This window comes from Arthrobacter pasteuri (assembly GCF_054510955.1).
Map to the genome: position 1 here is coordinate 285351 of NZ_JBTNDO010000002.1, position 55639 is coordinate 340989.

Sequence of the window (55639 nt, forward strand, 5' to 3'; positions counted from 1 at the left end):
TTCCTCAACCAATAGGGTGACTCGAGTGTCAGACAGCGAATCGATGGTAGAACCAATGCCGAAGTGGCACGAATTCATGCGGCCAGTGCTGAAGGTTTTGTCTGACGGGAGAACAAGGACTAGACGCGAACTGATCGCCGACGTGCTCGATCAGGAAGCCATTCCGGAGGATCAACGCGCAATTCTCCTCGCCTCAGGGCAGCCGAGCGCCGAGAATCGGATCGGGTGGGCGATGTCCGACCTGACACGAGCTACCGCAGTGGCCAAACCTGAACGGGGACGCTTCACCATCACCGATGTCGGCCGGCAGTTACTCGCTGCCAACGGGGAGAACATTACGAAGGAAACACTTCGAGCTATACCTGCGTATAACGACTATGAGCCAAGACGGCAGAATGTCTCAACGAACAACGCGGTTCAAACGCGGACTGATGAGGAATCTGAACTCGATCCGACTGAGCAAATTGAAGGTGGCATCGAGCTGTTGCGGGCCGACGTCGCCACAGATCTTCTAAAGCGACTTCAAGAACGGCATCCGGACTTTTTTGAAGAAGCCGTAGTGAAACTGCTTCTCGCGATGGGCTACGGAGGCGCAGAGAACCGCGGTCGGCGCATTGGCGGAACCGGGGACGGAGGTGTGGACGGAGTTATTGACCAAGACGCCCTCGGTCTTGATCAGATTTACATTCAGGCCAAACGCTACGCGGCGGAGTCAACGGTCGGGCGAGAAGCTATCCAATCATTCGTCGGAGCGCTGGCTGGCCGCGGTGCATCCAGGGGAGTGTTCATCACCACAAGCCGCTTCTCAACTCAGGCACTCGATTACGCTCGGGCCATCCCGACTCGCATCATCCTAATTGACGGTAAACAGCTCACCGACCTAATGATTAGGCATTCCGTGGGCGTACAGGTAGCGAAGGTGTACACCGTCGTCGAGGTCGACGAGGACTTCTTTGAGTAGCGGGCGAGCGCCCTCATATCTGCCTTACTGAGTCGCGGCAAAATTGTGCACACCAGCCCGGGTGCGAGAATCACCTCGGCGACCGCCCGCGTATCGCCAAATGGAGCACTTGACGCTCGTCACCGGCTTCCTACCACCAGCGGTTGCGGCACCCGCTTGCCTGGCACTCCCATTCGGGCGTTCCGCACTGAGAATCGCCGGTGGCAGGGTCGACACGCCACTCCTCGGTCATAACGCAGCCTGCGTAGACCACGCGCGGGTTCACTTCCTGCATGGATGGCGGGACCATGCCATAGGCGATCGGCCAAGCCTCAGACCCGCATCGAGGACACTGCTCAATAAGGGCGGACTTGTTCTGTTTCGTCGTCGTCATACCCAGAGGTTAGGCGGGCGCCGTGACGTTTCAGATTCTCCCCCGAGCCACTAGAAGTTTTTGTAAGTTGCACGCCGGCTGCCCCAACTTAGGGATAAAGGAGGGCCGACATAAGCGCGGTCCCACTGTCAACGACGACGGGCTTATTCGGAGGACCTGCATGTCGACCAGCTACCTAAGTACCTCGGGCTGCACGACGCCGGGTGACTGCTGCGACGGCGGTGTCGACAGCGATTCCGCGAACTGTTGCAGCGCTCCTGCTCCGATCCATAGCACCAGGGCCAACAGCACAAGACGCCACATGGCACCCAGACAGCTGGGCTCGTTCTTTCGACGTCGTCGATTGGTCGGTTTGACCGAGCGCATCCTAGGCGCCGCTTGAGGTCGATCGGCGAAAACCACGCGCGCTGCAGCCACACGCCGAGCTGCGAGAAGCGACGACTCGGGCTCCGGGCGATCGAACATCGCAGTTGTTGCCACCGCTGGACTTGTCGGCCCTGCCAGCAGCCCCTTCAGGTAGTCGTGAATTGCACTGACGAACACTTCCTCAAGGACCGGCGGTAGCGCAAGCACCGCATCGACTAGCCCGTCAATGCCGACCACTGTCACGCCGGCATTGGTCGAACCGATGAGGTCAGGTTGGCCCACCAGGCAGATCCATGCCTGTGCCGTGCTCCGATGCTGTGGTTCCAGCAAGGCTGCCACTGCTGCACACTGCTCGAGCGCCGACGCTGTCTGAGACTTCCGCGTGTAGCCGTTCTGACGGAGCTCCCCGTCACGCAAGTGCACGTCACCCGACCAGTTCTTGGCATCGATGACCAAGACGCCGCCGGGTCCGACAGCGATGTGATCGAGGTTCGCCTTCGGCCGGCCGGGCCAGTGCACGTCGTGAAGCATCCTCCAGCCCTGGATCTCCAGCCGGCGCAGGTGCTCGCCGACTCGCGCTTCGCCCTGGGCTCCGGCGAGCCATGCCTGCTGCGCCTTCCGCGCTTGCTCGAGATCGGCCTCCAGCTGCTTGAGTTCTGCTTCCAGCCGGGAAACACGCTCACCTATTCGCCGAGCCTGCTCCGCAGCGCCCTGACCTGCTTCCACGTTCTCTCCCCCATATGTCTGCTGAATAAGCCTAGGAGAGCTCAGGTGCGTGACTCTGAAGGAAAAGCACAGGAGTGCAGCAGGATTTCTCGGCTCGCAGGAAGGAATCGCTACCGCCGACAAGACGGGTGGACAGCTGTGAGCTGTCAGGACTTCTACAGCCCGACTGGCTCAGATTGAGGCTCCACGGCGCCCGAATCCGACGGCGCCGTGGACCCCGGCCTAGAAGTGCCGAAGATACCGGCCTTCAACCGTAGATCCGCTGCGCAGCCCCGTACCCCAGCGGGAGACCGCTCCCCCGAAACCAGGAAATGAATACCTCCACCACTGCTGCGAGGGTGAGATTCTGCGACTGGGCAGGGGCCGAGAAGGGCAGGTTGCCTGCATCGTCTGCCGCGACACCTAGTCCGATCCGCCAGTTACGCGTGATGCTGCCGTCCGTCTGCGCAACCTCCACCAGATACCCGGAACCCGTGTTCATCGCCTGGGCATACCGACCCGGCGCGTCTCCCCTGGTCTGTACCGTGAACCAGTCGCCCTCTCCGCCAACCATCTGGGCGATTCCCACCAGTTGACTGACCGATGTCAGCTCTTGCCAGTCGGTGTGGAGTCGGCCGATTTGGGCTTGCCATTCCAGGGATTCCTCCCACTGGAGGTCGAGCGTGAGTTCGAGGTGGGTATCGGTCAGTTCCGCTAGCTCGAGCATTCAGTCTCCATCGCAGCAGCTCCTGTATAGGACCATCGTCGGTGGCGGCACCGACATTTGAGCCAATGCAACAAGGACCGGCGGCGCGAATTGCGCCCTCGTGGGATTGAGCGGGTGGTGCAAGATCTCGTGGAACGTGAGTGCGCCTGAACCGTGCTGCATCGCAGGTAGACAGCGAAGCGCCCCGGGAGAATCGGCTCCTGGGGCGCTTCGGGGAGTCGCGGTCTATCAGGCGAGGCAACCCCCGAGCGCGATCGTTCCGTCGATGAGGGCGATCCTGTCCAGCACTGCTGCGTACTGGGTCTGCAGACCGGCTACGACGACCTTCTGGGCGGCGACCGCGTCGCGGTTGACCTTCTTGGCGCTTTCCAGTGTTCGGAGCGTGGCTGACTGGGTGACGATCTTGGCGTCAAGAGCGTTCAGGTCGGACTTGGCGGTAGTAAGTGCCGCCTCCTTCTCGCTGATCTGCTGAGTGAGCGTGTTCAGCGAGGTCTGCAGCGGCGTGAGCCGGTTCTGCAGCGACAGGATCGCTTCCTCCGCGGCAGTGATTTGGCTGTTCAGCCCAGCCAACTTGGTCACCAGCGCGTTGACCTCGCCGTCGAGGCGGGTGACCTCGGCGGTCTCCTTCGTCACCGCCGTGTTAGCGGCCGTCAGGGTGGCCTGCAGACCCGGCAGGGCGTCCTCGAGGGCCTTGAGCTCACCCTGCTTCGCGGTGATCTCCGCCTTAGCGGCGGTGAGGTCACCGGTCAGGCCCGGGAGCGCGGCCTCCAGGGCGGCAATCTCGGCCTTCTTCGCGGCCACGGCGGCGTTGGCATCGGCCAGAGCCTTATTCGCGGCGGTCTGCGCAACCTTGGCGTCGGCCAGAGTTTGCGTGGCACTTGTGAACTGCTGGTTGGCGCCGGCGAGGGTGGTCTGCAGTCCCGGGAGAGCCTGCTGCAGGTTGCTGGACTCCTGCTGCTTGGCCGACAGCTGGGAGTTCAGAAGGGCCAGCTCGCCCTGCAGCTTGGTGAGGTCACCGTTCAGGGCCGTTATGAGCGCCGTGTTGTCAGTGGTCTGCGCCTTCGCGGCCGTCAACTGCTTGTTCAGCTCCGTGATCTGGTCCTGCAGGCGCTGCTTCTCGGCGTTGTTGTTCGACGCCTGACGCAGCTCCCGCAGACGGGCGATCTCCGCCTCGAGCGCCGCCACCGTCGTGCTGGTTCCGGACGTGGCGGTCGCCGCGGCGATCTCCGCCTGCTTGGCGGCGATCTGCGCCTCCTTGGTGACGATGTCGCCCTTGAGGCCGGCGATCTCAGCGTTCAGGACGGGCAGCCTGGCCTCGATCGTGCTGATCTGCTGGCTCAGGGTGGTGACGCTCTGCTCGGCCAGGCGGAGGTCCTCCTCGGCCTTGACGACCGCGGCGGTCGCCGCAGCAGCGTTGGTGTCGGCGGTCTTGGCGGTGGCCTCCAGCCCCGGCAGCGCGGCCCGGACGTCGGCCAGCTTCTTCTCGGCGGCGTCCACGAGGACCTGGGCTGCGTCGCCCTGAGCGACCAGCACGGCCAGCTCCTGGGTGGCCTTCTCGATGGCGAGCAGCTGCGCGTTGACGGCGTTCTGAGCAGTGGTGGCGGCCGCGGTAGCGCTCTCCAATCGAGTAGTCGCAGTGGCGAGCTCACCCCTTTTGGTGACGAGGCTGCTCTCCACGCCGGCCTTCTGCGTGTTCAACCCCGCGAGGGTCTTCTGGGCGTCAGTGAGCTGGGTCTGCAGCGGCGTGATCTGGTCGACCAGCGCCGTGCGATCGCCCCGCAGGTTCGTGAGCTCGACCTCGGCGGCCTTGATGGCCGCGTCCAATGTCGCCCGATCCTCAGTCATCTTGGTCAGCAGCATCTCGGCGGCGGCGATGTCACCGTCCAGCTTCGCGTTCGCGGCGTCCAGGTCAGCAATCTGCTTCTCCGCCGCCGCGATCTGCCCGGCCAGCGTCGTCTGCTGCGTGACCAGTCCGGCGCGGTCGGCCTGCAGCTTCGCAATCAGCTCGGCGTTCTGCCGGGCCGCGGCCTTGAGCAGGTTCGGCTGCACCATCCCCCGGTGCGCGAGCTGGTTCGTCACACCGTTGCAGATGCCCGTGGTCGGGCTCGTCGTGGCTGAAGCCTGCGGGGCGAGAACCAGCATGCTGGTCAGGATCCCAGGCAGGATCACTACGCTTGCAACGCGACGGATAAGGACGGATTTCGCGGTGGGCCCGGTCGCGACGCGAGCTGAAGATTCCTTGCTCATGGTGTTCCCTCGTTCAGGCCCGTTTGGGCGTGCTGTATTGAGTAGAGAATTGGAAAGGCCGCGGAATGATTCTCATTCAGCGCGAGCAACCCTGCCGTTCAAGCGGATCAGCAGTGGCGGAAGCAATTCGGCAGGTGTATCAGCGGTCTGGGCTTCAGTCCGGTAGTGTGACAGCCGGCCTGTCGTAATGAGTTAAGGCTACGGCGAAACAGGACAGTAGAACCGTTCGCACGCGTTCAAATGCCTAAACGCTGGTTGCGGTCAGGAGCAGACAGGAAGCCTGCAATATCAGGGGCGGGCAGGACGCCCCTCCGGGGAAGTTCTGATAAATGAGTAACCTCCGGAGTGGTTTCGTGGCGGCGGGACCCCACTACCCCTTCAGGAGGTGGAAGGCGCTCTTCCTGTCCTTGACGCGAAGTTTGCGCAGGACCGTCGAGACATGGACACGGACCGTTGTTGGGGAGACGAACAGCTTGTGGGCGACATCCTCGGTAGACAACTCCTGGGCGAGGAGTTCCATGACCTCCTGCTCGCGCGGACTCAACTTGGCGGCGGCCGCCGACTTCCGGGGCAGGATGCTCCGACCAGGCGCTCTGAACTCCTGCAGGATGCGAGTGACGAGCGCGGGGGACATCGCCGCCTCGCCGGAGAGCACCCCGCGCAGCACATCGGGGAGGGTCGCGGGGGCCGTGCTCTTGAGCAGGTACCCAGAAGCTCCCGCCCGCAGGGAGTCGAAGAGATCCTCGTCGTCAGCAGACTGGGTGAGCATCACTACGGCGGCCTCGGGCAACGTCCTGCTGATCTGCTGAGCGGCGTAGATTCCGTTGCCGGGCATGTGGATGTCGAGCAACACCACGTCGGGACGATGCTTTAGGGCGAGTTGGATTGCTTCCTCGGCGGACGCTCCCTCCCCGCACACCTCCCAGCCGTCCGCTTCCAGCGTCTGGCGAACTTTCGCGCGGATCCGGGCATGGTCATCGACCATCACAACCCGTAGCCGGTGCTCGTCTACCATGCCACCGTCACCACGCTTCCCTCTCCCGGCTGCGATGTCACGTCAAGGGACCCAGGCAAGGCTCGTGCCCGCTCCTGCATGCTGATCAAACCATAGCCCGCGCCGATGCCCGTGGCACCGGCCACGTCGAAACCCGTTCCGTCGTCCTGAACCGCCAGGCACCGCCGGTCACCGTCCGCGCTCAGGCGAACGCGCAGATGTCCGGCCCGGCCGTGGCGAACTGCGTTCGCCACGGCTTCGCGGGTGATGCGAACCAGCGCGTGCTGCTGCTCGGCGCTGACTTCAATGGAGTCATCGACATCGACCTCCAGGCGTACCCGGTACCTCTGGGACAGCTCCCGCGCCGTCCGGTGCAGGACAAGTCCCAGGGCTTCGTCCCCGCCATGACCGAAGGCATGAATCGCAGCACGAGCCTCATCCAGCGCCCGATCGCAGCCTGTGAGGATTCGGTCCCTCGCTTGTAGGCCCTGCGGAAGAGAAAAACCTTCCATCCGCAGCAGCGCGAGCTCCTGAACCACCCCATCGTGCAGCTCTCGCGCGAGGCGCCGCCGATCCTCGAGCACAGCCACCCGGGAGTAGGCGTCCCAGTACTGCTTGATCTCACGGCTGGCCCCTATCAGGAGCAGCAGGTAGAAGCCGGTCCGCAACAAGTCGCCGGTATAGAACCAGTCTGTATACAGCGAAGGAAACAGGGCGTAGTTGACGCGGGCGAAGGCACCCAGGGCGCACGCCGGGCCTATCCAACGCAGCAGCCGGTCAGAGTGATCAGCCGCGCGTTGGGTGAAGACAATCGACGCCACCATGAAGCACACCGCCGCGGCCCCCTGGGCCGTCAGGAACAAGGGATGGACGGCGAGGAGCGTAGGTTGGGCGGCCGCGTCCACTGACTGGTCGAGAGCCAGGGGCAGCAGGAAGCGCCCTTCCCACATGACCAAAGACGTCACGACGACGACCACCATGGGCACGGCCAGCACCCACCACCCCGATTTGAAACGCACCTGGCGGGCCGGGCTTACCAGCGCGGCGGACGCGATCAGGACCGCCCCGATAAGCCTCAGCGTCAGTGGCAACCAGACATCGAAGGTTACGTCGCGATCTTCGCTCAAGGACTCACTCATCCACGACAGACCAGCCCCAGCAACGGCCAGGAGCACGAGACTCTGCGCGAGTAACAAGTCCTGCAGCCTGCCACGTCGCACGAACCGACCGGACAATAAATACGCCACCAGCAAGGCCACGCAGGAGTCAACCGAGTCCGCCACCAGATGCAGAGAGGGATTGCGGTACCCGAAGAACACGTCGGGGCTCCACAGAACGAGTCCGGTCACAACGAGCCCCATCGCCCATCCGGCCAGCGTCAGCCAGACAGCACCTCTAAAACTCTCCGCATCGGGGCGGTCTGCCACTGGGCTCGGTCTCCTCACCACACCAAAAGACGAAGAACCTACTTTTTCGGACTTACTTCAACCCGTTCTTACCCAGCCGTGAGACACATGTTATAGGCCTGCAGGCGCTGTGCCCTAGGTCTTTTCCATCTCAGGACCTGACCGATGAACGGTGCACACTTCATATGCGCATTCGCGGAATTTCGGGTTGAAGCAGCCTCGACCACCGAGGAGGATTGCTTCCGCCGCAGCAACGAGCCTGCTCGTCAGACTGCCAGCGATGGTCCCGACGCAGAAAGCAAGGTGTGGGTGGCGCTGCCCGCCGACAGCGCGCACCTTTCCGGGCGTCGCCGCGCCGCCGCGCCTATGCTGGGCTGGGTCGCGCTAACGCGCCCATCACATTGCATCTGCACAGGAGCACCGCATGACCTACGAACTCCGTACCTACACCGCCAACCCGGGCAAGATGGACGCCCTGATGGCGCGCTTCCGTGACAACACCATCGACCTCTTCACGGAGCACAACATGAAGAGCCTCGGCTACTGGACACCCGCAGGAACCGACGACGTCCTCCTCTACATCCTCGAGCACGAGGGCGATCCGAAAGCCAACTGGGCAGCTTTCCAGGCCGACCAGCGATGGATCGACGCGAAGTCCGCGTCTGAGGCGGACGGCGCCCTGGCGGCGAAGATCGAGTCGGTGATGCTCGAGCCGACGAGCCTGTACCCGATAGCCGTCGCCCGCTAATCCGCGTCAGCTGCCCGGGCCGCAAGTGGAGGCATCAGCGCCGTAGCATCCGCCGGTCTCGCCACGCTGCCGTGGACCACAGCGCCCAGAGCACCAGCACGGGCTGGAAGAACAGGCGGGCGAGCCGGGCGCCGTCGGTGTCCAGTCCGAACGCGCTCACGCCGTCGACATACTGGGCGATGTTGCCCGGGAAGATCACGACGAAGAACACCGCGACGACCCAGCCGACCAGCACGCGGTGCCGACCGAGGAACACCAGACCCGCTCCGAGCACCAGTTCGACGACGCCGGACACCACCACCACGACGTCGGCATCGATCGGCAGCCAGGACGGGACCTGGGCGGCGAACTCGAACCGCGCCACAGTCAGGTGAGCGATCCCGGCGACCAGGAGGAGGACTCCGAGGACGAGCCGCGCGATGGTCCGGTGCCGGGAGGTGCGCGCAGGAGAAGTCATCCGGCGGAGCCTAGCATCGAGTCGCGATCGACCCGCGAGCAAAAGGCAATCTGGACCACGGGATGCCACCTTCGACCTTCCTGATACACCATCAGAGGGGCAGGAAGCATCCCGTACGCACCCTGCCTGACGAGCGTGCCAGCTGGATATCGTTGGGATCGGCCGGAGCCGGAATCCCGCAGCCGCCACCGATCGTGATCCCCCGACGTCGAAGGAGTCCACCATGACCGATGCCGAGACCGCACCAGCCGTGGGAGACGAGTCGAAGGTCGTCCTGGTCGCCGGAGCGGGCGGGGTCATAGGTCGGCATGCCGCGGACGAGTACACCAGCCGCGGTGCCCTGGTCCGCGGGCTGAGCCGTCGACCCGTCCCTGGCGCCCGGTGGGACCACCTGCCCGTGGACCTGCTCGACCGGGAAGCAGCACGGACCGGCCTGGAAACCGCGCGGGACACGACGCACCTGGTCTTTGGCGCCTACATCGAGCGGCCCACCACCAGGGAGCAGATCGAGGTCAACAGTGCCCTGCTGGTCAACACGCTGGAAGGCCTCGCAACAGCCGGCGCACCGCTCCGCCACGTCACCCTGTACCAGGGCGGGAAGGCTTACGGCGCGCACCTGGGCTACTTCAACACCCCCGCCAAGGAACGGGACCCGCGGTTGATTCAGCCCAACTTCTACTACGAGCAGGAGGACATCCTCCGCGCTGCCGCAGCAAGGCACGGCTTCGATGCGACGATGCTGCGCCCGGAGGGTGTGGTGGGGTACGCCGTCGGCAACCCGATGAACATCCTCATGGTCATCGCCGTCTACGCGAGCATCTGCCGGGAACTCGGCCAGCCCCTGCGCTTCCCCGGCACCCACGCCGCCTACGACGCCCTGTACCAGGTGACCGATGCGTCTCTGCTGGCCCGCGCGACCGCCTGGGCAGGTTCGGAGCCGCGAGCCGCCGGAGAGGTCTACAACATCACCAACGGTGACCAGATCCGGTGGCGTCACCTGTGGCCGGTCTTCGCCCGCCACTTCGGCATGGACTATGCCGAACCGCAGCCCGTCCTGCTCTCCGAAGCGATGCCGCAGCACCAGGACCTCTGGCAGCACATGGTGACGAAGTACAGCCTTGTCCCTACCCCTTACGAGGACCTCGTGGGCTGGTCCTTCGGCGACTTCCTCTTCCGCTCGGGCTTCGACAACGTGACCTCGACCATCAAGGCCCGGCAGCACGGATTCGCCGACTGCCTCGACACGGAGGACCGCTTTATCGAGCTCTTCGACGACCTGGCCGCTACTCGGGTCATCCCGCCACTGGCCTGACAGGATCCGGCCGGGCGGGTCGGGGCACGCAATGTCGCCGCGGCTTCTCGTCATACACACCGGAAATTCCCAGCCTCCGATAAAATCAGGGTGCTGCCGTCCATCGCGCCAGCACCGAAGGCCTGCCCGGACAAGAATCCGTTCCCGGAAATAACTACCGTGCACGCGCAGATTCGGTGATGATGGACGGCAGAACGCCGCAGAAAGCCCACGAAGGAGACCGCCATCGCCCCCCGGAACCGCACCAACGAACGACTCCGTGCCACCCTCGCCCTTCTGGCCGACAACCAGTCGTCCGGAACCGCCGTCGCACCCAGCGAGCTGCTGTCCCAGGCCGTGGCGAAGGTTCCCTTCGATGACAAGGAAGCCGAACTCCTCGGCGGGGGTGTCCCCCGCGGCTACAAAGCCCTGACGACGGCGACGGCGAAGCTCGTGAAGGCCGGCTGGCTCGTCAAGGGCCGCAGCGCCTGGACCGCCACGGAAGAAGGCGTTCGCGCCGTTCACGCCTTCACGGATCCGGAGCAGTTCGTGAACGCCATGATCAGCGGAGCTCCCGTGCCCGAACAGGCCGAGGCCCCCGCACACGCGCCGCAGGCACCGGAATCCCTTGGTGAAGAGGCACAGGCCGATCAGGCCGAGCGTGCGCCCGAGACGGCCGAAACCTCCGAGGTCTCGGAAACGATGGCGGACCTGGCGCCGTCCGGCCCTGCCTCCTCGTCGGGAGCCGAGGACCCCACTCCGCCGGATGTCACGCCGACCCTCGAGGTCTCGGACACCGCCCCCGAGCACGCGCCGACCGACACCCCCGCCGACGAGGCGTGGCAGGACCAGCCCCAGTCGGTGACCCTCTCGGGCGACTTCGACCCGCTGTTCGGCGAGGCCGGCCACTGGAGCACCAACCTCCGCGAGCTGCAGTTCGTGTGGGAGCCCACGGAGAACACCTGGAAGCAGACCCTCCAGCTGCCCGCCGGCAACTACCAGTTCAAGATCCTCGTCAATGGCTCCTGGGACGAGAACTACGGCCGGTTCGGAGTGCGCGACGGCGACAACCACGAGCTGCACCTGCTCTCCGACACCTCGGTGACCATCCGGTTCGACTACGCCACGAAGGACATCGAGACCTCCTAGGTCCGGATCCGGTCCCGGGCCCCGCCCGCTGCTCCGGCAGTGGGCGGGGCCGTCGTCGTCTTAGGGCGTACCGTTCAGCACGCGACGCGTGCGCCCGCCGGACCTGCCGGGCCGGAATGCACTCGAAGGCGTCCTCCCGTGTCGCAGAAAGTTGGGGCCCGACCCCCTAGATCGTCAGCAGGCTGATCACTATGGTTGGTCCATGACGGACCCCGGAGCGCGGCGTGCGACGCCGATGATCAACTCGGACATGGGCGAATCCCTCGGCCTTCACTCCTTCGGCAACGACCTCGCACTGCTGGACACCGTGGACGCCATCAATGTGGCCTGCGGCTTCCACTCGGGTGACCCGGACGCCATGGCCGACACCGTCGCCGCGGCCCACGGGAAGGGCGTCCGAATCGGCGCGCACCCCGGGCTCCCGGACCTCGTGGGCTTCGGCCGCCGCGAGATGAAGCTCTCCCCCTCCGAGGTGGAGCACATCATCCTCTACCAGGTGGGGGCGCTCAGCGCCTTCCTGCGGCGGGAAGGTGCGCCCCTCAACCACATCAAGCCGCACGGCTCGCTCTACGGCATGCTGGGCCGGGACCCGGAGCTCATGCGGAGCGCGGCTCGCGTAGCCCGGCTCTTCGACGTCCCGATCTACGGCATCGCCGGCACGGCACACCAGTCCGTCTGCGAGGAACTCGGCGTGCCGTTCGTCGCCGAGCTCTACGTGGACCTCAACTACGGACCCGCCGGCGAACTGCTGATCCAGCGCCGCCCGGAACCGACGGATCCGGAAGCGGCCGCACGGCGAGTGACCCGTGCGCTGACGGACGGCCAGGTCGAGGCCGCGGACGGCACCCTGCTCACCATCCCGTTCGACAGCATCTGCGTCCACTCGGATGCGCCCAACTCACCCGCCGTGGCGGCAGCAGTCCGCTCTGCCCTCGACTCGTTCTGACCCAACCTCCCGAAAGGACTCCCCGTGGCCGACATCGTCTCCCCACTGCCAGGCATCTTCTACCGCAAGCCCGGACCGGACAAGGACCCGTTCGTCAACGAGGGCGACGCCGTCGAGGCGGGTCAGACCATCGGTGTCGTGGAGATCATGAAGCAGTTCTCCGAGATCCGCAGCGAAGTCTCCGGCACCCTGGAGAGCTTCGCGGTCGAGGACTCTGGGACCGTGAATCCCGGGGACGTCATCGCCACGGTGTCGGAGGGCTAGCGGTGGAACGGGTGTTGATCGCCAACCGCGGGGAGATCGCCGTGCGGGTCATCCGCGCGGCACGGGAGTTGGGGCTGCAGACGGTCCTCGCGGCGAGTGAACCGGACCGCGACTCCTACGCGGCGTCCCTCGCCGACGACGTCCAGGTGATCGGCCCGGCGTCGGCAGCGAAGAGCTACCTCGACACCGCCGCCGTGCTCGCCGCCGTGGAGGCGTCCGGAGCCGACGCCGTCCACCCCGGGTACGGTTTCCTGTCCGAGAACGCGGGCTTCGCCCGGGCTGTCGCCGCCGCCGGGATCACCTGGGTGGGCCCCTCGGCCGACGCCATCGAACTGATGGGCAACAAGTCCCGCGCTCGGCAGGCAGCAGAGGATGCCGGCGTGCCCACGCTGCCGGGGAGCCACGGCGCCCTGGACCCCGACGTCGACCCCCTGCCCATCGCACACGACGTCGGCTATCCGCTGGTCGTCAAGGCGTCCTCCGGCGGCGGAGGACGCGGCATCCGCCTTGTGACCCGGGAGGAAGACCTCGTCGGAACCGTCGACGTCGCCCGCGCGGAGGCGAAGGCCGCGTTCGGCGACCCCGCCGTGTACCTGGAGCACTTCGTCCAGCGCGCACGCCATGTCGAGGTGCAGATACTCGGCGACGGCGAGCGCGTCATCCACCTGGGCGACCGGGACTGCTCACTGCAGCGCCGCCAGCAGAAGATCATCGAGGAAGCACCCGCACCCTCGCTGCCCGACGACGTCCGCGAGACCATCCTCGCCTCGTCGATCGAGCTCGGACTCCAGTGCAACTACTCCGGGCTCGGGACGATCGAGTTCCTCTACGACGCGGACCAGGAGCGGGCGGCCTTCATCGAGATGAACACCCGGCTCCAGGTGGAGCATCCGGTCACGGAGATGGTGACCGGACTCGACCTCATCCGGGAGCAACTGCTCGTGGCGGCCACCGGCAGGCTTCGGCTCCGCCAGGAGGACATCACCTTCCGGGGCCATGCCTTCGAGTTCCGGATCAATGCCGAGGATCCGTCGCAGAATTTCATGCCGAGCCCCGGCACGCTGCAGCGCCTGGAGTGGCCGGGCGGCCCCGGCGTGAGGATCGATTCCGGCGTCGTCGCCGGGTCCGCCGTCGCACCCTACTACGACTCGCTGCTCGCCAAGCTGGTGGTGTGGGACGAGAGCCGAGCCGAGGCCATCCAGCGGTCGGTCCGCGCACTCGGGGAGGTGCGGATCGAGGGCGTCAAGACCACCCTCCCGCTCCTGTCGACCGTCCTCCAGCGGCCCGAGGTACGGGACGTCACCCACCACTCGAAGTTCCTCGAGTCCACCCCCGACCTTCTCGGAGTCCAGCCATGACGCAGGTTTCCCAGCAGCTGGACGCCGCCCGCTACACCTGGGGCGGGGACGAGTTCCTCTTCGTCGAGATCGCCGAGAGCATGAGCCTGGCCGCCAACTTCAAGGCGAACGCCATGGCGACGCGGCTCTCCGCGCGGGCCATCGACGGCGTCGTGGACATCTGTCCGGCGAACGCCTCCCTCCTGCTGCGCTTCGATCCCGACACGGTGCCGCCGGACCGGCTGGAAGCGCTCGTCCGCGAGGTCGAGGAGGAAGTGGCCCAGCTCAGCGAGCAGACGCTGGAGACCCGCATCATCGAGATCCCGGTCTGGTACGACGACCCGTACACGCGCGAGACCGGCGCCCGCTTCCGCAAGGGCCACCAGCGGCCGGAGGGGACGGACCTGGACTTCGCGGCGGAGGAGAACGGCCTGTCCTCCCCGCAGGAGTTCATCCGCAAGCACCACGAGTCCCCCTGGCTGGTGTCCATGGTCGGCTTCGTCGCCGGGCTGCCCTTCATGTTCCAGATCGTCCCGCAGGAGGAGCAGCTCGAGGTCCCGAAGTACCTGAGCCCACGCACGGACACGCCGCCGCTGACCGTCGGCCACGGCGGCTGCTTCGCCTGCATCTACTCCGTGCGGGGCGCGGGCGGCTACCAGATGTTCGGGATCGCCGCGGCGCCCATCTTCGACCCGGCGCAGAAGCTCGGCGATTTCTCCGACTTCATGATCTTCTTCCGGCCCGGGGACATCGTGAAGTTCCGGCCCGTCGACGAGGACGAATACCGGGCGATCCAGGCCGAGGTCGACGCCGGCACCTTCACCTACCGTCAGGCTCCGGTCACCTTCGACCTGCAGAAGGCCCTGACCGATCCCACCGCCCACAACCGGGACCTTCTGGAGAAGCTCAATGGCCTTTAACATCCTCGAACCCGGCCTCGCCACCTCGGTCCAGGACCAGGGCCGGCTCGGCTACTACAACGTCGGCATCCCGCAGGGCGGGGCCATGGACCAGCTGTCCGCCTCGATGGCGAACGCCCTGGTGGGCAACGCCCCGACGGACGCCGTGCTCGAGTGCGCCTACCTCGGCCCGAAGTTCACCACCGACACCGACGCCGTCCTCGCCGTCACGGGTGCGCCCGTCCAGGTGAAGGTCAACGGCACGACGGCGGAGCAGTGGACCCGGCTCTCACTCGCTGCGGGGGACGAGGTGTCCTTCGGGATGCTCTCGGGCGGCACGCGCTACTACATCGCCGTCCAGGGCGGCATCGACGTCCCCGTAGTCCTCGGGAGCCGCAGCACCTACGCCCTCGGCGCGCTCGGGGGCCTGCAGGGCCGCACCCTGAAGCCCGGTGACACGGTTCCCGTCGGCGCCGTCGGCCCGTCGTCGGGATCTGGCAGGGACTCGATCCCGGAGGATCTGCGCCCGGTTTACGCGAAGGAGGTCACCGTCCGCATTCTGCCGGGCCTGTACGACCACCGGCTCACAACCGAGGGCATGGAGACGCTGCTCAGCGCCGCGTGGAAACTCACGCCCGTGGCCGACCGCACCGGCCTGCGCTACTCCGGCCCGGACATCGCATGGAAGCCGCGCACCCAGCCCTTCGGAGCCGGGTCGGACCCGTCCAACATCGTGGACGCAGGCTACGCGATCGGGTCGATCCAGATACCCGGCGGCAAGGAGCCGATCGTGTTGCACCGCGACGCAGTCTCCGGCGGCGGGTATGCCATGGTCGCCACGGTCATCAGCGCGGACATGGACCTCGTCGCCCGCAGCGCGCCCGGGACCGTGACGCACTTCGAGGCCGTGACCATGGAGCAGGCGCTCGCCGCGCGGGCGGACGCGGCGAGGATCCGCCGGGCCGTCTGGGAGTAGGACCTCGGGCGTAGGTCAGCCGACCGGGACGTGGCGTCCGGCGTCCTGCCCGGCGTCCTGCCTCTCCTCGGCGCTCTCGGCACCGGTTTCCGCGCCCTCCGCACGGGTGACGCGGGCCGACGCGCTGCTCTCGCGCACGAACAGCTCGGGGGCGTGGCGCACGGGGTCGACGTCCTCGCCGTTCATCACCCGCCGCAGCATGCCGACGGCGGAACGTCCGATCTCGACCATGGGGGAACGCACCGAGGTCAGCGGGATGGGCAGTTGCGCGGCCAGGGACGTGTCGTTGAACCCGACGACGGCGATGTCCTGGCCGACGACGAGGCCGGTGGCCCGGAAGGCCCCCATTGCACCGATGGCTGCGAAGTCATTGACGGCGAACACGGCGGTCGGCACGTTCCCCCGGAGGGCCAGCAGCTGATCGCCGGCCCGCCTGCCACCCTCAGTGTCGAAGCTGGAGTGCAGGATGCGGTTCCCCGGCACCTCTCCCCCGAGTTCACCCCACCGCTCGACGAACCCGGCCGTCCGGTCCACGCCCGTGCTGGCATAGGGCTCACCGGCGAGGATCGCGACGGACCGGTGCCCGGTGCTCCACAGGTGGTCCGCGACCAGGCGCCCGCCTGCCGTGTCGTCGCAGGTGGAGGAGGGGAATCCCGGGTAGCGGCGGTTCATGAGGACGAACGGCACATGACGGGCGGTGAGGTCGTCGACCAGGCTGCTGCCGGCATGGACGTCCCCCAGGATCAGCCCGTCGACCCGGCGCGCGAGCATGATCTCGGCCTTGCGGCGCTGCTCGTCCAGGTTGTCGTGGGAGTTCATCACGAAGGTCGAGTGGTTGCTCTCGGCGGCAGCCTCCTCGACGCCCTCGTACATGGTCGCGAGGACGAGGTCGGAGAGCCGCGGCACGATCACGCCGATCGCCCGCGTCCGGCGGGTGCGCAGGCTCGTGGCCTGGGGGTCGGGCGAGTAGCCCCGCAGCTTCGCGAGGTCCCGCACCTTCTTCGCAGTCTCCGTCGACGCCGCCCCGCGAGCCACATCAGTGTTCGAATGCAGCACCCGCGACACGGTGGAGACGTGGATCCCCAGCTCTGCAGCGAGGTCCTTCAGGGTCACCGCTGCACGTCCCTTGCCTGGTGCCTTCACGGCTGCCCCCTTTCCTTCCAGTGCCGGATGTGTTTCGCGTTCGTGAACTCTTGAGCAGTCCATTGACGAGACCCACCTCACATCCTAGGGTTTTCCTCAGCAAACCCAAACGTTTGGGTTCGCATTCGCTCCTTGGCAGGTAGCCCCACACAACTCCTTGTCCCTGATCGGGACCTTGGACCCCGTGGCGACTACCCAAACGATTGGGTAAGGGAGGACAGCATGGGAACCACCACCGGACAGGTCGTGCTGCTGGCGACCGGCGGCACGATCGCCTCCCGCACCGATGCCTCGGCCGGCGCGACCGTCGCCGCCGATGCGGGGCGCACGGTGCTGGCGGCGGCCGGGCAGGAAGCCTTCGCCGTGGACGTCGTGGACCTCATGCAGAAGGGCTCCTACCTCCTCACCTTCGACGACATGCTCTCGGTCTGCACCGCGATCCGCACCGCGCTGGCGTCCCCGGAGACGCTCGGCGTCGTCGTCACGCACGGCACCGACACCATGGAGGAGACGGGCTACCTGGCTGACCTCCTCCACGACGACCCGCGGCCCGTCGTGTTCACCGGCGCCCAGCGGGCGGCCGACAGCGAGGATCCGGACGGACCGGGAAACCTGCGGGCCGCCATCACCCTCGCGGCCTCGACCGAGGCACGGGGCAGGGGCGCCCTGATCGTGTTCGACGGGGAGGTCTTCGCCCTTCCCGGCACGCGGAAGACGGAGACGACGCGCCTGCGCGCCTTCGGCAACCCGGACCTCGGACCGGCGGGGTCGGTCTCAGGCACCGGGACGGTCGCGCTCGGCCCGGCGCCGATGCGCCCGGCACCCCTGGACGTCCCTCCGGCGGGCAGTTCCGTCCGGGTGGACATCGTCCCCTCCTATCCCGGAGCGGACGCCACCCTCTTCGCCGCCGCCCTCGGCGCCAGTGCCCGCGGGATCGTCCTCGAGGCCACCGGGCTCGGGAATGCCAATGCGGAGCTCTGCGACGCCGTGCGCGCGGCGGTACGGGACGGCGTCGTCGTCGTCACCAGCACGCGCGTCCATGCGGGACCGGTCCGCGGCGTCTACGGCGCCGGCGGCGGCAGGACGCTCGAGGACGCCGGCGCCGTCCCGTCCGGGCTGCTCCGCCCGTCCCAGGCGCGCACCCTCCTGCATGCGCTGCTCGCACTCGGACTGCCTCCCGACGACGTCGCCCGCCACGTCCGCGAGCGCGGAAACCCCTGACCGACCCCCCCCGTCCCCCATCCCCACCAGGAAAGGCCGTACCCATGACAAAAGATATCCAGATCGCCTTCGGCGTCGACGTGGATGCCGTTGCCGGCATGCTCGGCTCGTACGGCGGCGAGGACTCCCCCTGCGACATCTCCCGCGGGCTCTTCAGCGGGGATGTCGGCGGCCCCCGGATCCTGCGCCTCTTCGAGAAGTACTCCCTCCCCTCCACCTGGTTCGTCCCTGGCCACTCGATCGAGACCTTCCCGGACCTCACCCGGATGATCGTCGATGCCGGCCACGAGATCGGCGTCCACGGCTATTCGCACGAGAACCCGATCGCCATGACCCGCGAGCAGGAGACGGCGATCCTCGACAAGTCGATCGACCTCATCGAGAAGGTCTCGGGGCGCCGTCCCACCGGCTACGTGGCCCCGTGGTGGGAGTTCTCGCCGATCACCAACGAGATCCTGCTCGAGCGGGGCATCAAGTACGACCACTCGCTCATGCACAACGACTTCGAGCCCTACTACGTGAGGGTCGGCGACAGCTGGACGAAGATCGACTACACCAAGCCCGCCGAGGCCTGGATGAAGCCCCTCGTCCGGGGGCAGGAGACCGATCTCGTGGAGATCCCGGCGAACTGGTACCTCGACGACCTCCCTCCGATGATGTTCATCAAGGCCTCGCCGAACTCTCACGGCTTCGTCAATCCCCGGGACATCGAGCAGATGTGGCGGGATCAGTTCGACTGGGTCTACGCCGAGATGGACTCCGCCGTCTTCACCATGACCATCCACCCCGACGTCTCGGGCCGGCCGCAGGTCCTGCTCATGCTCGAGCGCCTCATCCAGCACTTCAACTCCCACGAGGGTGTCACCTGGCACACCTTCGACCAGATCGCCGACTCGTTCCTGGCACGCAATCCCCGAAAGGAATCGAACTGATGTCCATCAAAGAGGCGGGCGTCGATCTCTCGACGCCGACGAGCAATGAGCAGCGCACTTTCCCGGTGTTCTCGAAGAAGAAGACCAGCACGGCGACCGTCCTCGCCCTGCTGGCATGGACCGTCGCGGTCTTCGACTACGGCCTGTTCGGCACCCTGTTGCCGGCCATGCAGGAGGAATTCGGCTGGACGGCCCCCGAGGCCTACGCCGTCAACACGTGGATCGCGGTCGGAACGGCGATCGTCTGCTTCGGCATCGGCCCCGTGATCGACCGCCTCGGCCGGAAGAAGGGCATGATGCTGACGGTCGGCGGCACCGCCGTCGTCTCCGGCGTCACCGCCTTCATCCCGGCGACCCTCGGTGTCGCCAGCAACGCACTGCTGGTCTTCGTCCGGTCCTTCGGCGGACTGGGCTTCTCGGAGCAGGCCGTCAATGCGACCTACATGAACGAGGTCTACCAGGTCACCGAGGACGAGCGGAAGCGCAAGCGTCCCGGCTTCCACTACTCTTTCATCCAGGGCGGATGGCCGCTGGGCTTCCTCCTGGCGAGCGCCCTCGCCCTGGCGTTCCTGCCCCTCCTGGGCTGGCGCGCGCTCTACCTCATGGCTACGATCCCGGCGATCATCATCGTCCTGCTCATCAGCAAGAAGCTGAAGGAGACCCCGCAGTTCGAGCTGCACCAGCGCCTCACCGAACTGGAGAAGGGCGGCAAGAGCGACGAGGCCCACGCGCTCGCCGCCGCATACGGTGTGGAGCACTCCTCGGTGTCGCCGCTGAAGCGCATCTGGGAGGGCGAGTTCCGCCGCAACACGATCGTCTTCTCGCTCGCTTGGATCCTCAACTTCTTCGGCATCGCGATCTTCAGCGTCCTCGGCACCTCGGTGCTCGCCAACGCCAAGGACGTCCAGCTGTCCGACGCCTTCTGGATGCTGATCGTCATCAACCTCCTTGCCTACTTCGGTTACGTGTTCCACGGCTGGATCGGTGACAAGGTGGGCCGGAAGAGGACCATCATCGTCGGGTGGATCATCTCGGGCCTGTCCTTCGCCGTGATGCTGAGCCCGCTCGTGTCCAGCCCGTTCCTGATCATCCTCACCTACGGCACCGGCCTGTTCTTCCTGGTGGGCCCCTACGCCGCGATCCAGTACTTCATGGCGGAGTGCTACCCCGTCAGCTGCCGCGCCACGGGTCTCGCCTTCATCGGCGCCATGAGCCAGCCCGGGACGATCCTCGGCGGCGCCCTGTTCACCGTCGTCGCCGCTGCCGCAGGTACCGGTGCGGCGGCCCTCTGGGTCGGCGCCGTCGGCACCCTGCTCTCCGGTGTCCTGATGATCGCCGCCCGGCCCGTCGCGGCCGTCGCCCTCGAGGAGCCGCATGCAGCAGTCTGAGGTAGCCATCGTCACGGGCGCCGCCAGCGGTATCGGCCGCGCGCTCGCCGTCCACTACGCCAGCCGGAACGTCCGCACCGTCATCGGCACCTTCCCCGGCGACCCGCACGACCCGGAGGAGACCCTCTCCGGCGTGCGGGCCGCCGGAGGGGAGGCCGTCATCCACGAGGTCGACGTCCGCTCCACGGAATCCGTCGATGCCTTCGCCCAGCGCGCCCTCGACGAGTACGGACGGCTGGACTACGCCATCGCCAACGCGGGCATCCTCCGCAACGCTCCGCTCAACGAGCTGACGGACGACCTCTGGACTGCCATGCTCGACGTCGACCTGACCGGCGTGCTCCGCACGCTCCGGTCCGCGTCGCAGCGGATGGACGGACCCGGCGCGCTCGTCGCCGTGTCCTCCATCGCCGGCGGCGTGTACGGGTGGGAGGAACACGCGCACTACGCCTCGGCCAAGGCGGGTGTCCTCGGGCTCGTCCGGAGCGTCGCGTCCGAATTGGGGCCACGGCAGATCCGCGCCAACGCGGTGATTCCCGGCCTGATCGAGACACCGCAGTCCCTCGACCCGGTGAACTCCCTGGGCCCCGAGGGGCTCGAGCGGGCGGGCAAGGACATCCCTTGGGGGCGCGTCGGCCGGCCGGAGGAGGTCGCCGACGTGATCGGCTTCCTGACCTCGGACGCCTCCCGGTACATCACCGGGCAGTCGCTCATCGTGGACGGCGGCTTGACCATCAAGATGCGGGCATGACGGCGGTCGGCGGTCCCCGGGGCGCCGGTGGTCCCCGGACGGTCGTCGTGACCGGAGGCGCCAGCGGGATCGGGGCGGCGATCGCCGACGGATTCGCGGCGCAGGGAGACACGGTGGTGGTGCTGGACCGCTCCCCCGGCCCGGGGGTCATCGAGGTCGACGTCGCCCGCGAGGACAGTGTGCGGAGTGCCTTCGCTGCCGCCCGCGAGCGGGTCGGGACCATCGACATCCTGGTCAACAGCGCCGGGCTGCTCACCGAGTCCCCGATCGAGGACATGTCGCTGGAGCTCTGGACGGAGACCATCTCCGTCGACCTCACCGGGGTGTTCCTCTGCTGCCGGGAGGTCGTCGGCCCCATGCGGCAGCAGCGGTGGGGGCGGATCATCAACATCTCCTCCCAGCTGGGCATCAAGGGCGGTACAGGCCTTGGCCACTACAGCGCGGCGAAGGCCGGGGTGATCGGGATGACCAAGGCCCTGGCCCTCGAGGTCTCGGTCGATAACGTCCTGGCCAACTGCATCGCGCCGGGGCCGATCGAGACACCGCTCGTCGACGGCATCTCCGAGGACTGGAAGGTCGCGAAGCGTGCGGAGCTGCCGCTGCGGCGCTTCGGCGTGCCGGCAGAGGTGGCTCCGACCGCGCTGCTCCTCGCGAGTGATCCCGGCGGCAACCTGTTCGTCGGCCAGACCCTCGGTCCGAACTCCGGGGACGTGATGCCGTGACCCGGATCATGGGCTTCTGATGTGCGGGGCATGCGGCCGTACGGTCGTCGCCGATCCGGCGCTCGGGCCCGTGCGGACGACGCGGGACCTGCTGGTCGTGGGGCAGGTGGTCAACTCGATCACTGCCGGACTGCCCGGCGGGCCCGTGGTGCGGGTGAGCGGTGACGCCTGGATCCTCGCGGGACGAACGGGCACCAGCACCAGGTGCGACACCGTCGAGCAGCTGTGGACTGTGCTCCTGGACGGCTGGGGGCGGGCATCCGATCTGTCGTTGCACCTCGCCCGGCGGATCGCGCAAGGCTTGCCGGCGGCATCTCCGCTCGCTGATCGCGTGCTGCGTGAAGGACTCTCGGCCGGCTCCAGCTGACGGTCACTCGAGCTCCCAACCCGGTCCTGCCGATTCCGGCCCCGCTCGCTGCCTTCGCAGTGGGCGGGGCCGTCGTCGCTGGCGGGCCACTTGCGAGCCGGGCCCCAATCCGGACCGACGGGGTGCCCTGCGCGGCTTCGTGCACGCGTTTCGCTGGAAAAAGGCGTGTCGCACCAGGACACGCCGTCATCGGAGCAATCTGTCGGTGAAACGCGTGCACGACGCCGCACCCGGCCAAGCGGGCCGCACTCTGAGTCCTTGACCCCCGGCGGGCAGCATCCCTAGCGTGAAGTCATGACCTCCCCCGATATCCGGTTCTACTTCGACCCCGTCTGCCCCTTCGCCTGGATGACCAGCAAGTGGGTGCGCATGGTGTCGGAGCAGCGCGATTACGCGGTGGAGTGGCGCTTCATCTCGCTCCGCCTGCTCAACGCCGCCATCGACTACGACGCACACTTTCCCGTCGGCTACGAAGCCGGGCATACCGCAGGCCTGCGCCTGCTGCGGGTCGCCGCTCGCACCCGGGAAGAGCATGGGCCAGACGCCGTCGCTCGCCTCTACGAGCGACTCGGTACCCGGATCTTCGACACGCAGAAGGATGATTCCGACGGCGGACACCGCGGCACTGCGGACTTCCTGGTGCCGGTCCTCGCCGAGGCCGGGCTGCCCGGACACCTCGCTGACGCCCTCGAGGACTCCTCGCTCGACGCCGCCCTCCAGGCGGAGACGGACGAGGCCCTGTCCCTGACGGGCAAAGACGTCGGGACGCCGATCATCCATTTCGAGCCACCGGAGGGCGTGGCCTTCTTCGGTCCCGTGATCAGCCGTCTGCCCGATTCCGACCAGGCGGTCCAACTCTGGGACCACGTACTGGGCTTGGCGCGGTTCCCCGGTTTCGCCGAGCTCAAGAGGAGCCTGCGGGAGCGCCCCCAGCTGCGCAGCTTCGGGGTAGCGGCGGATGAGGCCGGGCGGCAGGAGGACTGGCACGGCGGGAGCCGCCGGACCAAGAAATGAATCTTTCGGCGGGCAGCGGGGCGCGGAATGGTAGCTGTCAAGACTGCTTTTGCTAAACGATCGAAGTAGGTTCCGCCGGAGGATACCGACGACGTACATTAGGCGAATGAGCAATGAAGCTTCCGCCGTGATCCTCACCCCGTTCGATCCGGACGGCGGGGACGACCAGCCTGCCGCAGCACTCGAGGCGCTCATCTCGTCGGTCGAGGCGGAAGTTGCGGATCTCCAGTTCACCCGCTTCACGAACGACGACGCCGTGGCGCTCGGGCAGCTCCTCGTCCAGCTCGGCGTCAGCCGCGACCTGCCGATCGCGATCAGCATCTGCAAACCGAACCACATCCTCTTCCGGGCCGCGCTCGACGGCGCCACTCCCGACAACGACTACTGGCTCGATGCGAAGAGCCGCACGGCGGCGCGCTACTTCGTGCCGTCGCTGCTCGTCGGCCTGCGCGCACGCCGCAACGGTGGCCACGCCGAGGACAACCCGATGTTCGACACCTCGACCCATGCCGCCCATGGGGGCTCGTTCCCGCTGTACGTTCGGGGCGTGGGACCCGTTGCCACCGTGACGGTGTCCGGGCTGCCGCAGCTCGAGGACCACAAGCTCGTGGTCGAGGCCCTGCGCACCTTCCACGCGGCCGACGGGCTCTAGCCCAGCACCGTGCGGCCGCGTCAGCGCGGCACCAGGATCACCCCTCCACGCGACGCTGACTCGCCAGGGGGAACTGCCGGCGGGCGTCCGCGACCGCCGGAAGGTGCAGGTCCACGGTCAGGACGTCCTCCGCCGGGCCGCACGAGCCCAGCACCTCTCCCAGGGGGCCGGCCACGACGCTTCGGCCGATCGACACCGGCTCGGCCTGGGACACGCCCGCCACGAATACGCCGTTGTCGAGCGCACGCGCACGGAGCAGCACCTCCCATTGGTCCGTCTTGCCCGGTCCCGGCACCCACGACGACGGCGCCAGGACCACCTGCGCTCCTGCGTCCGCCAGCGCCCGGGCCACTCCCGGGAACCGCAGGTCGTAGCAGGTGAGCAGCCCGACGACGGTGCCGTCCAGGGGAAAGGTGACGGGTCCGACGTCGGGCGCCGGTTTGATGTGCCGGGACTCATGGAAGCCCCGGCTGTCGAAGAGGTGGATCTTGCGGTAGGCCGCGACCAGGGACCCGGTGGGGTCCAGCGCGACGATCGTGTTGTAGGCACGCTCGTGTTCCTCGGAGGTCTCGATCACCCCCGCCACCACTGTGATCGTGTGCCGACGCGCCATCGCCGCGAGCGACCGGACCACGTCGCCGTCGAGCGATTCCGCGGCCGTGACGAACGAGCTGTCCACCCGGCTCTTCTCGTAGCTCGCGTACTCGGGGAAGACCGCAAGGGTGGAGCCCGCGTCGGCCGCCGCGGCCGCGACCTCCTCCATTCGCGCGAGGTTCGCTGCGGTGTCCGGGCCGGATGCGAGCTGCCCGAGGGTGATGCGCATACCTCCTATGAAACGACTTCCTTCTCCACCGACGCCAGTTCGGGTGGCGCGGAGCGGAAGCCGCGTGTGATGACGGCGAGCACGACGATGCCGAGCGCCAGCCAGACGAGGCCGAGCGTGATCGCCGTGGGGTCGAGCTGGGTGAGCAGGAAGGCGTCGACCAGGGCGCCGACGGCGGGGATCACGAGGTAGGAGAACAGGTTCAGGCTCCGCCCGGTCCGCTTCTCGCGCAGGTAGTAGGCGATGACGGCGACGTTGACCAGGGTGAACGCCGTGAACGCGCCGAAGTTGATGAACGAGGTGGAGGTGGCGACGTCGAGGAAGACCGCCACGAGTCCCACGATGCCCGTGATGACGAGGTTGACCACCGGTGTGCGGAAGCGGTCGTGGAGGTAGCCGAACACCTTCCGCGGCAGCACGGCGTCGCGACCCATCGCGTAGAGCAGTCGGGACGCGCTCGCCTGGGCTGCGAGACCGGAGGCGAACTGCGCGACGACGAGGCCCGCGAGGAAGATCGCACCGAAGAGCTGGCCGCCGATCTGCAGGGCGATGTCGGAGGCGAGTGAGGCGGAGTCCTCGAACGTGCCACCGGGCCGGATCAGCTGGGTCACGTACGAGACGGACACGAAGATGGCGCCGCCGATCAGCGCGATGAGCATGATGGCGCGTGGCATCGTCTTCTTCGGCTCCACGGTCTCCTCGGTGAGGGTCGTGACGGCGTCGAACCCGAGGAAGGAGTATGCGGCGATGGCCGCACCGGCGGCGATGGTGCCGAGGTTCGCCGTCGGGTTGATGAACGGTTCCGCGCTCACCAGCGCGCCGGCGCCCGACGTGCTGACGAGGGTCCCGATGGTCAGCGCCACGAAGATGCCGATGACGAGCAGCTGGAACGCCATGAGGAGGTAGTTGGCCTTCTCGGCGACCCGGATCCCGATGACGTTCAGCACGGTGGTCACGAGCACGAACGCGAGGATCCACACCCAGATCGGCGTGCCCGGGAACTGGGCGGTGAGGTAGGAGCCGCCGATCAGCCAGATGACCATCGGCAGGAAGAGGTAGTCGAGCAGGATGGCCCAGCCGACGAGGAACCCGACGCGGGCGTCGATGGTGCGGCGCACGTAGGTGTACGCGGAACCGGCGACGGGGAAGGCAACGGCCATGCGTCCGTAGCTGTGGGCGGTGAAGAGCATCGCGAGAAGTGCGAGCAGGTAGGCCGACGGCGAGGCGCCGCCGGTCGCCTCGGCGATGACGCCGAAGATCGCCAGGACGATCAGGGGCGTGAGGTAAGCGAGCCCGAACAGGACGAGCGAGGGCAGCCGGAGGGTGCGGGTGAGCTGGGACGTGGTCATGGCTGGTCCTGACGGGCAGGGGACGCGGGGGTCCAGGTGGCGGGGTCGATGCGGCCGGAGTACATGGGCAGCTCGATCGGGGTTTCGTGGGCGCGGAACTGGGACCACATGCGGTTCAGCCCGGCGGTGCCGTGCGTGCGCACGTGGTCGATACGCGACAGGTCGAGAGTGGCCGCCATCATCCCGGTACCGTCGTCGTCGAGAGATTCGAGGACCGTGCCCTCCGGGTCGACGATGAGGCTCTGACCGCGCCCGGTGGGGCCGGCGCAGTTGACGCTGACGATGAACACCTGATTGACGATGGCGTTGGCCCGGGCGAGGACCAGCTCGTGCTCGCGGTCCTCGGTGGTTGTCTTGACGACGTTGAGGATCACGTCGGCGCCGAGCCAGGCGAGCTGGCGGGTCACCTCGGGGAACCAGGCGTCGTAACAGATGGACAGTCCGGCGCGGCCGTAGCCCTCGAGGTCGACGGTGACGAAGGCGTCCCCGGGGTCGTACGGCTCGTAGGGACGCCACGGGAAGATCTTGCGGTAGCTCGCCTCGAGCGTGCCCTGCGGGGAGAACACGAGGGCGGTGTTGAACAGTTGCCCCTCGGGCCCGCGCTCGCAGATGCTCCCGGGTACGAGCCACACACCGAGGTCGCCGGCGAGCTGTGCGAGCTCCCGGACGAGGAGCCCGTCGAGGAGCTGCGCCGACTCCTGGAGGGCTTCCGTGCGCGCCTGGTCGGGGTACCCGTCGCCGAACAGGTGCAGTTCGGGGTAGACGAGGAGCCGGGTCCCGGGATGCGACGCGAGGGCGTCGGAGACCTGGGTGGCGAAGACCGAGAGTGGCTCGCCGATCGCGATCGGTTCGGACTGGACCGCGAGGAGCGGGAGGGGCTGTGACATGGGTTGCCTTGGCTTGCAGTGACGGGGCTCACGCAATATTAGCTCACATTGAACTATTATCAAGGCGGGACGACGTTAGGCTGAAGCCATGGCTGCTGAAGTGCGGGAACCGCCGGGTACGGCACTGCCGTCTCCCCTGCCGGCTGGCCTGCCGCCCGGCCACGGACGGCGCAGCGCCATCGACGCCGTCCGCGCCCGCATCGCCACCTCCATCTCACTCGGTCTTCTCCAACCGGGCGAACGGCTGCCGGACCAGGCCGACATCGCGCTGGGGCTGTCAGTCAGTCCCATGACCGCCCGGCGGGCGATGGCGAGTCTCGCCGACGAGGGCATCGTGGTCCGGCGGCGGGGACGCGATGGCGGCACCTTCGTCGCGGCGGACCCTCCCGCCGTCGCCCTGGAGCGGCTGACCCTGGGACTGCCGGACGCCGCGGCCGTCCACGACCTGGTGGACCGGCGCCTCCTCGCCGAGTGCGCGGTCACCCACTTCGCCGCCGTCAACGCCACCGAGGACGAGTTCGAGGTGCTGGAGGCACTCACGCAGCGCATGGCGGCGGCCACCGACTGGTCGGAATACCACCAGGCCGACGACGAATTCCACCGGTCCGTGGCTGCAGCATCCCACCTCGGTGCGGCCACCGCCGTGTACTCAGCGGTTCTGGGCGAGCTGTACGAGCACTTCGTTCCGTACCCCATCGACGCGCTGCACCGGGCGAACGAGGACCACATCGAGCTGGTCCACGCGCTGCGGAGACGCGACGCCACGGGAGCGGTCGCGATCGCCCACGCGCACGTCGACAGCCTGCACTCGACGATGTTCATGGAGCTCGCGCGCCGCGGCTAGCAGGCGGTCGCCGGTTGCGGCGCCCTGTTGCGGCGCCCTGTTGCGCTGCCGTCAGGTGATCATCGATCCGGCCATGGCAGCCACGCTGACGGCTGCGAGGCAGGACTCCACGACCGCCCGCGGCAGCGCACGCATTCGCCGGCCGCGGATCGGGGTCTGCGGGTGCAGCGCCCGATGGTGCTTCAGGGCCAGCACCGCCGTGTAGGCGAGGAGACCCCCGACGCCGACGGCCAAAAGGATCGGCAGGAGAGGCAGAACCTCGCTGCCGGTGTGGGCGTGCTCGGAAGTGGCGACGGCGTCGTGCCCGTGGCCTCCCGCGATCGTCAGTGCAGCCATCGCGATCATGGACAGCGAGCGATGCATGCCGAACCCGCAGTGGGACGGCCGGGAAGCCCGCCGATCTCCGGCCAGCAGCAGCGGACCGGCCAGCAGCATCAGCAGGCCCCAGACGACGCCGGGCAGGAGCTGCACGGCGTCGAGGACCATGTCCCCCATGGCCACGAGCATGACGGCCATGCCGACGACGGCGGTCACCGGAGTGCCGCCGCGTTCGGCATGGGCGTCATCCCTGCGCATTCCGACGTCGACCCGAAGCCTCCCGGAGCCGTCAGAACACCCGCCGCCGTCGGGCGATGAGCCGGCTGCTGTCCCCTTCTGGTCGACGTGCCGCCGCCCCCGGGGCACCAGTCCCCCGGCGCACACCGCGAATCCTGCTGCTGCTGATACCAGCATGATCGCGCTGAGCCAAGTGTTCATTGGACTGCTGCTCCCGAGGACGGCGGACGGTAAGGACGAGGGCGGGGACGAGGACTAGGAAACGCCGGGCTAGTGGCAGGAGCCCGCGGACTCTCCCTTGCCCGTGGCGCAGTGCCCGCTCGTGCTCGCCGGGATGTTCAGCACCGGGTTGCCACCGAAGAAGCCGTGGGGCTTCAGGGTGAACTTGGCGTAGTCCACAGGCATCACGGGCCAGTCCTCGGGACGCGGGAAGTGCGTGAGCCCGAAGGTGTGCCAGAGCACGACGTCCGTGTTCTCGAGGTTCCGGTCCGCGGCCATGTAGCGGGGCAGCCCGTCCCGGCCCGGGTTCTGGTTCACTAGGTCCCCTGCCGGGTAGCGCTCCTCCTGGTCGTACGCCGAGACCCACAGGTGCTTGGTGGTGTACGTGGCGCGGGACGTGATGCCGGCCTCCGGGTCGGCGAGCAGGGTGGGGGTCTGCTCCGGGTACAGCACGTACCCGGTCGGCTTCCCCAGCCGGTTCTTCATCTCCGGATTGATGATGTGCCACGTCCGGCCCACGGAGGCGTCGGCGACCCGGCCGCCCTCGGCCTCGGAGGTGATGGGCGTGCTCTTGTTGGTGAACGCGTTGCCGTACGGGTTGCCCGGGCCCATCGGGAGCCGCTGTGCGTCGACCTCCACCACGGTGTTGTTGACGCCGTCGACCGTCATGTCCAGGCGGGCCGAGAAGAGGTGCTGGTGGTAAGGCGCGCCGACCCCGGGGGCCACTTCCGAGGCGAACGGGTAGTCGCCGCCGGGGTAGGCCGAGGGGAAGAGGATGCCGGTCAGCTTGGCCTCGCACTCGATGGTGCCGTCGAGGTAGAGGTACCAGTAGAAGCCGTAGTCGTAGTTGCCCACGGTGGTGAAGAAGCTGATGACCAGGCGGCGCTGGCGGCGGACGTCGGAGGATCCGGTGAACAGGTCGTTGTGCTTCCAGAGGGTCCCGTAGTCCTCCTCGTGCATGCAGATCGCGTTCTTGATGGTCTTCGGGCTTCCCGACTCGTCGGCGATCGTCGCGTCGAAGTAGTGGATCTCACCCAAGCAGTCGCAGCCCAACTGCAGTTCGTTCGCGAACCGGCCGAAGAGGTACTCCCCCGTGTCGAAGTAGTTCTGCCAGTAGCGCGTGGGCGAGGGATCGGCGTAGGGGACCACCATCTCCGCGATCGAGCCGCGGTACATCACCGGGCGGTCCACGTCCTGGTCCTTGAAGCTGAGCTGGCGGAGGATGAGTCCTTCGCGGGCGTCGAAGCTGACGCCGAGTTTCCAGTTGGCCCACTCGATCCTCGAGCCGTCCACGCTGAAGGACGGTCCCTCCGGCTGGGTGATCTCGATCGGCTTCAGCGTGGTGAGCTCGGGGCCGCGGTAGTCGGCCAGGTGGAAGTTGCCGACCTCGGGCGGGAGATCGAACGTCTTGTGGTCGACGACGTCGAGCACGGTCCTGCCGATCGGGTCCACGTAGGCACAGAGGCCGTCGATGGGCCGGGCCCAGATGTTGTCCTCCACGTTCTCCCGGTAGAAGCCGAAGCAGCGGATGATGCGGTGCCCGTTCTCGCCGTCGTTCTCGTAGTACCCCGGTGAGAGCGGAGCCGAGATGACCTTCATCGGGTCCAGTCCCCGGGCTTCGATGGCGTCGCACCACGCCTTGTCGGCCTGCAGGATGGGGTCGACGATCTCGAACTCGGCTTCGAGGATGGGCAGCTGTCCGGTCGATCCGTCCACGATGGCGTTCTGGATGACGACGTCGGACGTCAGGGAGACGCGCAGGTCGCGTGCCTCGCCGCTGCCCAGGTTCAGCAGCATCACCCGGGCGATGCGCTCCGGGAGGGGACCGGTGCCTTCCTCGTAAGCGAGCACCTCGCCCTTAGCGGGCTCGATGAGCCCCACGTAGACGAAGCGGGTGTCCGCATCGGTGCCGCCGGCCGCGTGGACGAGGGCCTGCACCCTCGTGATCTCGGCGCCGTCGAGTCCGGCGAGGACGTCGACGCGTCCCGGGGCCTCCGTCGAGGCGAATGCGGTGGTGTCATCTACAACTGTCATGGTCTCTTTCGGGTCCTTACATCGGTGGAACGGGTGGTTTCAGGAGGTCGTGCCGTGCGGTCCTAGCCCGCGATGGCGTCGGCGATCCGGGCGTAGGCGGCGCCGTCCTTGCGCTCGAGGTAGCGGCCGCGGAGGAGGCCGGCCACCATCGTGAGCGGGATGGTGACCATCAGCGCGATGCTCAGGCCCCAGCCACCGCCGACGAGCATCGGGAAGTACGCGATGATGACCGCTCCGGCGAGGACGAGGCCCACCAGTGCCAGGACCGGGGCGATCCGGGTCCGCCAGCTGCCACCGGCGAGTTCGGCGTGGCGGCCGAAGTACGCTACGACCGCCAGGCACGTCTGGGCCATGAGCACGACGATCGCGAGGGTGGAGATGCCCGAGAGCCAGGTGAAGACCTGCAGGACGGGGTCCATCTGCAGCAGCGCGAAGGCGACGATCAGGACGGTCGCGGTGATGGTCTGCGCGAGGGACGACTTGTGGGGTGAGAGGTGGCGGGGGTGCACGTCGGCGAGGGACTGCGGCATGGTGCCGGCGGCTGCCATGGAGTGCTGGTAGCGCGTGATGACGTTGTGGAAGGACAGCACGCAGGCGAAGAGGCTCGTCAGGAGCAGGACGTTGATGGCGATGGCGCCTGCGGTCCCGAGGTAGTTCGCGGCGGTGACGACGATCATCCCACCCGGGTCGGCAGCGGCGGCCTGCACGACCTGCGACGGACCCCACGCCATGACCAGTGCCCACCCGCTGAAGGTGTAGAAGAGGCCGATGAGGATCACGGCAGCGTAGGTGGCGCGTGGGATGGTCTTCTCGGGGTCCTTCGCCTCGTCCCGGAAGATCGCGGTGGCCTCGAAGCCGATGAAGCCCGCCATGGCCATCATGAGACCGACTCCGGGTGCTCCGGAGACGATATTGACCGGCGTGAACGGAGCCGCGGAGAGGCCCTCAGCACCGCCGGTCGCCATGACGACGGCGGCGAGCACCAGGACGATGCCGATCTCGGCGACCAGCAGGACACCGAGCACCTTCGAGCTGAGCTCGATGTGCCGGTAGCCGAGCACGCCGACGAAGGCGATCATCGCGAGCGCGTAGAGCCACCAGGGCAGCTCCGGCAGGCCGAGGTTGGTCAGTGCGAGGTTGAGACTGAAGCCCAGGTAGCCGTACACAGCCACCTGGATGGTCGTGTAGGTGAGGAGCGCGAGGAACGCGGCCCCGAGGCCCTGCTTCCTGCCGAGGCCGTAGCCGACGTAGGTGAAGAACGCTCCCGGCTTGGGGACCACGCGGCTCATGGCGCTCAGGCCGACGGAGAACAGGAGGAGGATGAGCCCTGCGATGGCATACATGCTGGGATAACCCGGACCGTTGCCCAGCAGGATTCCGAGCGGCGCAGCGCCGCCGATGACGGTCAGCGGCGATGCGGCCGCGACGACCATGAACACGATCGATCCGGCGCCCAGCGTGCCTGTGAGGCGCTGGGTGCCGACGGCGGAAGCGGGCGCCGTGCCGGTGGAGGAAGTAGCCATGCGGCGATGCTTCCAACGCCCGGTTTCCACTCCGTCATCGCCCGGTAAAAGCTGTCGGCGTTCCAAATGAGACTCGTCGCCCGGACCTCCCGGGGCCGTTCGCCCGGGTGTGCCGCGGCCCCTGCGCCCGGGCCCGCTGGGCCGCCTTCGCCCGGGCTTGCTGGAGCCGCGCGTCATACAGCCGTCGCGAAACACGAGGGCAACACGGCGCACCTACTGTTCGCGGGGGAAAGGCACATCATGAACCCACTGCAGGACGCCGTCGCCAGCCCTCCTCCCGTCGAGGGGCTGGCGGACACCTCTCCCCTCCACGGCCTGGCCCGGCGCAGCCTCGGGCCCGTCGATGCCCTGGCGCAGTCCGTCTCCGCCATGGCGCCGGTCGCCGCGGCGGTCACGATGCCCGCCATGGTCACCGCTGCAGCAGGACGCTACGCCGTGGCGTCGATCCTCTGCGCGACCGTCCTGGTCCTGCTGGTCGGCTACACCCTGGGCCAGTCCGCCCGGCGGATGGGAGCGGCCGGATCCCTGTACAGCTACGTGGCCCAGGCCCTCGGCAGCACGGGGACGTGGCGTCCGCTGGTCGCCCTCGCGACGGGGTGCTCGCTGATCATCGGCTATGCCGGCGTCGCCATGTTCGCGTTGATCGGTTTGACCGTGCATGCCTCGGACTTCCTGGTCTCGTTCGGGCAGCCGCGGCTCGCCGGCCCCGCCGGCGCCGTCGTCGTCCTCGCGGTGGGCGGGACCTGCACCTGGCTGCTCCTGCGCGGCCTGCGCCTGTCCTCCCTCGCCATGCTCCTCGCGGAGGCATCGGCCCTGCTGGTCCTCGCCGTGCCGATCGTCCTGGTGTTCCTCGGGATACCCGGGGAGGTGGTACCCGGCATCGGTGTCCCGGAGACCGTGCCCGACCCCGGTTTCGGTGGCCTCGCGACCGGTGCCGTCCTGGCGCTCATGGGCTTCGTGGGTTTCGAGAGCGCGACCGTCCTCGGAGCGGAGACCCGCAAACCGCTCAGGACGATCCCCCGCGTGCTGCTCTGGAGCGCGGCGGCCGGCGGCGTGCTGTACGTGGCGGCAACACTCGCCCAGCTGAGCGTGCTGCAGTCCGGGCATCCGATGCGGCCGGAGGAGTCGCAGGTCTTCGGTCCCGCGATGCGCGCGGCCCGCCTGCCATGGCTGATCCCCCTCCTCGACGCGGGCGCCGCGCTGTCCTTCTTCGCGTGCGTGCTCGCCTGCACCACCGCACTGGCGCGGGTCCTGCTGACGATGGGCCGGGAGGGCATCCTGCCCGCCTGGCTGGGTGACGCGCACCCGCGGTTCCGGACACCTGCCGCCGCCGTCCTGGCGTCGGCACCCCTGGTCACCCTCGCGCCGGCAGCGCTGATGCTGCTCGGCGTCGGGACGACTGAGGCGATGAACAAGCTGATCGGCACCGCGGCCACGGCCTACGTCGCCGCCTACCTGCTGGCCTGCTGTACGGCACCCGTCTTCCTGCGGCGCATCGGGGAACTGACCCTGCGCCCGGCACTCGCCGCGGGGATCACCTCGACGGCGCTCGCGGGCGCCCTCATCACCTACCGGATCACCCTGGCCGGCCAGGGACGGAGTGCGAGCGGCTGGATCTACTGCGTCCTGCTCGCCGCCGCCCTGCTCTGGTACCTCTGGCACCGACGACGAGGGACCGCAGCACCGACACTGGGGCTGTACGACGTACCCACCCAGGACGCGGTGCTCGGGGGTGGCCGGCCTGCCGCGGGCGGAGCACCCTGATGCCGGAGCAGTCCGACGACGTCGGCCTGCGGGCGCGACAGCCCAAAGCGGTGCGCAGTGCGCTGGCCGTCCTCGAGGAAGTGGCGCGCTGCGGGCCGGGCGTCACGGGCCTGGAGGTGAGCCGTAACCTGGGGCTGCCGAAGGCGACGACCTACCGCCTCCTGAACCTGCTCGTCGAGGACGAGTACCTGGTCCGCCTGCCGGACCTCAGCGGGTTCGCGCTCGGCCGCAAGGTCGAACTCCTGGTGCAGCTGTCCGCCGGCGGCACGGGGTAGGACGGTCCGCCGCTTTCCCCTGACGGTCTCACCTGACCTCCTGTGACGGAGGGTGCTGGCGCAGCCAATGCCCGGTGCGCTTCATAAGCCCAGCACGGAGAACGCCAATCCCACGAGGGTTCGCTCAGACACTGCACGCGAACGCACACCCGGAGCTGAACGCAGGTCGATATCTGAAGCAAGTCGGCATCCAACCCACGCTGGTATCCAAACTCACGTCGATGGGCACCACAGCCATCCAAAGCGACACCATGCTGACCTGGTAGACACACGAAAGGCGACGCCCGAACAGCGCCGCCTGTCGTAGTCCTTACGACTACAGAGCGCCCTCGATGGCCTCCGCGATCGGCGTCTCGCCGCTGTTGAACTGGATGGTCTTGTCCACCGTTCCGAGCTCACCCAGCACGACGGCGGCCACATGGGCGACATCCTCGCGGGGAACGGAGTCGCGCTGCGGCTTGTCCGACACCTCGATCTTGCCGGTTCCAGGGTCGGTGGTCAGGGACCCCGGGCCCAGGATGGTCCACGCGAGTTCCGACTTCCGCAGGTGCTCGTCCGCCGCTGCCTTGGCCTCCGCATAGTGGAAGAACCCGTTGTCCTTCGGCACCCCGTGGTCCTTGCCGGCCCCGAGATAGGACACCATGACGTAGCGGCCGATCGAAGCCTCCTTCGCTGCATCCATGGACCGGATGGCTGCGTCCCGATCGACCGCGTAGGTGGCCTCGGGGCTGCTGCCACCCGCACCCGCAGACCACACGACGGCGTCATGCCCCCGGAAGAGATCGGCCATCTGCTTCACCGACAGCTCAGCAACGTCGGCCACGACGGGCGTACCTCCCGCCTGCTCGACGTCGGCAGCGTGGTCATGGTTGCGGAAGATCGAACTCACCTGATGGCCCTGACTCGTGAGGATCTTCGTCAGGTGCAGGGCTACTTTTCCGTGTCCACCGATGATGGCTACGCGTGACATGGGAACTCCTTCAGGTCGTCGACTGTCTTGCTTCCGACGCTAGTCCCCTCGCCCGAGGGCTGGCCACCCGCTGACGGGTGTTCAGCCCCCGGCGGAGCGTTATTCCCGGTTCCGCCCAGGTGTACTCAGGGGGCTTCGATCGGCAGCAGCAGGTCCTTCACCGAGGGATCCGTCCGCAGGAACTCCTGCACGGCGGGGTCTGCAAACGCCTCGGTGAGCTTCTTGATGTTGTCCGTGTCTACGTAATCGGTGCCGACCGTGAGTTGCGCGGCGAACTCGTCGGGTGCCGCGGGCGCGAAAATCTGCTTCTCGAGCGGAATCTTGGCTGCCGTGTAGTACTCGGTGTAGCCGACAGCGGCATCCAGGTCCGGCAGGGCTCGGGACTGGGCGCCGAAGTCGAGGAGCGTGAACTTCAGGTTCTTCGGGTTCGACGCGATGTCATCCTGTGTCGCCTTCCACTTGTCGACACCCTCCTTGAGCGTGATCAGCCCTGCCCGCTCCAGCAGCCAGAGACCCTGGGCCTCGTTCGCCGGATCCGAGTAGAGGGAGACGGTGCCGCCATCGGGGATCTGGTCCACGCTCGTGTACTTGTCCGACCAGATGCCGAATCCCCAGCGGAAGACGGGCGCCACGGCCGTCTCACGGAAGTCCGGGTTGGCCTCCAGCACCTGTCCGAGCCACAGCTCGTGCTGGTACACCGTCGCGGCGACCTCGCCCTCACTGACGGCCCGGTTGATGGTGTTGCTATCGCTCAATCCCTTGAACTCGATGTCGATGCCGTACTTCGGCGCGATATCCCGGTCGATGAACTCGATGAGCGCCTGCTCAGCGTGATTCCCTTCGGCGGTCGCGACGAGGAGAGTTGCACCTTCCGTTTCTGCCGCGGACTCGGACGGGTTGAGCAGTGGCACGGTGATGAAGGCGCCGGCGGCCAGGACGGCGACGGCCCCGCCTGCGATCCACGGCGCCTTGCGCCGCTTCCGGAGGGTGAATCCATGGTCCGCGCCGGCTGGTGAGGAACCTGTCGATGTTGGCTCAGGATTGGTGTTTTCGGACATGGCAATGCCTTTCTGGGCGCGCTCGAAGAAGCGCAGGGTGGGATGAGCATGAAGAAACGGGAGAGGATGGGCGAGGGTGATGCGCGGGGAACGTCAGGCGCGCTGCAAACGCTTCTGCGGCGTCGTGAAGCGTACGAGGCGGTCTCCGACGATCTGCACGAGGGCGACCGTCACCACCAGGATCACGATCGTCGCGAGCATGACCGTGTTGTCGAAGCGCTGGTAACCGTAGGTGACGGCCACATACCCGATACCGCCTGCACCGATGGTGCCCGCGATCGCCGAGTACTCGATCATCGCGATCACCTGGATGGTGAGCCCGCCGATGACCGCTGGGACAGCTTCGCTGAACTGCGCTGTGCGCATGATCTGCAGGTTGGACCCGCCGGCGGCCCGCGCCACCTGCACCATCGACGGCGGCACGGACCGCAGCGAATTCTCGACGATACGCGTGAAGAACGCGATGCCGGCCAGGGACATGGGGACCACGGCGGCCGCGATGCCGATGTTCGTGCCGGTGATGAACCGGGTGAACGGAACGATGGCCGCCATGAGGATCAGGAACGGAAGGGACCGCCCGATGCTGATGATCCAGCTCAGTGCCGTGTGGAGTGCTGGACGTTCGTAGAGGCCACCGGGCGCGACGTTGTGGAGGAGCACTCCGAGCGGTGTGCCGATGACGAGGACGACAGCCATGACGATGCCGACCATCGTCAAGGTCTCGCCATAGGCCGGCAGCAGCAGTGCCGGCAGGTCGACAACAGGAACGTCAGCGCGGGGAAGGATGAGGGCGCTCATGCCACGTCCTCCAGCACAGCCGTGGCCGCAAGGAGTTGTTGTGACTGTCTGCCTCCACCGCCGTCGGGCGTTCCGCTGAGTCCGTAGCGTGTGAGCGCACTACTGACTCGCGCGTCGTCGTCGGTTCCGATGCCGAGCGTCGCGCTCCCGGTGTTGACGCCATGGACCGTCTCGACGGAGGCACCCAGAAGATGCACCACGACACCGAGGTCCTCGGTGAGCCGCTGGATCCAGTCGCCGGGGACGTCGGTCGAGTCGTAGGTGACGTACCAGGTACGGGTTCCGGCTTCCGGTCCGGCATGGCCGCGCCGGGGCTGCAGCGACCGCCCGAGCAGCGAATCGTGCGAGGTCAGGAGTTCCACGAGGCCGCCCTGCTCGACGATGCGACCGTGATCCAGCCGCGCCACCGTGTCGGCGACCTGCCGTACGGTGTCCATCTCGTGCGTGATGAAGACGACGGTGAGGTCGAGGTCGTTGCGCAGTTGACGGATGAGGCCGACGACGGACCGCGTGGTGTCCGGATCGAGTCCGGAGGTTGCCTCGTCCGCCAGGAGGATGGACGGTCGCAGCGCGAGCGCCCGAGCGATTCCCACGCGCTGCGCCTGGCCGCCGGAGAGCTGGAACGGGTAGTGGCCGGCCTTGTCCGACAGCCCTACGCGGTCCAGCAACTCGGCAACACGAGCCCGCGCCTCGCCGGGAGTGACGCCGAGGTATTCGAGGGGCAGGGCGATGTTCTCCGCGGCGGTCCGGCGGCTGAGCAGGCTCGAGGACTGGAACACAGTGCCGATGCGGCGGCGCGCCTCGCGCAGACGCTTCTCCGGCAGGCCCGACAGCTCCTCGCCATTGACGACGACGGCCCCCGACGTCGGACGTTCGAGCAGGTTGATGCACTGGGCCAGGGTGCTCTTGCCTGCACCGCTCGGGCCGACGACGGCGGCGATACGGCCGGTGGGCACCTCGAAATCGAGGTGGTCGAGCACGGTGACGGCAGCGTGTCCGCGACCGTAGGTCTTCGTCAGTTGTCGAAGCGAGATCATGGGATTCCTTGGGCAGGATGCGGGTCGGAAGCGTCGAAAGGGTGGGCAGCAGGGAAGGGATGGACGGTGCTGCGGGTTCGGCCGCCGGGAACCCCGGCGGTCCGCGTCAGGTCAGTGGGGCGTCAGAGCCGGACGGATTCGAGCCGAAAGCGCGCTCCGCGGTGCTCCTCGGGAAGGCGGTCGCCCTTGCCGAACAGCTTGTTGCGCAGGGTTCCCTCGACGTATTCCGTCGGATAGGCACCCCGCTTCTGGAGTTCAGGAACCACGTACTGGATGACGTCCTCGAAGGAGCCGGGCGTAATGGCATACGCCAGGTTGAAACCGTCCACGTCGGTCTCCTCGACCCAGGCCTGGAGCTCATCGGCAACCTGCGACCCGGACCCGATGATGCGCGGACCAAGCCCCCCGATACCTGCCCACTCGGCGATGTCGCGCACGGTCCAGGGTTCGCCGTCGTCGTTCACCTTCTGGAAGTTCGCGACGGCGGACTGAATGGCGTTCGACTTCACATTGCCGATGGGCTCGTCGGGGTCGTAGACGCTGAGATCGATGCCCAGCCAGCCCGACAGCAGCACAAGGGCTCCTTCGTAGCTGACGTACTGCTGGTACTCGGCGTGCTTGGCCTGGGCCTTTTCCTCCGTCTCGTCCGTGATGACGGTGAGCATGGTGTAGATCCGTACGGAGTAGCGGTCGCGTCCTTCGGCCTCGACGGCGTCGCGGATCTTCTTCACGGCGTCCTTGAGGATCACTTTGGTGGGTGCGCCGACGAAGACCGCCTCGGCGTTCCCCGCAGCGAAGGCGATCCCGCGCGAGGAGGCACCGGCCTGGTAGATCACGGGCGTCCGCTGCGGCGAGGGCTCACTGAGGTGGATACCGGGGACCTTGAAGTACTTGCCGTCGTGGTTGATGTCGTGGACCTTGGCCGGATCGGTGAAGACGCCGGCCTCACGGTCACGGACCACGGCGTCGTCCTCCCAGGACCCCTCGAGCAGCTTGTAGAGGACCTCGAGGTACTCGTCCGCGTGGTTGTAGCGCTCGTCGTGCTCCAGCTGGTCCTCGTTGCCCATGTTCCGCGCGGCGGAGGGCAGGTAGCCCGTGACCACGTTCCAGCCGACCCTGCCATTGGTGAGGTGGTCGAGGGTGGAGAGCCTGCGGGCGAACGGGTAGGGGTGCTCGTACGCGGTGCCCGCCGTGACTCCGAAGCCGAGGTGCTCGGTGACGAGGGCCATGGCGGAGACGAGCAGGAACGGATCATTGACCGGGGTCTGCGTCCCCTGGCGGAGGGTGGCCTCGTTGGAACCGCCGTAGACGTCGTAGGTGCCGAGGACGTCGGCGATGAAGATGCCGTCGAACAGGCCCTTTTCCAGGGTCTTGGCGAGGTCGGCCCAGTACCGCAGGTCCTTGTAGCGCCAGGACTGATCGTCCGGGTGCCGCCACAGGCCAGGTGACTGGTGGCCCACGCAGTTCATGTCGAAGGCATTGAAGCGAATATGGCGCGGTGATGCGGGCATGAAAGATCCTCATGTCAGGGCACTGCCGTGAGGGTAGCGCCATACTTGCCCGCACGGTGCATGCCGGGCCGAATCCTCACCTGGGGCACCCCGCTACAGCGAGAGGGTTGCCGTCCAACAAACCAGGGTTTGACGTTGGAGCTCTTGATTCTGGTGATGAGCCTAGATGCCCGTCCGCGCCGGCGTCCATATGCATCCGTCACAGTGCGTCACGATCGGCAAGGCCTCGGCCGAGGAGACGGTTACCGAAGGTAGGACGCCCCGTTCACGTCGACCACGGTGCCGCTGACCCAGAGCGGAGCATCCGTGGCAAGCCATGCCACGGTCTGCGCCACCTCCTCCGGGGTGGCCAACCGATTGAACGGACTCTGCGCCCGGACCGCGTCACCCTCCGGACTGTCGAGCACCGTCCGGCCCATGTCCGTCTCGACGAAACCGGGCGCGACCGCCGCCGAGAGGATGCCCGAGGGTGCGAGCGCAACGGCCAGCGACTGGGTCATCGAATGAAGCGCAGCCTTGCTCGCCCCATAGGCAGGGTTCAGGGGTTCACCCCGGTAGGCGCCGCGGGAGCCCACGCTGATCAGCCGACCGCCCTCGGGTCCCGAGGGCCGATCCAGGAGGTGGCGCGCCACGAGCCAGGCCAGGTTCGCGGGCCCCAGCAGGTTGACGGCGAGGGTGCGGCGCCAGGCGTGCTGCCAGTCGTCGAAGGATGCTTGGGCAACAGGATGCGCCTCGAAGATCCCTGCATTGTTCACCAGGACGTCGACCCCGCCGAGTTCCCGCACGGTCTCCTCGACGATCCGCACGCACTCCTCCGGATCGGCGACATCACCGACGACGACGGCGTGACCTGCGCCGGGCAGGGCGTCACGAACCGCCAGAGCAGCCGTCGCATCGCGTCCCGCATGCACGGCGATGCGATGTCCCCGTCCAGCCAGGTCGTGAGCGATGGCGGCGCCGATCCCGCGACTCGCGCCGGTCACCAGAATGCTCAATGTCATGGATCAGACGCTACAGCCCGCATGGCACCGGGAGCCCGAAGCGCTCAGGTCGAGTCGGAACACCGACGAGGAGGCTGAACCACGAAGTCCCCCTTGGTACGCTGTCAAGCTACTGCTTCTACCTCCGGTAAAGGACCTCGATGGACCCATTCAGTGCGCACTTCGACAGGGGGATCTTGAAGCTTCGGTGGAAGCGCGGCGTCGAGATCACCTATGCGCATGCCGTTGCCGCCGCCCGCGCCCTGGCAGAATTCCACGGTCCCACCGCACTGCCGCTCCTGGTCCACATGCATGGCATCACCGGCATCACTCCCGAAGCACGCGTTGGAATGGCTGCATACCGAGGGTTCTCCAGAGTCGCCGTCGTGGGTGAGGACGTCGTCGACGAGGTGATGTCGGGGTTCTCCCACCGCTCCCCCACCGTCACGCGCTATTTCTGCTCCGAGACCGAAGCGCTCGCATGGCTGCTCGACGGCAGCACGGCCGAGCACGCTACGGGACCGGCTTCGCGCGACTAGCACCGGACCGCGGGAAGGGCGCATTGACCCGTTCTCGTGGTGAATGCGAAGGTGACAGCATGAACTCCGGGAACAGCGGGATCCAGGTCACGAACATTGAGGCGAAGAGCCGCTACATCGCGAACCTCGACGGAGACCCTGCGGGCATGGCGGCGTACGAACGGTCCGGCGACACCATCGTCTTTACCCACACGGTGGTCGACGAAGAGGTCGAGGGCCAGGGTATCGGCAGCACGCTGATCCGGTACGCCCTCGACGACGCCCGCGCGCAGCACCTCACCGTGGTACCCCAGTGCGAGTTCGTGGCGGCCTTCATCGGAGACCACCCCGAGTACCAGGACCTGGTGGGCTAGCCTGCCCGTCCAACCCCTTCACCCAGCGCCGCATCGATGAGCACTTCGGCCGCCCGACGCGCTTGCCCTGCCGCTTCCGGGGTCCCGGCGATTGCCGCCGTGGTCTGCGCGCCCTCTGCGAGGATCGACAGCTGTGCCGCGAGGTACGACGGCGCCCCTGCCTCCTCGGCCAGGCGCCCGACATAGTCCTGGAAGGATGCCTTGTGCTTTCGGGCGTACTCCGCGACGTCCGGGCTGACGGCTCCGAGTTCCGCGAAGCTGTTGATGAAGCCGCATCCGCGGAAGGAATCCTCGCCGAACCACTGCGCGAGGAAGTCGAAGATCGCGAGGAGCCGTGCACTCGGCGTCGGGGCCTCGCGCACCGTCGCATCCAGCCCTTCCGTCCAGGACCGGTGCCGGCGCTCGAGGACCGCCAGGACGATGCTGCCCTTCGACGGGAACTCCTGGTACAGCTTCTTCAGGGAGACACCTGCCGCCGCACGCAGCTCGTCCATGCCGACGGCCTGGATCCCCTTTGCGTTATAGAGCTCGTCGGCGGTCGCCACGATGCGGGAGCGGGCCTCGGAAATATCCATGCACCCATTCTACTTGTAGGGAGAACGATCGTTCTATACGATGTGATCACCGGGAGAGAACGAACGTTCTCTCACTTCGAGACAAGGACATGGTCATGGGCTTCATCGCAGTCGGCACCGAGAACACCACGGACATCGAGCTCTACTACGAGGACCACGGAACGGGCCAGCCCGTCGTCCTGATCCACGGCTACCCGCTGGACGGCGGCTCGTGGGAGAAGCAGACCGCCGCCCTCCTCGACGCCGGCTACCGCGTCATCACCTACGACCGCCGCGGTTTCGGCAAGTCGAGCAAGCCCACCACGGGCTACGACTACGACACCTTCGCGGCCGACCTCAACACGGTCCTCGAGACCCTCGACCTGCAGGACGTCGTCCTCGTCGGCTTTTCGATGGGCACCGGTGAAGTGGGCCGCTACATCGGCACCTACGGAGAGGCCCGTGTGGCCAAGGCTGCGTTCCTCGCCTCGCTCGAGCCGTTCCTCCTCCAGACCGAGGACAACCCCTCCGGCGTACCCTCGACCGTGTTCGACGGCATCCGCGACGCCGCCATCGAGGACCGCTATGCCTGGTTCACGAACTTCTACAACGACTTCTTCAACACCGACGACTTCCTCGGCAACCGCCTGAGCGAGGAAGCACTGCGCAACGCCTGGAACGTCGCCGCCGGAGCCTCCTGGTACGCGTCCTTCGCCGTCGTCGACTCCTGGCTGACCGACTTCCGGTCCGACGTCGAGAAGGTGACCGTCCCGTCGCTGATCGTCCACGGCACAGGAGACCGCATCCTCCCGATCGACTCGACCGGCCGCGAGTTCACCAAGCGCCTGCCCTCCGCGGAGTACGTGGAGATCGAGGACGCACCGCACGGCATGCTCTGGACGCATGGCGCGGAGATCAACGAGGTCCTGCTCCGCTTCCTCGCGAAGTAGCCTCGCCCCACGCCGCAGGGGCTCGGCGCCCTGCGGCGTGGGGAACACCGCTCCTAGAACTGGATGCCGCGGGTGAGGCCGCCGTCGATCAGGAGGTTCGCTCCCGTGGTGCGGCTGGACCGTGGGCTGGCGAGGAAGACGACGGCGTCCGCCACCTCCTGCGGAGTGCCCATGCGGCCGGTCGGATTAAGTCCCATCGCCGTGGAGAACAGCTCCGGATTCCCGCCCTCGATGCTCTCCCAGACTCCGCCCTCGTGATAGGTGTTGCCCGGCGAGACGGTGTTGGCCCGGATACCCTGGTCCGCGAGCTGGAAGGCCAGCCCCGCGATGTAGGCGATGAGCGCCGACTTCACGGTTCCATAGGGCCCCGAGGCGAAGTCCACCTCGCGCCCGGAGACGCTGGAGATCGCGGTGATCGACGGCGTCGAACTCCCCGCGAGATGCGGGAGCGACGCCTTCACGAGGCGCACCGTCCCCATCAGGTCGACGCGCAGGCTCGCCTCCCAGTTCTCCTCGGTGTCCTCGATGGCCAGGGCGCTGACGTTGCTGACCACGGCGTCGATGCCACCGAACTCCATCGCCACGGTCTGTACCCAGGCCGCAAGAGCAAGACCGTCACCGACGTCGACGACGTACCCCGCGACCCGCGCCGGGGACGAGGCGAAGGCCGCTTCGGTGGCCGCCACCTCTGCGGCATTCCGCGCGCAGAAGGCCACGTTCACCCCTTCCCGAGCGAACGACTCGACGACGGCGCGGCCGATACCCTTCGTGCCGCCGGTCACGAGGGCGGTGGTGCCGGCGAGGTGCAGATCCATGGAAGTCCTCCGGTAAGGGTCGGTGGTCGGAAAGGGCCCGCCCTGCCGGCGGAGCCCGGATTGTTCAGCGGAGTTCGGCGCCCTGCCGGCGCAGGTGGGCGTGGAGTCCGCCATAGGCATCGACTGCAGGAAAGAGCGCCTTGGGCGCCTTGACCACCACGCTGTAGTTGGCATCGACGGCGTTCGCGATCGGCGCGAGGGCCGTCTGGGTGAGGAGCTGGTAGGCGTCGAGCTGGTGCAGCCCGAAGAGATCCCCGAACCACCGCACCATCTCCAGCTGGCCGATGCGCCATGAGTCCTCCATGGGGCGTGAGGACCCGACCGCCATCCAGTGGTAGTCCGTCTCGAGCCGCGGCCAGGCGGGAGCACCGCCCTTGATGAGCTCGACGATGATCGTCGAGTGCATGGCACCTTCGACGGCCGTGCCGCACGCCTCTCCCTCGCCCTGACGGTAGTGCCCGTCCCCGACGGAGAAAAGGGCGCCTTCCACGTTGACGCCGAGGTAGACGGTGGTGCCCGGCTTCACGTCGGGTGCATCCATGTTGCCGCCGAACCGCTCGGGCACCAGGGAGGAGCGCACCTCGCCACCAGGCGGAGCGACACCGACGGTGCCGAGCATCGGCTCGAGCGGGAGTGCGACCTGGAAGTCGCCCAGCCGTGACTGGAAGCCGACCGTCCGCCGCTCGGTGTCGACCTGGTAGATCCAGGTGATGTCCGGCAGCGGCTCCTGCAGGGTCGCAGTGCGCTCCGTGCTGGTCAGGCCCCCGAAGAACGGGATGGTGGCGGACGAACCGTAGGAGCGGGCCGGTGTGAGGTCGACGATGTGCAGCGCGAGCGTGTCCCCCGGTTCTGCACCCTCCACGTAGAACGGGCCGGTCTGCGGATTGATGAAGTTCATGTCCACCTTTTCGCCGGACACGTCATCCACGGAGGTCAGCGCATTGTTGAAGGCATCCTCCGTCCAGAGCTTCAGCGCAGTACCCGGCTGGACCGTCATCACCGGGGCGCTGCCACCGAAGGTGTACACGAGCTGGTCCCGCCGCGGGTGGTACTCGATGATCTCCATGACCGGATGCTACGGTGCGGCCCCGGGCTGGACAAGGGCCCGAGGCCGCCCCGGATCGCGGGGTGTCAGCCGGCCAGAGCCAGCGAGGAGAGCACATCGTCGAGGCGCTCGTATCCCTCGTTTACGCCCTTCTCCATGCCGTCGCCGATCATCGCGTCCCTGGCCTCGACGGTGAGGAATGCTGATTGGGCCGAGCAACGGGTCCTGCCGCCGCCGAGGTCCTCGAGGACCATGCTCTCGACGCTGACGGAGTGTGGCGCGCCGTCGAACTCGAACGTCTGGATGATCCGCTCCGGCGCGAGGACGGTGTGGAAGATCCCACGGAAACCGTATGCATTGCCCTCGTCGTCGCGGTGGATATACGAGTACGCACCTCCGGTCACCGCGTCGAACTCGAGGATCTCCATGATCATGCGACGCGGACCGAGCCACTGGCGCACGAGGTCCGGCTCCGTGAATGCCCGGAAGACGACGTCCCGCGGGGCGTCGAGCTCACGGGTGATGTGGAGGGTCGGCTGGCCGGGTTCCGCCGTGATGGTGGTGGGATTTTTCATGACTGTTCCTTGGACTGGTCCTGCAGGGATGCGAGCACGCCGTCGAGCCTGCGGTACTGCCGTTCGGCTTCCAGGCGGTAGGTGTCGATCCAGCCCGTCAGAGTTTCGAGCGCGGCGGGGTCGAGGTGGCAGGGACGGCGCTGGCCGTCCCGCGTGCGGGTGATCAGGCCGGCCTGCTCGAGCACCTGGATGTGCTTGGAGACTGCCTGCTTGGTCATGGCGAAGGGTTCCGCCAGCTCGTTGACGGTGGCCGAGCTGCGCGAAAGCCGCGCGATGATGGCCCTGCGGGCCGGGTCAGCGAGCGCCGAGAAGGCGGCATCGAGATCATCGTCCTGCATGATCCACCTCCTCGTTTATCAACCAATCAGTTGATAAGGCGAGTGTAGGCCTGCCGGTGCGCCGGTACAAGGGGGAAAGCAGACGACGGCGCAGCGCCTGCTGCGGGTTCTTTCGCGGCAGGCCGCATCACCACGACGAGGCCGGGCAGCGTACCGCCAGACGCTTTGCTCAGGCCCGACCCTTCAGGATGAGGTTCCAGTACACCTTCGGCAACACGACCCGCTCCACGACGAACGTCGACCTGCGCTCGCGGGCCAGGTTCTTCCAGCCCGGCACGGTGGGCATCGGCGAGTACTTGTCGTCGAACTCGGAGAACACCACCGTCTTCCGGCTGACCACGAAGGGGCACGCCGAATAGTGGTTGTACTTCGAGGTGGGCTCCTTCCCCTTGAGAACGGCCTTGAGGTTCTTGGCGAGCACCTTCGTCTGCATGCGCAGCGCTGCTCCCGATTTGGAGTTGAGCGTCGAGGCGGCGTCCCCCAGGGACCAGATGGCGAGGAAACGCGGGTGCCGCAGGATGACGGGGTCCACCTCGACGAAGCCTCCGCGGTTTCCGGACGCCGGAAGGTCCGTGCTCTTCAGCCACTCCGGCGCGGACTGCGGCGGCACGGCGTGGAGGACGTCGTAGCCGATGGTCTCCGTGGTGTCATCGGTGGAGCGCCGAAGCACCACCGTGCGTGCCTCCGGATCCACGGACTCGAGCCGGGTGCTGTAGCGGACCTCGATCCCGTACTCGTCGATCTTCCGGTTGAGTTCCTCGTCGATGATCTTCATGCCGAAGATCGTGGGCGTGGATACGGCGAGGACCACCCGGATGTCCTTCAGGACGCCCTGGCGCCGCCAGTGGTCGCACGCGAGGTACATGGGCTTCTGGGCGGCGCCGTCGCACGAGGCCGGCCCGGGCGGCTGCGTGAAGACCACCGTGCCGTCGGTCAGGTTCCGGAAGAGCTTCCAGGCCTTGGGAGCCAGTTCGTACTCGTAGTTCGATCCCCCGTACGGACCCTCCATGGCCTCCTTGAGACCCGGGATGGACGTCCAGTCGTTCTGGATGCCCGGGCACACGACGAGGTGGTCGTAGGTGACGGCGGATCCGGACTCGAGCAGCACCGTGTTGGACTCTGTACTGACGTCGGTGGCCTTGTCCTGGATCCAGGTGACCCCCCGGGGCATCACGGCCGACTGCAGACGTACCGCCTCGAAGGCATCCGCGGTGCCGCCCGCGATATGCGAGAAGAGCGGCTGGTAGAGGTGCCGGCTCCGGGGCTCGATGACGGCGATGTCCTTCAGACGGTATCGCTTCAGACGCCCGGCGAGTGACACGCCGGCGTTGCCACCGCCGATGATGAGCACCTGGTGGTGGCGCTTCTCGCCCGGAGCGGGGATGACGGGGACCATACGGCCCGCCCGTGGAGTGCTCGTGCTGGATCCGATGGCAGCTACCTCTTCTGATCGCCCTGCGCGGCCTGTCCCCCGACAGTACCGCCCCGCACCGACGCAGGACAGGGGAGCCGGGCGAACGGGGTACGCACAGAGCCATGCCGCACCGGATCGGCACCTCGGCAATCGCGCCCGCCGGATCCCACCGGACGGACCCTGACGACTCCGGTCAGCCGCGTGCGTACCTCGTCACAAAGGTGCGCAGGATCGTCGCGGGCCGGTCCACCACCAGGGCACGGGCCCGCGCGATGTAGTCGTCGGCCTCCTCGGGCGGGAAGTAGCCGGCGTGGCGATAGGTCCGGATACGCCCCACGAGGGCCTCGACGTCGAGTTCCGGGTGGAACTGCGTCGCGTACACGTTCTCCCCCACACGGAACATCTGCACGGGACAGGTGGCCGACGACGCCAGCAGTACCGCCGATCCCGGCAGCATCGCACACGCCTCCTTGTGTCCCACGTAGGCGGCGAACGACGACGGCAACCCGGCCAGCAGCGGATCGGCGACACCGTCCTCGGTCAGTGTGACCTCGACGGCGCCGACCGGCTCGGAATAGGTGGAGTCGATGACGGCTCCCTGGTGGCGCCCCAGGGTCCCGACGCCGTAGCATGCGCCGAAGAAGGGGTAGTCCTCCGCGACGACACGGTCCAGCAGCCCGCCGAGCTCACGCTCCACACGGATCTGGACGTCGCTCTTCTCCTCCTCCGGGTCGGAGGAATTGAAGGGGCTGCCGCCGAGGAAGATCCCGGAGTAGTCGGCGAGGTCCAGCTCGGGCAGGGGCTCCGCCTCCAGCCGGATGCGCCGCAGGTCTCCCTCGGCCAGGCCGCCGTAGCGCAGGAAACTTAGATATTCGGCGTCGGCGGCATGGTTCTCGGCACGAGTGCCCAGGAGGAGGAACGGTTTCACCCCTCGATGCTACTGGCCCCGGTGCCGCCGTCGGAGCGTCCTGCCGTCGGCGGCCCGGGTAGCGGCACCATCCCCTGAAGAACGGCGACAGGCCACCGGGTTGCCCCGATGGCCTGGTGTCCGAGGGCGAATCAGAGGTTGGCGCCCGCGCGGTCGGACAGCTCGGCGTCCAGTTCGGACAGTTCCTGCGCCACCCGCTCCAGGTCCGCCTTGGAGATGGCCACCGGTCCGGCACTGTGACGGCCGCGGGATGGCTTCAATGCGACGACGTCGGATTCCCCCGCACCGTCCGCTACCTGCGCGGCGCCGGCCTCGCGTGCCGAGTGTGCAGCCGCTGGAGCCGCTGCGGACGGAGCGGCATCCTGCGCTCCGGCGACCGCGGGCGTGGTACCCGTTGCCGCGGGCGACAGGGAGGCAGCGGGGCCGGCGGGCGCGGCCTGGGCGAAGTCGACCGTACGCCGCAGCGGGGTCTCCTTGATGAACAGCACACAGACGAGTCCGAGGACCGCGATGACCGCCGTGATCAGGAAGATCAGGGCCGTGCTGTCGCCATAGGCAGCCCGTACGATATCGGCGATCGGCGCGGGGAGGTCGACGAGGTCGAGTGAGCCGCCGACAGCACCGCCGCTGGTGGGGATACCCGCCGCAGCAAGGCCTTCGGTGGTCTTGTTCTCCACCTGGGTTCCGAGGATGGCACCCAGGACGGCGACGCCCGCTGCACCGCCCAGCGAGCGGAAGAACGCGACGGAGGCACTGGCCGAGCCGATGTCCTTGACCGCCACGGTGTTCTGGACGGCGAGGACGAGGTTCTGCAGCATCAGGCCGAGGCCCATGCCGAAGATGAAGGTGTAGATGCCGACCACCCAGAGTTCCGTGAGGTGGTCGATCGTGCCGGCGAGTCCGAGGCCCGCGATGAGGAACAGGCCGCCCGCGATGAGGTACCTCTTCCACTTGCCGAACTTCGTGACGAGCTGACCTGCACCGATGGACCCGAGGAGGTTTCCGGCGATCATGGGCAGCGTCAGCAGGCCGGCCTCGGTGGGCGTGGCGCCGCGTGCCACCTGGTAGTACTGGCCCAGGTAGCTCGAGGTGGCGAACAGCGCGATGCCGACGGCGATCGAGGCGATGATGGCCAGGGCGGTGGTGCGCTCGGAGATGATCTTCAGCGGGATGATCGGCTCGGCCACTCGGGCCTCGACCACGAGCAGGAGCGCCAGCAGGATCACGCTGCCGCCGACCATGAGGGCGCTCTCCCGGGAGAACCACTCGTAGTAGCCCTCCTTGCCGGCGAAGGAGACCCAGATGAGCAGGAGGCTGACGCCGGCGGTGAGCAGGATGGAACCGAGCCAGTCGATCCGGGCCTTACGGCGCGTGTCGGGGAGCTTGAGGGTGACCTGCAGCAGGATCAGGGCGATGATGGCGAGCGGCACGCAGACGAAGAACGTCCAGCGCCAGCCGAGGGGCGAATCGACGATGAAGCCGCCGAGGAGGGGTCCGCCGGCCGTGGCGACGGCCATGACGCCGCCCATGTAGCCGGAGTACCGGCCGCGCTCACGCGGGGCGATGATGGTGCCGATGATGGCCTGGGCCAGCGCGGTCAGGCCGCCCATGGCGACACCCTGGATGACGCGCGCGGCGAGCAGCAGCGGGATGGTCTGCGCGAGGCCTGCGAGGACCGATCCCGCCACGAAGATCACGATGCTGACCTGCACCAGGATCTTCTTGTCGAACAGGTCGGAGAACTTGCCCCAGATCGGGGTGGTCGCCGCATTGGCGAGCAGCGCGGCCGTGATGACCCAGGCGAAGTCCGTCTGCGAGCCGTTGAGGTCGCTCATGATCGTCGGCAGGGCGTTCGCCACGATCGTACTGCTCAGGATTGCCGTGAACAGGCCGGCCAGCAGGCCCGTGAGCGCCTGCAGGACCTGCTTGTGGTTCATGGGCTCGGCAGCCCCGTGGTGCGAGGCCGGTTGCGGCGCGGGCGCTGCTTCCGCCGCGGTGGAATGGGTGGCCATCAGAGTGCTTCCTTCGTGATCTCGGACAAGGAGTCCAGGTGGTGACGGCCGTCATCGCCCGTGCGGTGTGCTGTGGTGCGGGGTGTTCTGGGGGCGTCCAGGACGGCATATCCTGCCACGCCCGATGCGGCGGAGCGGAGGGCTGCGGTGAGGTGCTGGACCGACGACGACGCCGCTTCGGCCTCGCTCTCGGTCCAGTCGGAGAGGATCTCCCGCAGGGTCTCGGCCCTGCGCTCGTAGGTCTCCGCGAGATGGCTCTGCCCCTCCCCCGACAGCGAGAGGAGACAGGCCCGGCCGTCCAGCGGATCCGGCGTGCGGATCACGAAGCCGAACTGCTCGAGGTCGGCAAGCTGCCGACTCAACGCCGAAGGGCCGATGCCGAGCTTCGCCGCGAGGGCCGACGCCCGCATCGGGCCGCCTTCGCCGATGAAGAAGAGGACCCCGGTGTGCGCGGGTCCCAGCTCCGAGTACTTCATGGTGGCAGCAGTCACTCCCCGCAGGGCGCGCTGCAGGTCGAAGATGTTGTGCACCAGCTCCGCAGCCGTGTGCTGTGCTACTGACATTCGGGACTCCCGGCCTCATTCACTTCGTTGCTCTAAGTAACTGTACGCCCGCCGTTTCGTTAGGTCAACTAAATAAACCCTCGGCGCCCCGCGGTCCCGGATCGCGTCAAGAATGCGGGGAAACGAGCCCGAATGCTTGCGGTTCCGGCCGTCACCCTGTTAAGCCTGATACACAAGGACAGTTGGATCACCTGTCGACAAGGGCCCGCCCCGGGCCACGGAAGAGGACGTTCGCCATGACGCGCAAGGAACCCCGCGTAGAGGAAGTCGACGAGAAGGACCTCAAGGTCGGGAAACGGCCGAAGGACTGGGCTGCCGGCCTTCCCGGGGTCTACCACTCGATGAAGCCCGCGATCGAGCACATGGGTATCGAGCGGACGCTGAAGACCGTCCTGAAGATGAACCACAAGGACGGCTTCGACTGCCCGAGTTGCGCATGGCCCGATCCCGACAAGCGGAAGACCTTCGAGTTTTGCGAGAACGGCGCGAAGGCCGTCACCTGGGAGGCCACCCCCGTCGTCATCTCGTCCGACTTCTGGGCCGAGCACTCGATCAGTGACCTCCGGCAGCGCTCGGAGTACTGGCTGGGCATGCAGGGACGCCTCGTCGAGCCCGTCTACAAGCCGGCAGGAGAAGACCACTACCGGCCCGTGAGCTGGGACGAGGCGTTCGAGATCCTCGGCAACAAGCTGAAGAGCCTCGACTCGCCGGACGACGCCGCCTTCTACACGAGCGGCCGGACCTCCAACGAGGCTGCCTTCCTGTATCAGCTCTTCGTCCGCGCCTTCGGCACCAACAACCTGCCCGACTGCTCCAACATGTGCCACGAGTCCTCCGGCTGGGCGATGGGCCAAACCATCGGTATCGGCAAGGCGACCGTGACGTTCGACGACTACGCGCACGCCGATCTCATCATCGTCATGGGCCAGAATCCGGGGACCAACCACCCGCGCATGCTCACCGAGCTCGAGGCCTGCAAGCGCAACGGCGGGCAGATCGTGGCCGTGAACCCCCTCCCCGAAGCCGCTCTCAAGCGCTACAAGAACCCGCAGCTGGTCCGGGGCGTCGTCGGCAAGGGCACGGAGATCGCCGACCAGTTCCTCCAGATCCGGCTCGGCGGGGACATGGCCCTCCTGCAGGCCATCTCCAAGCGGGTCTTCGAGGCCGAGGCGAAGAACCCCGGAACGGTGCTCGATCACGCATTCCTCGAGAAGCACTGCGAGGGACTCGACGAGCTGCGCGAGCACGTGCTGAAACTCGATGACGCAACCGTGCTGGAGGCCACCGGGCTGCGGATCGAGGAGATCGACGAGCTCGCCGCGCGGTACCTCGCCGCGGACAAGGTGATCATCACCTGGGCGATGGGTATCACGCAGCAGAAGAAGGGCGTCGCGACCATCAAGGAGATGATCAACCTCCTGCTGCTGCGCGGCAACATGGGCAAGCCGGGCGCAGGCGCCTCTCCCATCCGCGGGCACAGCAACGTGCAGGGTGACCGCACCATGGGCATCTGGGAGCAGATGCCGCCCACCTTCATGGACGCCCTCGGCAAGGAGTTCGGCTTCGAACCGCCCCGCGAGCACGGCGTCGATGCCGTCGAGTCCATCCGGCGCATGCGCGACGGGCAGGTGAAGGTGCTCGTCGCGCTCGGTGGCAACCTCGTCTCCGCCATCTCGGACACGCAGGTGGCGGAGCAGGCGTTCGAGAACACGGACATGACGGCGCAGATCTCCATCAAGCTCAACCGTTCGCACCTCATCACGGGCAAGGAGGCGTTGATCCTGCCCTGCAAGGGCCGCACGGAGATCGATCGGCAGGCCACCGGCGTGCAGTTCGTCTCGGTCGAGGACACGGTCTGCGCGGTCCACCCGTCGTGGGGCAGCGTGGAGCCCGTCTCCGAGAACCTGCTCTCCGAGCCGGCGATCATCAGCCGGCTGGCCCGCGCGACGATCGACGGGAAGATCGACGCGGACTGGGAGGGCTTCGAGAAGGACTACGACCTCATCCGCGAGCACATCTCCCACGTCGTCGAGGGGTGCCAGGATTACAACCGGAAGATCCGGCAGGAGGGCGGCTTCATCCTGGCCAACGGACCCCGGGACTCGCGCACCTTCAACACGCCGACGGGCAAGGCCGTCCTCACCGTCAACGACCTCGAGTACCTCGAGCGCCCCCAGGGAACGCTGATCCTGCAGTCGTTGCGCTCCCACGACCAGTGGAACACCACCATCTACGGCAACAACGACCGGTACCGCGGCATCAAGAAGGGCCGGCACGTGGTCTTCATCAATCCCGAGGACATCGCCGAACTGGGCTTGAAGGACGGCCAGAACGTGGATGTCCACGGCGTGCACGACGACGGCGTGCAGCGCGTACTCCGCGCGTACCGTGTGGTGTCGTACCCGACGGCGCGGGGGTGTGCCGCCGCCTACTACCCGGAGGCCAACGTCCTGGTACCGCTGGATCACGTCGCCCAGGGCAGCAACACCCCGACGTCGAAGCAGGTCATCGTGCGGTTCGAACCGAGCACGCACACGGCGCCCTCGGCGCACGACGTCGGAGCGACAGCCGAAGGGCCCGGCGACGAGGCGGACGGTTTCCCCGGAGGCGGCAAGGGCACACCCGTCAAGGAATCGGAGGCGGCGAACGCCTGACCCTCCGCAGGTCGGCTGCACTCAGGACCATTGGAACGATTGGCCGCGGTCGTTCCGGTGGCCCTGGAGCCTGTACGCGGTGACCGAGGCGGTGCCGGGCTTCGGTGGACCGCCCCGGGCACGGCGACCGTGAGGAGCGGATCCGATGGGCCAGCACGGGGAGCAGCAGGATCAGCAGCGCCGTGTCATCCGGGTGCTCGTCGTCGCCCAGATCCTGGGCGGCGTCGGAGCCGGCGCCACACTGTCCCTCGGGGCGCTGCTCGCCGCCGAGACATCGGGGTCGAGCGCCTGGTCCGGCATGGCCGCGACCATGGCCACGCTCGGGGCCGCTGCGGCCGCCGTCCCCCTCGCGTCTCTCGCTCAGCGCAGGGGGCGCCGCACAGGTCTCGCGACAGGCGCCGTCGTCGCCGGCTGTGGTGCGCTGCTCGCCATCACGGCAGCCTCGCTCTCGCTGTTCCCGCTCCTGCTCGGAGCACTGGTGCTCCTCGGCGCCGGATCGGCGACGAGCCTGCAGGCACGGTTCGCCGCCACGGACCTCGCCGACGAGGCCACCCGCGGACGCAGCCTCGCCGTCGTGGTCTGGTCAACCACCATCGGCGCCGTCCTCGGCCCCAACCTCTTCGAACCCGGCCAGGTCCTGGCAGGGGTGCTCGGCATCCCTCCCCTCAGCGGGGGCTTCGTCTTCTCCGCGGCGGCGCAGGCCGCCGCCGCGGCAGTCTACTCGCTGGGGCTGCGCCCCGATCCCCTCCTGACCGCCCTGCAGCGCGAGGCAGCGGAGCGCCCGGCAGGGAGCCCGCCGGAGAGGCGACGCGGACTGGCCATTCTCGCCCGGAATCCCGCTGCGCGTTTCGCCGTGGTCAGCATCGCGGTGGGCCATGCCGCCATGGTCTCCGTCATGTCCATGACGCCGGTGCACCTGCACGACCACGGGGCCGGACTCACGGTCGTGGGACTGACCATCAGCCTGCACGTGGCGGGGATGTACGCACTGTCGCCCGTCTTCGGCTGGATCGCGGACCGCTTCGGGAAGACGCAGGGCATCCTGTGCGGTCAGGTACTCCTGCTCGCGGCACTCCTGACCGCCTGGCGGGGCGCCGGGTCCGAGGGCTGGGTGACGGCGAGCCTGGTGCTGCTCGGACTCGGCTGGTCCGCGTGTGTCGTCTCGGCGTCGGCCCTGGTGGCCGGCGCCGTCGACGTCGCCGAGCGCGCGCCGGTCCAGGGCTCGTCGGACCTCGTCATGAACCTGGCCGGCGCCCTGGGCGGGGCCCTCGCGGGCACGGCCCTGGTGCTGCTGGGCTACTCCGGACTGAGCCTGGGCGCTGCCGTGCCCGTCGCCGTCGTACTGGTGTGGGCGCTCACGCGGCTCGTGGAAGCACGGACCCGGGCCGCGGCGCCGCCGTGACCAGGGCAGCTACTGCGCCGAGCCCGTCCAGCCCTTCTCCTCGTTGGTCTCCTCGTCCTTGGCGATGATGGTCATCACGGTGTTCGCGGCCTTCTCGACGGCTGCGCTCGTCTCCTCCCGGCCATCAGTGGTTACGGTGCCCGCCGCGTAGCCGACCAGGAAGGCACTGATCGCCCCGGCGTGTGGGGACACGAAGGAGGAGGATCGCTCCGCCAGCTCGACGATCCTCGGGTGGTCCACTTCGAGATCGAGGATCTGCAGGGCCTGGGTCAGGGTGCGGCTCCACTCGCTGAGGGTGCGCTCTTCGTCGTCGGGCGTTGCCATGGGGTCTCCTCGGGTCGGGTACGGGCCGCGGTTGCCGATCGCGACCGGCAACACTCCCCCAAGCTTTAGCACCAGTGCCGCATCCCTTCAATGGCTGGCGCCCATCAACCATCCTTGACTTCCCTTCGTACCGGGGATGGAGTAGCTGGCCTTGGTCCTCGAGATACAACTTCCGCGGGCACGTCAGCGCTCGTGGTACCCGCCGCCGCTCCCCTAGCGGCCCGCATGCTTCCGGTCTCCCGCTGGTGCTTGCCAGTGTAGGCGCCGGCATCCGCCGCCCGGCCCGGGACCGACGGGCCCGCGCCGGAACGCACGGCACTCGGCGTCGCCCCGAACCACCGGCGCACGCACCGCGTGAGGGCCGACTGCTCGGACAGCCCCACCAATCCCGCGACCTGCTGCAGCGGCAGGTCGCTCCGCGTGAGCAACCGGAGGGCGGAGTCGCGGCGGACGTCGTCGAGCAGTGCCTCGAAGGAGGTGCCCTCCGCGGCGAGCCGCCGCTGCAGCGTC

Annotated in this window: 55 protein-coding genes and 1 riboswitch (1 of these 56 running past the window's edge); of the genes, 25 read left to right on the forward strand and 30 right to left on the reverse strand. The window is 67.6% G+C overall.

Annotation, left to right across the window (positions count from 1 at the left end):
- Positions 1 to 25 precede the first annotated feature (25 nt).
- A complete protein-coding gene (locus ACX80H_RS12390) occupies positions 26 to 961 on the forward strand; it encodes a restriction endonuclease (protein WP_459313658.1) in 936 nt (311 codons plus the stop codon).
- A gap of 544 nt (positions 962 to 1505) precedes the next feature.
- Here ACX80H_RS12390 and ACX80H_RS12395 read toward each other — a convergent pair.
- From ACX80H_RS12395 to ACX80H_RS12415, 5 genes are all read right to left on the reverse strand, one after another.
- On the reverse strand, positions 1506 to 2426 hold the full coding sequence (locus ACX80H_RS12395) for a nuclease-related domain-containing protein (RefSeq protein ID WP_459313659.1): 921 nt from the start codon (positions 2424 to 2426) through the stop codon (positions 1506 to 1508).
- 247 nt (positions 2427 to 2673) lie between these two features.
- The gene (locus ACX80H_RS12400) at positions 2674 to 3132 is read right to left on the reverse strand and encodes a hypothetical protein (RefSeq protein ID WP_459313660.1); all 459 of its coding nucleotides are present in this window, start codon (positions 3130 to 3132) and stop codon (positions 2674 to 2676) included.
- 228 nt (positions 3133 to 3360) lie between these two features.
- On the reverse strand, positions 3361 to 5274 hold the full coding sequence (locus ACX80H_RS12405; RefSeq protein ID WP_459313661.1) for a coiled-coil domain-containing protein: 1914 nt from the start codon (positions 5272 to 5274) through the stop codon (positions 3361 to 3363).
- A 475-nt stretch (positions 5275 to 5749) separates the two neighbouring features.
- Positions 5750 to 6394: a response regulator gene (locus tag ACX80H_RS12410; protein WP_459313662.1), complete on the reverse strand. Its 645-nt coding sequence runs from the start codon at positions 6392 to 6394 to the stop codon at positions 5750 to 5752.
- Entirely contained in the window at positions 6388 to 7722 is a 1335-nt protein-coding gene (locus ACX80H_RS12415) for a sensor histidine kinase (RefSeq protein ID WP_459313663.1), read from the reverse strand. The genes ACX80H_RS12410 and ACX80H_RS12415 overlap by 7 nt, the downstream gene beginning before the upstream one ends.
- Before the next feature lie 481 nt (positions 7723 to 8203).
- Between ACX80H_RS12415 and ACX80H_RS12420 the strand changes: the two genes are divergently transcribed.
- A complete protein-coding gene (locus ACX80H_RS12420) occupies positions 8204 to 8527 on the forward strand; it encodes an NIPSNAP family protein (protein WP_459313664.1) in 324 nt (107 codons plus the stop codon).
- A 34-nt stretch (positions 8528 to 8561) separates the two neighbouring features.
- On the opposite strand, the gene ACX80H_RS12425 is transcribed toward ACX80H_RS12420, so the two are convergent.
- The gene (locus ACX80H_RS12425; protein WP_459313665.1) at positions 8562 to 8984 is read right to left on the reverse strand and encodes a DoxX-related protein; all 423 of its coding nucleotides are present in this window, start codon (positions 8982 to 8984) and stop codon (positions 8562 to 8564) included.
- 223 nt (positions 8985 to 9207) lie between these two features.
- Between ACX80H_RS12425 and ACX80H_RS12430 the strand changes: the two genes are divergently transcribed.
- From ACX80H_RS12430 to ACX80H_RS12460, 7 genes are all read left to right on the forward strand, one after another.
- Positions 9208 to 10296, forward strand: a complete 1089-nt coding sequence (locus ACX80H_RS12430; protein ID WP_459313666.1) for an SDR family oxidoreductase — start codon at positions 9208 to 9210, stop codon at positions 10294 to 10296.
- Between the two features lie 336 nt (positions 10297 to 10632).
- Positions 10633 to 11424 (forward strand): pullulanase X25 domain-containing protein, encoded by a 792-nt coding sequence (locus ACX80H_RS12435; protein ID WP_459313667.1) that lies wholly within the window; start codon positions 10633 to 10635, stop codon positions 11422 to 11424.
- 202 nt (positions 11425 to 11626) lie between these two features.
- On the forward strand, positions 11627 to 12370 hold the full coding sequence (gene pxpA / locus ACX80H_RS12440) for a 5-oxoprolinase subunit PxpA (protein WP_459313668.1): 744 nt from the start codon (positions 11627 to 11629) through the stop codon (positions 12368 to 12370).
- A 24-nt stretch (positions 12371 to 12394) separates the two neighbouring features.
- Entirely contained in the window at positions 12395 to 12634 is a 240-nt protein-coding gene (locus ACX80H_RS12445) for an acetyl-CoA carboxylase (RefSeq protein ID WP_459313669.1), read from the forward strand.
- Positions 12635 to 12645: 11 nt separating this feature from the next.
- Complete coding sequence (locus tag ACX80H_RS12450; protein ID WP_459313670.1) at positions 12646 to 13992, forward strand: acetyl-CoA carboxylase biotin carboxylase subunit; 1347 nt, start codon at positions 12646 to 12648, stop codon at positions 13990 to 13992.
- On the forward strand, positions 13989 to 14891 hold the full coding sequence (locus ACX80H_RS12455; RefSeq protein ID WP_459313671.1) for a 5-oxoprolinase subunit B family protein: 903 nt from the start codon (positions 13989 to 13991) through the stop codon (positions 14889 to 14891). The genes ACX80H_RS12450 and ACX80H_RS12455 overlap by 4 nt, the downstream gene beginning before the upstream one ends.
- Positions 14881 to 15846, forward strand: coding sequence for a 5-oxoprolinase subunit C family protein (locus ACX80H_RS12460; RefSeq protein WP_459313672.1), 966 nt, complete (start codon positions 14881 to 14883; stop codon positions 15844 to 15846). The genes ACX80H_RS12455 and ACX80H_RS12460 overlap by 11 nt, the downstream gene beginning before the upstream one ends.
- A gap of 15 nt (positions 15847 to 15861) precedes the next feature.
- Here the strand turns inward: ACX80H_RS12460 and ACX80H_RS12465 are convergent, their stop codons facing one another.
- On the reverse strand, positions 15862 to 16989 hold the full coding sequence (locus ACX80H_RS12465) for a LacI family DNA-binding transcriptional regulator (protein ID WP_459313673.1): 1128 nt from the start codon (positions 16987 to 16989) through the stop codon (positions 15862 to 15864).
- Positions 16990 to 17211: 222 nt separating this feature from the next.
- Here ACX80H_RS12465 and ACX80H_RS12470 point away from each other — a divergent pair, with 222 nt between their 5' ends.
- From ACX80H_RS12470 to ACX80H_RS12505, 8 genes are all read left to right on the forward strand, one after another.
- The gene (locus ACX80H_RS12470) at positions 17212 to 18210 is read left to right on the forward strand and encodes an asparaginase (protein WP_459313674.1); all 999 of its coding nucleotides are present in this window, start codon (positions 17212 to 17214) and stop codon (positions 18208 to 18210) included.
- Positions 18211 to 18254: 44 nt separating this feature from the next.
- A complete protein-coding gene (locus ACX80H_RS12475; protein ID WP_459313675.1) occupies positions 18255 to 19142 on the forward strand; it encodes a polysaccharide deacetylase family protein in 888 nt (295 codons plus the stop codon).
- On the forward strand, positions 19142 to 20530 hold the full coding sequence (locus ACX80H_RS12480; RefSeq protein ID WP_459313676.1) for an MFS transporter: 1389 nt from the start codon (positions 19142 to 19144) through the stop codon (positions 20528 to 20530). Before ACX80H_RS12475 ends, ACX80H_RS12480 begins: the two co-directional genes overlap by 1 nt.
- Positions 20517 to 21281 (forward strand): SDR family NAD(P)-dependent oxidoreductase, encoded by a 765-nt coding sequence (locus ACX80H_RS12485; protein WP_459313677.1) that lies wholly within the window; start codon positions 20517 to 20519, stop codon positions 21279 to 21281. The genes ACX80H_RS12480 and ACX80H_RS12485 overlap by 14 nt, the downstream gene beginning before the upstream one ends.
- Complete coding sequence (locus tag ACX80H_RS12490; protein ID WP_459313678.1) at positions 21278 to 22003, forward strand: SDR family NAD(P)-dependent oxidoreductase; 726 nt, start codon at positions 21278 to 21280, stop codon at positions 22001 to 22003. Before ACX80H_RS12485 ends, ACX80H_RS12490 begins: the two co-directional genes overlap by 4 nt.
- 19 nt (positions 22004 to 22022) lie before the next feature.
- On the forward strand, positions 22023 to 22370 hold the full coding sequence (locus ACX80H_RS12495; protein ID WP_459313679.1) for a hypothetical protein: 348 nt from the start codon (positions 22023 to 22025) through the stop codon (positions 22368 to 22370).
- Between the two features lie 294 nt (positions 22371 to 22664).
- Positions 22665 to 23384 carry a mycothiol-dependent nitroreductase Rv2466c family protein gene (locus ACX80H_RS12500; protein WP_459313680.1) on the forward strand — a complete coding sequence of 240 codons (720 nt, stop codon included), beginning with the start codon at positions 22665 to 22667 and terminating at the stop codon, positions 23382 to 23384.
- Positions 23385 to 23490: 106 nt separating this feature from the next.
- Positions 23491 to 24036 (forward strand): heme-degrading domain-containing protein, encoded by a 546-nt coding sequence (locus tag ACX80H_RS12505; protein WP_459313681.1) that lies wholly within the window; start codon positions 23491 to 23493, stop codon positions 24034 to 24036.
- A 37-nt stretch (positions 24037 to 24073) separates the two neighbouring features.
- Here ACX80H_RS12505 and ACX80H_RS12510 read toward each other — a convergent pair whose 3' ends face one another.
- Genes ACX80H_RS12510 through ACX80H_RS12520 form a run of 3 tightly spaced genes read right to left on the reverse strand, consistent with a single transcriptional unit; the run spans position 24074 to position 27095 of the window.
- Positions 24074 to 24859 carry a carbon-nitrogen hydrolase family protein gene (locus ACX80H_RS12510; protein WP_459313682.1) on the reverse strand — a complete coding sequence of 262 codons (786 nt, stop codon included), beginning with the start codon at positions 24857 to 24859 and terminating at the stop codon, positions 24074 to 24076.
- Positions 24860 to 24864: 5 nt separating this feature from the next.
- On the reverse strand, positions 24865 to 26208 hold the full coding sequence (locus tag ACX80H_RS12515) for an APC family permease (protein WP_459313683.1): 1344 nt from the start codon (positions 26206 to 26208) through the stop codon (positions 24865 to 24867).
- The gene (locus ACX80H_RS12520; protein WP_459313684.1) at positions 26205 to 27095 is read right to left on the reverse strand and encodes a carbon-nitrogen hydrolase family protein; all 891 of its coding nucleotides are present in this window, start codon (positions 27093 to 27095) and stop codon (positions 26205 to 26207) included. Before ACX80H_RS12520 ends, ACX80H_RS12515 begins: the two co-directional genes overlap by 4 nt.
- Before the next feature lie 88 nt (positions 27096 to 27183).
- Between ACX80H_RS12520 and ACX80H_RS12525 the strand changes: the two genes are divergently transcribed.
- A complete protein-coding gene (locus ACX80H_RS12525; protein WP_459313685.1) occupies positions 27184 to 27939 on the forward strand; it encodes a FadR/GntR family transcriptional regulator in 756 nt (251 codons plus the stop codon).
- A gap of 51 nt (positions 27940 to 27990) precedes the next feature.
- On the opposite strand, the gene ACX80H_RS12530 is transcribed toward ACX80H_RS12525, so the two are convergent.
- From ACX80H_RS12530 to ACX80H_RS12540, 3 genes are all read right to left on the reverse strand, one after another.
- Positions 27991 to 28695: a hypothetical protein gene (locus ACX80H_RS12530; protein WP_459313686.1), complete on the reverse strand. Its 705-nt coding sequence runs from the start codon at positions 28693 to 28695 to the stop codon at positions 27991 to 27993.
- A 69-nt stretch (positions 28696 to 28764) separates the two neighbouring features.
- Positions 28765 to 30747, reverse strand: coding sequence for a primary-amine oxidase (locus tag ACX80H_RS12535; RefSeq protein WP_459313687.1), 1983 nt, complete (start codon positions 30745 to 30747; stop codon positions 28765 to 28767).
- 62 nt (positions 30748 to 30809) lie between these two features.
- Complete coding sequence (locus ACX80H_RS12540) at positions 30810 to 32270, reverse strand: APC family permease (protein ID WP_459313688.1); 1461 nt, start codon at positions 32268 to 32270, stop codon at positions 30810 to 30812.
- Positions 32271 to 32510: 240 nt separating this feature from the next.
- On the opposite strand from ACX80H_RS12540, the gene ACX80H_RS12545 reads away from it, so the two are divergent.
- Together ACX80H_RS12545 and ACX80H_RS12550 are read left to right on the forward strand one after the other, a co-directional pair.
- On the forward strand, positions 32511 to 34034 hold the full coding sequence (locus ACX80H_RS12545) for an APC family permease (protein WP_459313689.1): 1524 nt from the start codon (positions 32511 to 32513) through the stop codon (positions 34032 to 34034).
- A complete protein-coding gene (locus tag ACX80H_RS12550) occupies positions 34034 to 34309 on the forward strand; it encodes a helix-turn-helix domain-containing protein (RefSeq protein ID WP_459313690.1) in 276 nt (91 codons plus the stop codon). Before ACX80H_RS12545 ends, ACX80H_RS12550 begins: the two co-directional genes overlap by 1 nt.
- 316 nt (positions 34310 to 34625) lie before the next feature.
- Here the strand turns inward: ACX80H_RS12550 and ACX80H_RS12555 are convergent, their stop codons facing one another.
- The 6 genes from ACX80H_RS12555 to ACX80H_RS12580 all read right to left on the reverse strand — a co-directional run bounded on the left by ACX80H_RS12555 (position 34626) and on the right by ACX80H_RS12580 (position 40684).
- Positions 34626 to 35279, reverse strand: a complete 654-nt coding sequence (locus ACX80H_RS12555; protein WP_459313691.1) for an SDR family oxidoreductase — start codon at positions 35277 to 35279, stop codon at positions 34626 to 34628.
- 125 nt (positions 35280 to 35404) lie between these two features.
- Positions 35405 to 36337: a MetQ/NlpA family ABC transporter substrate-binding protein gene (locus ACX80H_RS12560; protein ID WP_459313692.1), complete on the reverse strand. Its 933-nt coding sequence runs from the start codon at positions 36335 to 36337 to the stop codon at positions 35405 to 35407.
- Positions 36338 to 36430: 93 nt separating this feature from the next.
- Positions 36431 to 37135 carry a methionine ABC transporter permease gene (locus tag ACX80H_RS12565; RefSeq protein WP_459313693.1) on the reverse strand — a complete coding sequence of 235 codons (705 nt, stop codon included), beginning with the start codon at positions 37133 to 37135 and terminating at the stop codon, positions 36431 to 36433.
- A complete protein-coding gene (locus ACX80H_RS12570; RefSeq protein ID WP_459313694.1) occupies positions 37132 to 38172 on the reverse strand; it encodes a methionine ABC transporter ATP-binding protein in 1041 nt (346 codons plus the stop codon). Before ACX80H_RS12570 ends, ACX80H_RS12565 begins: the two co-directional genes overlap by 4 nt.
- 122 nt (positions 38173 to 38294) lie before the next feature.
- Positions 38295 to 39683 (reverse strand): LLM class flavin-dependent oxidoreductase, encoded by a 1389-nt coding sequence (locus tag ACX80H_RS12575; RefSeq protein WP_459313695.1) that lies wholly within the window; start codon positions 39681 to 39683, stop codon positions 38295 to 38297.
- 36 nt (positions 39684 to 39719) lie between these two features.
- A riboswitch (SAM riboswitch) is annotated at positions 39720 to 39833 on the reverse strand.
- Positions 39834 to 39925: 92 nt separating this feature from the next.
- Positions 39926 to 40684 carry an SDR family NAD(P)-dependent oxidoreductase gene (locus ACX80H_RS12580; protein WP_459313696.1) on the reverse strand — a complete coding sequence of 253 codons (759 nt, stop codon included), beginning with the start codon at positions 40682 to 40684 and terminating at the stop codon, positions 39926 to 39928.
- Between the two features lie 140 nt (positions 40685 to 40824).
- Between ACX80H_RS12580 and ACX80H_RS12585 the strand changes: the two genes are divergently transcribed.
- Together ACX80H_RS12585 and ACX80H_RS12590 are read left to right on the forward strand one after the other, a co-directional pair.
- Positions 40825 to 41202 (forward strand): DUF7793 family protein, encoded by a 378-nt coding sequence (locus tag ACX80H_RS12585; RefSeq protein ID WP_459313697.1) that lies wholly within the window; start codon positions 40825 to 40827, stop codon positions 41200 to 41202.
- A 59-nt stretch (positions 41203 to 41261) separates the two neighbouring features.
- On the forward strand, positions 41262 to 41555 hold the full coding sequence (locus ACX80H_RS12590) for a GNAT family N-acetyltransferase (protein ID WP_459313698.1): 294 nt from the start codon (positions 41262 to 41264) through the stop codon (positions 41553 to 41555).
- On the opposite strand, the gene ACX80H_RS12595 is transcribed toward ACX80H_RS12590, so the two are convergent.
- Positions 41552 to 42130 (reverse strand): TetR/AcrR family transcriptional regulator, encoded by a 579-nt coding sequence (locus ACX80H_RS12595; protein WP_459313699.1) that lies wholly within the window; start codon positions 42128 to 42130, stop codon positions 41552 to 41554. The genes ACX80H_RS12590 and ACX80H_RS12595 overlap by 4 nt on opposite strands.
- A gap of 95 nt (positions 42131 to 42225) precedes the next feature.
- Between ACX80H_RS12595 and ACX80H_RS12600 the strand changes: the two genes are divergently transcribed.
- Positions 42226 to 43059: an alpha/beta fold hydrolase gene (locus ACX80H_RS12600; protein ID WP_459313700.1), complete on the forward strand. Its 834-nt coding sequence runs from the start codon at positions 42226 to 42228 to the stop codon at positions 43057 to 43059.
- A 53-nt stretch (positions 43060 to 43112) separates the two neighbouring features.
- Here ACX80H_RS12600 and ACX80H_RS12605 read toward each other — a convergent pair whose 3' ends face one another.
- From ACX80H_RS12605 to ACX80H_RS12640, 8 genes are all read right to left on the reverse strand, one after another.
- Positions 43113 to 43874, reverse strand: a complete 762-nt coding sequence (locus ACX80H_RS12605; protein ID WP_459313701.1) for an SDR family NAD(P)-dependent oxidoreductase — start codon at positions 43872 to 43874, stop codon at positions 43113 to 43115.
- A gap of 64 nt (positions 43875 to 43938) precedes the next feature.
- Complete coding sequence (locus tag ACX80H_RS12610; RefSeq protein ID WP_459313702.1) at positions 43939 to 44940, reverse strand: acetamidase/formamidase family protein; 1002 nt, start codon at positions 44938 to 44940, stop codon at positions 43939 to 43941.
- 65 nt (positions 44941 to 45005) lie between these two features.
- Positions 45006 to 45494: an SRPBCC family protein gene (locus ACX80H_RS12615; protein ID WP_459313703.1), complete on the reverse strand. Its 489-nt coding sequence runs from the start codon at positions 45492 to 45494 to the stop codon at positions 45006 to 45008.
- A complete protein-coding gene (locus ACX80H_RS12620; protein ID WP_459313704.1) occupies positions 45491 to 45832 on the reverse strand; it encodes an ArsR/SmtB family transcription factor in 342 nt (113 codons plus the stop codon). Before ACX80H_RS12620 ends, ACX80H_RS12615 begins: the two co-directional genes overlap by 4 nt.
- A 169-nt stretch (positions 45833 to 46001) precedes the next feature.
- Entirely contained in the window at positions 46002 to 47228 is a 1227-nt protein-coding gene (locus ACX80H_RS12625) for an NAD(P)/FAD-dependent oxidoreductase (RefSeq protein WP_459313705.1), read from the reverse strand.
- Between the two features lie 211 nt (positions 47229 to 47439).
- The gene (locus ACX80H_RS12630; protein WP_459313706.1) at positions 47440 to 48174 is read right to left on the reverse strand and encodes a glutamine amidotransferase; all 735 of its coding nucleotides are present in this window, start codon (positions 48172 to 48174) and stop codon (positions 47440 to 47442) included.
- 131 nt (positions 48175 to 48305) lie between these two features.
- Positions 48306 to 50186 (reverse strand): MFS transporter, encoded by a 1881-nt coding sequence (locus ACX80H_RS12635; protein WP_459313707.1) that lies wholly within the window; start codon positions 50184 to 50186, stop codon positions 48306 to 48308.
- Positions 50186 to 50749, reverse strand: a complete 564-nt coding sequence (locus ACX80H_RS12640) for a MarR family winged helix-turn-helix transcriptional regulator (RefSeq protein WP_459313708.1) — start codon at positions 50747 to 50749, stop codon at positions 50186 to 50188. The genes ACX80H_RS12635 and ACX80H_RS12640 overlap by 1 nt, the downstream gene beginning before the upstream one ends.
- 236 nt (positions 50750 to 50985) lie before the next feature.
- On the opposite strand from ACX80H_RS12640, the gene ACX80H_RS12645 reads away from it, so the two are divergent.
- Positions 50986 to 53403, forward strand: coding sequence for an FdhF/YdeP family oxidoreductase (locus ACX80H_RS12645; RefSeq protein ID WP_459313709.1), 2418 nt, complete (start codon positions 50986 to 50988; stop codon positions 53401 to 53403).
- Between the two features lie 145 nt (positions 53404 to 53548).
- On the forward strand, positions 53549 to 54805 hold the full coding sequence (locus tag ACX80H_RS12650) for an MFS transporter (protein ID WP_459313710.1): 1257 nt from the start codon (positions 53549 to 53551) through the stop codon (positions 54803 to 54805).
- 9 nt (positions 54806 to 54814) lie between these two features.
- Here the strand turns inward: ACX80H_RS12650 and ACX80H_RS12655 are convergent, their stop codons facing one another.
- A complete protein-coding gene (locus tag ACX80H_RS12655) occupies positions 54815 to 55129 on the reverse strand; it encodes a DUF6457 domain-containing protein (RefSeq protein ID WP_459313711.1) in 315 nt (104 codons plus the stop codon).
- Between the two features lie 104 nt (positions 55130 to 55233).
- A protein-coding gene (locus ACX80H_RS12660) for an AraC family transcriptional regulator (protein WP_459313712.1) crosses the window boundary here: on the reverse strand, positions 55234 to 55639 show its final stretch. The gene runs 788 nt beyond the window's last position; the window shows 406 of its 1194 coding nt (coding positions 789-1194); the start codon falls outside the window, past its right edge — the gene reads right to left on this strand; its stop codon occupies positions 55234 to 55236.

Bases quoted from the DNA above. Each gene is read 5' to 3' on its own strand.
- ACX80H_RS12400 (WP_459313660.1), bottom strand. From the start codon at position 3,132: ATGCTCGAGCTAGCGGAACTGACCGATACCCACCTCGAACTCACGCTC.
- ACX80H_RS12405 (WP_459313661.1), bottom strand. From the start codon at position 5,274: ATGCTGGTTCTCGCCCCGCAGGCTTCAGCCACGACGAGCCCGACCACG.
- ACX80H_RS12410 (WP_459313662.1), bottom strand. From the start codon at position 6,394: ATGGTAGACGAGCACCGGCTACGGGTTGTGATGGTCGATGACCATGCC.
- ACX80H_RS12420 (WP_459313664.1), top strand. From the start codon at position 8,204: ATGACCTACGAACTCCGTACCTACACCGCCAACCCGGGCAAGATGGAC.
- ACX80H_RS12425 (WP_459313665.1), bottom strand. From the start codon at position 8,984: ATGACTTCTCCTGCGCGCACCTCCCGGCACCGGACCATCGCGCGGCTC.
- ACX80H_RS12430 (WP_459313666.1), top strand. From the start codon at position 9,208: ATGACCGATGCCGAGACCGCACCAGCCGTGGGAGACGAGTCGAAGGTC.
- pxpA (WP_459313668.1), top strand. From the start codon at position 11,627: ATGACGGACCCCGGAGCGCGGCGTGCGACGCCGATGATCAACTCGGAC.
- ACX80H_RS12455 (WP_459313671.1), top strand. From the start codon at position 13,989: ATGACGCAGGTTTCCCAGCAGCTGGACGCCGCCCGCTACACCTGGGGC.
- ACX80H_RS12460 (WP_459313672.1), top strand. From the start codon at position 14,881: ATGGCCTTTAACATCCTCGAACCCGGCCTCGCCACCTCGGTCCAGGAC.
- ACX80H_RS12470 (WP_459313674.1), top strand. From the start codon at position 17,212: ATGGGAACCACCACCGGACAGGTCGTGCTGCTGGCGACCGGCGGCACG.
- ACX80H_RS12475 (WP_459313675.1), top strand. From the start codon at position 18,255: ATGACAAAAGATATCCAGATCGCCTTCGGCGTCGACGTGGATGCCGTT.
- ACX80H_RS12480 (WP_459313676.1), top strand. From the start codon at position 19,142: ATGTCCATCAAAGAGGCGGGCGTCGATCTCTCGACGCCGACGAGCAAT.
- ACX80H_RS12485 (WP_459313677.1), top strand. From the start codon at position 20,517: ATGCAGCAGTCTGAGGTAGCCATCGTCACGGGCGCCGCCAGCGGTATC.
- ACX80H_RS12490 (WP_459313678.1), top strand. From the start codon at position 21,278: ATGACGGCGGTCGGCGGTCCCCGGGGCGCCGGTGGTCCCCGGACGGTC.
- ACX80H_RS12495 (WP_459313679.1), top strand. From the start codon at position 22,023: ATGTGCGGGGCATGCGGCCGTACGGTCGTCGCCGATCCGGCGCTCGGG.
- ACX80H_RS12500 (WP_459313680.1), top strand. From the start codon at position 22,665: ATGACCTCCCCCGATATCCGGTTCTACTTCGACCCCGTCTGCCCCTTC.
- ACX80H_RS12505 (WP_459313681.1), top strand. From the start codon at position 23,491: ATGAGCAATGAAGCTTCCGCCGTGATCCTCACCCCGTTCGATCCGGAC.
- ACX80H_RS12510 (WP_459313682.1), bottom strand. From the start codon at position 24,859: ATGCGCATCACCCTCGGGCAGCTCGCATCCGGCCCGGACACCGCAGCG.
- ACX80H_RS12515 (WP_459313683.1), bottom strand. From the start codon at position 26,208: ATGACCACGTCCCAGCTCACCCGCACCCTCCGGCTGCCCTCGCTCGTC.
- ACX80H_RS12520 (WP_459313684.1), bottom strand. From the start codon at position 27,095: ATGTCACAGCCCCTCCCGCTCCTCGCGGTCCAGTCCGAACCGATCGCG.
- ACX80H_RS12525 (WP_459313685.1), top strand. From the start codon at position 27,184: ATGGCTGCTGAAGTGCGGGAACCGCCGGGTACGGCACTGCCGTCTCCC.
- ACX80H_RS12530 (WP_459313686.1), bottom strand. From the start codon at position 28,695: ATGAACACTTGGCTCAGCGCGATCATGCTGGTATCAGCAGCAGCAGGA.
- ACX80H_RS12535 (WP_459313687.1), bottom strand. From the start codon at position 30,747: ATGACAGTTGTAGATGACACCACCGCATTCGCCTCGACGGAGGCCCCG.
- ACX80H_RS12540 (WP_459313688.1), bottom strand. From the start codon at position 32,270: ATGGCTACTTCCTCCACCGGCACGGCGCCCGCTTCCGCCGTCGGCACC.
- ACX80H_RS12545 (WP_459313689.1), top strand. From the start codon at position 32,511: ATGAACCCACTGCAGGACGCCGTCGCCAGCCCTCCTCCCGTCGAGGGG.
- ACX80H_RS12550 (WP_459313690.1), top strand. From the start codon at position 34,034: ATGCCGGAGCAGTCCGACGACGTCGGCCTGCGGGCGCGACAGCCCAAA.
- ACX80H_RS12555 (WP_459313691.1), bottom strand. From the start codon at position 35,279: ATGTCACGCGTAGCCATCATCGGTGGACACGGAAAAGTAGCCCTGCAC.
- ACX80H_RS12560 (WP_459313692.1), bottom strand. From the start codon at position 36,337: ATGTCCGAAAACACCAATCCTGAGCCAACATCGACAGGTTCCTCACCA.
- ACX80H_RS12565 (WP_459313693.1), bottom strand. From the start codon at position 37,135: ATGAGCGCCCTCATCCTTCCCCGCGCTGACGTTCCTGTTGTCGACCTG.
- ACX80H_RS12570 (WP_459313694.1), bottom strand. From the start codon at position 38,172: ATGATCTCGCTTCGACAACTGACGAAGACCTACGGTCGCGGACACGCT.
- ACX80H_RS12575 (WP_459313695.1), bottom strand. From the start codon at position 39,683: ATGCCCGCATCACCGCGCCATATTCGCTTCAATGCCTTCGACATGAAC.
- ACX80H_RS12580 (WP_459313696.1), bottom strand. From the start codon at position 40,684: ATGACATTGAGCATTCTGGTGACCGGCGCGAGTCGCGGGATCGGCGCC.
- ACX80H_RS12585 (WP_459313697.1), top strand. From the start codon at position 40,825: ATGGACCCATTCAGTGCGCACTTCGACAGGGGGATCTTGAAGCTTCGG.
- ACX80H_RS12590 (WP_459313698.1), top strand. From the start codon at position 41,262: ATGAACTCCGGGAACAGCGGGATCCAGGTCACGAACATTGAGGCGAAG.
- ACX80H_RS12595 (WP_459313699.1), bottom strand. From the start codon at position 42,130: ATGGATATTTCCGAGGCCCGCTCCCGCATCGTGGCGACCGCCGACGAG.
- ACX80H_RS12600 (WP_459313700.1), top strand. From the start codon at position 42,226: ATGGGCTTCATCGCAGTCGGCACCGAGAACACCACGGACATCGAGCTC.
- ACX80H_RS12605 (WP_459313701.1), bottom strand. From the start codon at position 43,874: ATGGATCTGCACCTCGCCGGCACCACCGCCCTCGTGACCGGCGGCACG.
- ACX80H_RS12610 (WP_459313702.1), bottom strand. From the start codon at position 44,940: ATGGAGATCATCGAGTACCACCCGCGGCGGGACCAGCTCGTGTACACC.
- ACX80H_RS12615 (WP_459313703.1), bottom strand. From the start codon at position 45,494: ATGAAAAATCCCACCACCATCACGGCGGAACCCGGCCAGCCGACCCTC.
- ACX80H_RS12620 (WP_459313704.1), bottom strand. From the start codon at position 45,832: ATGCAGGACGATGATCTCGATGCCGCCTTCTCGGCGCTCGCTGACCCG.
- ACX80H_RS12625 (WP_459313705.1), bottom strand. From the start codon at position 47,228: ATGGTCCCCGTCATCCCCGCTCCGGGCGAGAAGCGCCACCACCAGGTG.
- ACX80H_RS12635 (WP_459313707.1), bottom strand. From the start codon at position 50,186: ATGGCCACCCATTCCACCGCGGCGGAAGCAGCGCCCGCGCCGCAACCG.
- ACX80H_RS12640 (WP_459313708.1), bottom strand. From the start codon at position 50,749: ATGTCAGTAGCACAGCACACGGCTGCGGAGCTGGTGCACAACATCTTC.
- ACX80H_RS12645 (WP_459313709.1), top strand. From the start codon at position 50,986: ATGACGCGCAAGGAACCCCGCGTAGAGGAAGTCGACGAGAAGGACCTC.
- ACX80H_RS12650 (WP_459313710.1), top strand. From the start codon at position 53,549: ATGGGCCAGCACGGGGAGCAGCAGGATCAGCAGCGCCGTGTCATCCGG.
- ACX80H_RS12655 (WP_459313711.1), bottom strand. From the start codon at position 55,129: ATGGCAACGCCCGACGACGAAGAGCGCACCCTCAGCGAGTGGAGCCGC.